Annotated in this window: 59 protein-coding genes and 1 pseudogene (2 of these 60 cut by a window edge); 43 read left to right on the top strand and 17 right to left on the bottom strand. The window is 46.1% G+C overall.

The features are described 5' to 3' along the window. The 10 genes from EK374_RS14240 to EK374_RS14195 all read left to right on the top strand — a co-directional run. Positions 1-307, top strand: partial view of a GIY-YIG nuclease family protein gene (locus EK374_RS14240; protein WP_206099214.1) — the 3' portion only. The gene continues 182 nt to the left of window position 1, outside the view; the window shows 307 of its 489 coding nt (coding positions 183-489); its start codon lies off the left edge, out of view; its stop codon occupies positions 305-307. A gap of 124 nt (positions 308-431) precedes the next feature. Next, positions 432-815, top strand: coding sequence for a hypothetical protein (locus EK374_RS14235; RefSeq protein WP_127024944.1), 384 nt, complete (start codon positions 432-434; stop codon positions 813-815). Positions 816-834: 19 nt separating this feature from the next. Then, positions 835-1,266, top strand: coding sequence for an acetyltransferase (locus EK374_RS14230; RefSeq protein ID WP_127024941.1), 432 nt, complete (start codon positions 835-837; stop codon positions 1,264-1,266). Positions 1,267-1,366: 100 nt separating this feature from the next. After that, complete coding sequence (locus EK374_RS14225) at positions 1,367-1,582, top strand: hypothetical protein (RefSeq protein WP_127024938.1); 216 nt, start codon at positions 1,367-1,369, stop codon at positions 1,580-1,582. 267 nt (positions 1,583-1,849) lie between these two features. Continuing rightward, positions 1,850-3,310, top strand: a complete 1,461-nt coding sequence (locus EK374_RS14220) for an aminoacyl-histidine dipeptidase (protein WP_127024935.1) — start codon at positions 1,850-1,852, stop codon at positions 3,308-3,310. A 309-nt stretch (positions 3,311-3,619) separates the two neighbouring features. Next, positions 3,620-4,153, top strand: a complete 534-nt coding sequence (locus EK374_RS14215) for a GNAT family N-acetyltransferase (protein ID WP_127024932.1) — start codon at positions 3,620-3,622, stop codon at positions 4,151-4,153. Positions 4,154-4,458: 305 nt separating this feature from the next. Then, complete coding sequence (locus EK374_RS14210; RefSeq protein ID WP_127024929.1) at positions 4,459-5,748, top strand: DUF2254 domain-containing protein; 1,290 nt, start codon at positions 4,459-4,461, stop codon at positions 5,746-5,748. Between the two features lie 326 nt (positions 5,749-6,074). Continuing rightward, positions 6,075-6,515, top strand: coding sequence for a hypothetical protein (locus tag EK374_RS14205; protein ID WP_127024926.1), 441 nt, complete (start codon positions 6,075-6,077; stop codon positions 6,513-6,515). Between the two features lie 535 nt (positions 6,516-7,050). After that, on the top strand, positions 7,051-7,257 hold the full coding sequence (locus tag EK374_RS14200; protein WP_127024923.1) for a hypothetical protein: 207 nt from the start codon (positions 7,051-7,053) through the stop codon (positions 7,255-7,257). A gap of 14 nt (positions 7,258-7,271) precedes the next feature. Continuing rightward, the gene (locus tag EK374_RS14195) at positions 7,272-7,727 is read left to right on the top strand and encodes a hypothetical protein (RefSeq protein WP_127024920.1); all 456 of its coding nucleotides are present in this window, start codon (positions 7,272-7,274) and stop codon (positions 7,725-7,727) included. A 109-nt stretch (positions 7,728-7,836) separates the two neighbouring features. Here the strand turns inward: EK374_RS14195 and EK374_RS14190 are convergent, their stop codons facing one another. Then, positions 7,837-9,936: a winged helix-turn-helix domain-containing protein gene (locus EK374_RS14190; RefSeq protein ID WP_127024918.1), complete on the bottom strand. Its 2,100-nt coding sequence runs from the start codon at positions 9,934-9,936 to the stop codon at positions 7,837-7,839. A 187-nt stretch (positions 9,937-10,123) separates the two neighbouring features. On the opposite strand from EK374_RS14190, the gene EK374_RS14185 reads away from it, so the two are divergent. The 12 genes and pseudogenes from EK374_RS14185 to EK374_RS14135 all read left to right on the top strand — a co-directional run bounded on the left by EK374_RS14185 (position 10,124) and on the right by EK374_RS14135 (position 21,055). Continuing rightward, the gene (locus tag EK374_RS14185) at positions 10,124-11,602 is read left to right on the top strand and encodes a serine hydrolase domain-containing protein (protein WP_127024915.1); all 1,479 of its coding nucleotides are present in this window, start codon (positions 10,124-10,126) and stop codon (positions 11,600-11,602) included. A 316-nt stretch (positions 11,603-11,918) separates the two neighbouring features. Beyond that, positions 11,919-12,464: a nucleoside/nucleotide kinase family protein gene (locus EK374_RS14180; RefSeq protein WP_127024912.1), complete on the top strand. Its 546-nt coding sequence runs from the start codon at positions 11,919-11,921 to the stop codon at positions 12,462-12,464. A gap of 112 nt (positions 12,465-12,576) precedes the next feature. Beyond that, positions 12,577-13,077, top strand: coding sequence for a DUF2937 family protein (locus EK374_RS14175; RefSeq protein ID WP_127024909.1), 501 nt, complete (start codon positions 12,577-12,579; stop codon positions 13,075-13,077). A 58-nt stretch (positions 13,078-13,135) separates the two neighbouring features. After that, positions 13,136-13,540 (top strand): DUF2784 domain-containing protein, encoded by a 405-nt coding sequence (locus EK374_RS14170; RefSeq protein ID WP_206099213.1) that lies wholly within the window; start codon positions 13,136-13,138, stop codon positions 13,538-13,540. Between the two features lie 125 nt (positions 13,541-13,665). Next, on the top strand, positions 13,666-14,475 hold the full coding sequence (locus EK374_RS14165; protein ID WP_127024906.1) for an alpha/beta fold hydrolase: 810 nt from the start codon (positions 13,666-13,668) through the stop codon (positions 14,473-14,475). A gap of 22 nt (positions 14,476-14,497) precedes the next feature. After that, positions 14,498-14,980 (top strand): GNAT family N-acetyltransferase, encoded by a 483-nt coding sequence (locus tag EK374_RS14160; protein WP_206099212.1) that lies wholly within the window; start codon positions 14,498-14,500, stop codon positions 14,978-14,980. A 45-nt stretch (positions 14,981-15,025) separates the two neighbouring features. After that, positions 15,026-15,496 carry a nuclear transport factor 2-like protein gene (locus EK374_RS14155; protein ID WP_127024903.1) on the top strand — a complete coding sequence of 157 codons (471 nt, stop codon included), beginning with the start codon at positions 15,026-15,028 and terminating at the stop codon, positions 15,494-15,496. 1,104 nt (positions 15,497-16,600) lie between these two features. Next, positions 16,601-17,378: pseudogene (locus EK374_RS14150) on the top strand (Crp/Fnr family transcriptional regulator). A gap of 156 nt (positions 17,379-17,534) precedes the next feature. Further along, positions 17,535-17,960, top strand: a complete 426-nt coding sequence (locus tag EK374_RS20790) for a GGDEF domain-containing protein (protein WP_206099211.1) — start codon at positions 17,535-17,537, stop codon at positions 17,958-17,960. A 24-nt stretch (positions 17,961-17,984) separates the two neighbouring features. Next, the gene (locus EK374_RS20785) at positions 17,985-18,386 is read left to right on the top strand and encodes a diguanylate cyclase domain-containing protein (protein ID WP_206099210.1); all 402 of its coding nucleotides are present in this window, start codon (positions 17,985-17,987) and stop codon (positions 18,384-18,386) included. 31 nt (positions 18,387-18,417) lie between these two features. Further along, the gene (locus EK374_RS14140) at positions 18,418-18,756 is read left to right on the top strand and encodes a hypothetical protein (protein ID WP_127024900.1); all 339 of its coding nucleotides are present in this window, start codon (positions 18,418-18,420) and stop codon (positions 18,754-18,756) included. Positions 18,757-18,889: 133 nt separating this feature from the next. Beyond that, positions 18,890-21,055 carry a TonB-dependent siderophore receptor gene (locus EK374_RS14135; protein ID WP_127024897.1) on the top strand — a complete coding sequence of 722 codons (2,166 nt, stop codon included), beginning with the start codon at positions 18,890-18,892 and terminating at the stop codon, positions 21,053-21,055. A gap of 120 nt (positions 21,056-21,175) precedes the next feature. Here the strand turns inward: EK374_RS14135 and fusA are convergent, their stop codons facing one another. From fusA to EK374_RS14120, 3 genes are all read right to left on the bottom strand, one after another. Further along, on the bottom strand, positions 21,176-23,281 hold the full coding sequence (fusA, locus tag EK374_RS14130; RefSeq protein WP_456095381.1) for an elongation factor G: 2,106 nt from the start codon (positions 23,279-23,281) through the stop codon (positions 21,176-21,178). A gap of 402 nt (positions 23,282-23,683) precedes the next feature. Continuing rightward, positions 23,684-24,736, bottom strand: a complete 1,053-nt coding sequence (locus tag EK374_RS14125) for an alkene reductase (RefSeq protein WP_127024891.1) — start codon at positions 24,734-24,736, stop codon at positions 23,684-23,686. 10 nt (positions 24,737-24,746) lie between these two features. Then, positions 24,747-25,052 carry an ArsR/SmtB family transcription factor gene (locus tag EK374_RS14120; RefSeq protein WP_127024888.1) on the bottom strand — a complete coding sequence of 102 codons (306 nt, stop codon included), beginning with the start codon at positions 25,050-25,052 and terminating at the stop codon, positions 24,747-24,749. Between the two features lie 291 nt (positions 25,053-25,343). On the opposite strand from EK374_RS14120, the gene EK374_RS14115 reads away from it, so the two are divergent. Both EK374_RS14115 and EK374_RS14110 read left to right on the top strand, forming a co-directional pair. Beyond that, positions 25,344-25,826 carry a fasciclin domain-containing protein gene (locus EK374_RS14115; protein WP_127024885.1) on the top strand — a complete coding sequence of 161 codons (483 nt, stop codon included), beginning with the start codon at positions 25,344-25,346 and terminating at the stop codon, positions 25,824-25,826. A gap of 120 nt (positions 25,827-25,946) precedes the next feature. Then, positions 25,947-26,927: a DUF481 domain-containing protein gene (locus EK374_RS14110; protein WP_127024882.1), complete on the top strand. Its 981-nt coding sequence runs from the start codon at positions 25,947-25,949 to the stop codon at positions 26,925-26,927. Positions 26,928-27,087: 160 nt separating this feature from the next. Here the strand turns inward: EK374_RS14110 and EK374_RS14105 are convergent, their stop codons facing one another. Together EK374_RS14105 and EK374_RS14100 are read right to left on the bottom strand one after the other, a co-directional pair. Continuing rightward, entirely contained in the window at positions 27,088-28,893 is a 1,806-nt protein-coding gene (locus tag EK374_RS14105) for a S8 family serine peptidase (RefSeq protein ID WP_127024880.1), read from the bottom strand. 288 nt (positions 28,894-29,181) lie between these two features. Next, positions 29,182-30,168 (bottom strand): LLM class flavin-dependent oxidoreductase, encoded by a 987-nt coding sequence (locus EK374_RS14100; RefSeq protein ID WP_127024877.1) that lies wholly within the window; start codon positions 30,166-30,168, stop codon positions 29,182-29,184. Positions 30,169-30,400: 232 nt separating this feature from the next. On the opposite strand from EK374_RS14100, the gene EK374_RS14095 reads away from it, so the two are divergent. From EK374_RS14095 to EK374_RS14075, 5 genes are all read left to right on the top strand, one after another. Further along, positions 30,401-31,669 (top strand): MgtC/SapB family protein, encoded by a 1,269-nt coding sequence (locus EK374_RS14095; protein ID WP_233280259.1) that lies wholly within the window; start codon positions 30,401-30,403, stop codon positions 31,667-31,669. Between the two features lie 92 nt (positions 31,670-31,761). Beyond that, positions 31,762-32,316 carry a cytochrome b gene (locus EK374_RS14090; protein WP_127024874.1) on the top strand — a complete coding sequence of 185 codons (555 nt, stop codon included), beginning with the start codon at positions 31,762-31,764 and terminating at the stop codon, positions 32,314-32,316. A 59-nt stretch (positions 32,317-32,375) separates the two neighbouring features. Further along, entirely contained in the window at positions 32,376-33,308 is a 933-nt protein-coding gene (locus EK374_RS14085; RefSeq protein WP_127024871.1) for a pseudouridine synthase, read from the top strand. Next, positions 33,308-33,658: a putative quinol monooxygenase gene (locus EK374_RS14080; RefSeq protein WP_127024868.1), complete on the top strand. Its 351-nt coding sequence runs from the start codon at positions 33,308-33,310 to the stop codon at positions 33,656-33,658. The genes EK374_RS14085 and EK374_RS14080 overlap by 1 nt, the downstream gene beginning before the upstream one ends. A 115-nt stretch (positions 33,659-33,773) precedes the next feature. Beyond that, positions 33,774-34,022 carry a DUF2798 domain-containing protein gene (locus EK374_RS14075; RefSeq protein ID WP_127024865.1) on the top strand — a complete coding sequence of 83 codons (249 nt, stop codon included), beginning with the start codon at positions 33,774-33,776 and terminating at the stop codon, positions 34,020-34,022. 53 nt (positions 34,023-34,075) lie between these two features. Here the strand turns inward: EK374_RS14075 and EK374_RS14070 are convergent, their stop codons facing one another. Then, positions 34,076-36,079, bottom strand: a complete 2,004-nt coding sequence (locus tag EK374_RS14070) for a PhoX family protein (protein WP_127024863.1) — start codon at positions 36,077-36,079, stop codon at positions 34,076-34,078. Between the two features lie 514 nt (positions 36,080-36,593). Then, on the bottom strand, positions 36,594-37,298 hold the full coding sequence (gene cobB / locus EK374_RS14065) for a Sir2 family NAD+-dependent deacetylase (RefSeq protein WP_127024860.1): 705 nt from the start codon (positions 37,296-37,298) through the stop codon (positions 36,594-36,596). Between the two features lie 109 nt (positions 37,299-37,407). Here cobB and dkgB point away from each other — a divergent pair, with 109 nt between their 5' ends. The 9 genes from dkgB to EK374_RS14020 all read left to right on the top strand — a co-directional run bounded on the left by dkgB (position 37,408) and on the right by EK374_RS14020 (position 45,739). Then, positions 37,408-38,223: a 2,5-didehydrogluconate reductase DkgB gene (gene dkgB, locus EK374_RS14060; RefSeq protein ID WP_127024857.1), complete on the top strand. Its 816-nt coding sequence runs from the start codon at positions 37,408-37,410 to the stop codon at positions 38,221-38,223. A 250-nt stretch (positions 38,224-38,473) separates the two neighbouring features. Continuing rightward, positions 38,474-39,379 carry a diguanylate cyclase domain-containing protein gene (locus EK374_RS14055; RefSeq protein ID WP_127024854.1) on the top strand — a complete coding sequence of 302 codons (906 nt, stop codon included), beginning with the start codon at positions 38,474-38,476 and terminating at the stop codon, positions 39,377-39,379. Between the two features lie 58 nt (positions 39,380-39,437). Then, positions 39,438-40,037, top strand: a complete 600-nt coding sequence (locus EK374_RS14050; protein WP_127024851.1) for a PepSY domain-containing protein — start codon at positions 39,438-39,440, stop codon at positions 40,035-40,037. A 162-nt stretch (positions 40,038-40,199) separates the two neighbouring features. Next, a complete protein-coding gene (locus tag EK374_RS14045; protein WP_127024849.1) occupies positions 40,200-42,548 on the top strand; it encodes a catecholate siderophore receptor Fiu in 2,349 nt (782 codons plus the stop codon). A 53-nt stretch (positions 42,549-42,601) separates the two neighbouring features. Then, positions 42,602-43,282, top strand: coding sequence for a Fe2+-dependent dioxygenase (locus EK374_RS14040; protein ID WP_127024846.1), 681 nt, complete (start codon positions 42,602-42,604; stop codon positions 43,280-43,282). Further along, positions 43,279-43,953 carry an energy transducer TonB gene (locus EK374_RS14035; protein WP_127024843.1) on the top strand — a complete coding sequence of 225 codons (675 nt, stop codon included), beginning with the start codon at positions 43,279-43,281 and terminating at the stop codon, positions 43,951-43,953. Before EK374_RS14040 ends, EK374_RS14035 begins: the two co-directional genes overlap by 4 nt. Positions 43,954-43,963: 10 nt before the next feature. Continuing rightward, on the top strand, positions 43,964-44,692 hold the full coding sequence (locus EK374_RS14030) for a MotA/TolQ/ExbB proton channel family protein (RefSeq protein ID WP_127024840.1): 729 nt from the start codon (positions 43,964-43,966) through the stop codon (positions 44,690-44,692). Further along, a complete protein-coding gene (locus EK374_RS14025) occupies positions 44,693-45,106 on the top strand; it encodes an ExbD/TolR family protein (RefSeq protein WP_127024837.1) in 414 nt (137 codons plus the stop codon). Between the two features lie 141 nt (positions 45,107-45,247). Beyond that, a complete protein-coding gene (locus EK374_RS14020) occupies positions 45,248-45,739 on the top strand; it encodes a glutathione peroxidase (protein ID WP_127024834.1) in 492 nt (163 codons plus the stop codon). Positions 45,740-46,000: 261 nt separating this feature from the next. Here the strand turns inward: EK374_RS14020 and EK374_RS14015 are convergent, their stop codons facing one another. Together EK374_RS14015 and EK374_RS20695 are read right to left on the bottom strand one after the other, a co-directional pair. Beyond that, the gene (locus EK374_RS14015; protein WP_127024831.1) at positions 46,001-46,963 is read right to left on the bottom strand and encodes a glycosyltransferase family 2 protein; all 963 of its coding nucleotides are present in this window, start codon (positions 46,961-46,963) and stop codon (positions 46,001-46,003) included. Between the two features lie 60 nt (positions 46,964-47,023). Continuing rightward, positions 47,024-47,350 carry a hypothetical protein gene (locus EK374_RS20695; protein WP_164731788.1) on the bottom strand — a complete coding sequence of 109 codons (327 nt, stop codon included), beginning with the start codon at positions 47,348-47,350 and terminating at the stop codon, positions 47,024-47,026. Between EK374_RS20695 and EK374_RS14010 the strand changes: the two genes are divergently transcribed. Continuing rightward, the gene (locus tag EK374_RS14010; RefSeq protein ID WP_233280258.1) at positions 47,330-48,109 is read left to right on the top strand and encodes a DMT family transporter; all 780 of its coding nucleotides are present in this window, start codon (positions 47,330-47,332) and stop codon (positions 48,107-48,109) included. The genes EK374_RS20695 and EK374_RS14010 overlap by 21 nt on opposite strands. 117 nt (positions 48,110-48,226) lie before the next feature. Further along, positions 48,227-49,441, top strand: a complete 1,215-nt coding sequence (locus EK374_RS14005) for a glycerophosphodiester phosphodiesterase family protein (RefSeq protein WP_127024825.1) — start codon at positions 48,227-48,229, stop codon at positions 49,439-49,441. Positions 49,442-49,484: 43 nt separating this feature from the next. Here the strand turns inward: EK374_RS14005 and EK374_RS21070 are convergent, their stop codons facing one another. The 3 genes from EK374_RS21070 to EK374_RS13990 form a co-directional block, all read right to left on the bottom strand. Continuing rightward, positions 49,485-50,048, bottom strand: coding sequence for an MBL fold metallo-hydrolase (locus EK374_RS21070; RefSeq protein ID WP_127024822.1), 564 nt, complete (start codon positions 50,046-50,048; stop codon positions 49,485-49,487). Next, positions 50,049-50,480 carry an MBL fold metallo-hydrolase gene (locus EK374_RS21065; RefSeq protein ID WP_127024819.1) on the bottom strand — a complete coding sequence of 144 codons (432 nt, stop codon included), beginning with the start codon at positions 50,478-50,480 and terminating at the stop codon, positions 50,049-50,051. Positions 50,481-50,785: 305 nt separating this feature from the next. Beyond that, a complete protein-coding gene (locus EK374_RS13990; RefSeq protein WP_127024815.1) occupies positions 50,786-51,685 on the bottom strand; it encodes a LysR family transcriptional regulator in 900 nt (299 codons plus the stop codon). A 104-nt stretch (positions 51,686-51,789) separates the two neighbouring features. Between EK374_RS13990 and EK374_RS13985 the strand changes: the two genes are divergently transcribed. Genes EK374_RS13985 through EK374_RS13975 form a run of 3 tightly spaced genes read left to right on the top strand, consistent with a single transcriptional unit; the run spans position 51,790 to position 54,652 of the window. Continuing rightward, positions 51,790-53,013 (top strand): MFS transporter, encoded by a 1,224-nt coding sequence (locus EK374_RS13985; protein ID WP_206099209.1) that lies wholly within the window; start codon positions 51,790-51,792, stop codon positions 53,011-53,013. Continuing rightward, positions 53,006-53,500 carry a cyclophilin-like fold protein gene (locus EK374_RS13980; protein ID WP_127024812.1) on the top strand — a complete coding sequence of 165 codons (495 nt, stop codon included), beginning with the start codon at positions 53,006-53,008 and terminating at the stop codon, positions 53,498-53,500. The genes EK374_RS13985 and EK374_RS13980 overlap by 8 nt, the downstream gene beginning before the upstream one ends. An 18-nt stretch (positions 53,501-53,518) precedes the next feature. Next, complete coding sequence (locus EK374_RS13975; RefSeq protein WP_206099208.1) at positions 53,519-54,652, top strand: alpha/beta hydrolase; 1,134 nt, start codon at positions 53,519-53,521, stop codon at positions 54,650-54,652. Positions 54,653-54,695: 43 nt separating this feature from the next. On the opposite strand, the gene EK374_RS13970 is transcribed toward EK374_RS13975, so the two are convergent. From EK374_RS13970 to EK374_RS13955, 4 genes are all read right to left on the bottom strand, one after another. Then, positions 54,696-54,950, bottom strand: coding sequence for a hypothetical protein (locus EK374_RS13970; RefSeq protein WP_127024809.1), 255 nt, complete (start codon positions 54,948-54,950; stop codon positions 54,696-54,698). Beyond that, complete coding sequence (locus EK374_RS13965; RefSeq protein WP_127024806.1) at positions 54,928-55,416, bottom strand: hypothetical protein; 489 nt, start codon at positions 55,414-55,416, stop codon at positions 54,928-54,930. The genes EK374_RS13970 and EK374_RS13965 overlap by 23 nt, the downstream gene beginning before the upstream one ends. Positions 55,417-55,452: 36 nt before the next feature. Next, entirely contained in the window at positions 55,453-55,776 is a 324-nt protein-coding gene (locus EK374_RS13960) for a DUF883 C-terminal domain-containing protein (protein ID WP_127024801.1), read from the bottom strand. Positions 55,777-56,036: 260 nt separating this feature from the next. Continuing rightward, positions 56,037-57,671, bottom strand: the 3' portion of a protein-coding gene (locus tag EK374_RS13955) for a TonB-dependent receptor (protein WP_127024798.1). It continues 702 nt past the right edge of the window; 1,635 of the gene's 2,337 nt are visible here — the last part of the coding sequence; the start codon falls outside the window, past its right edge; the stop codon is at positions 56,037-56,039.

Below are 57,671 nucleotides of genomic sequence, written 5' to 3'. Positions count from 1 at the left end.
TTATTTTTTTGCTAAACCCTGTGGCGAAGTGTTCTATATAGGCAAAGCTGCAAAATTGCACGGAAGAATATGGAATCATGTCAATACTCCCGGACCAGTTGAAAATGGTAAAAGGCAATTTCCCGCTCAAACATTCAGAAGTGATGAAGCGCTGGAAGAAATACGCAGTGTGCAAGACGGCACAGCAAGGTTGGGTGTAGCTACAGTGTCAAAGCCTGAACTGGTCTCACTCATTGAAGTATTTCTTCACACTCTACATCTTCAAAAATATGGGAAATTGCCCGCATTTAATAAAAGGATAGGCTAGAGATGGCTGACCTATAGTGCATAACCGATTTACCCAATGGCAGGCAATGCTCAGGTGTCCCCCTTTTCAGCGCGTTAAAAATTGGTTAAATTCATGTCTCTGAACTTTTAGGAATGCATTTTTAATGAAATCTCTTAGCTTCAAAGCTGATATTTTTATGTTGCTTTTAGTGGTACCCATCACTTTCGTTATCACATCAGTTTTGCTCCGTGCTGATAAAAATCTGAGTTTTGATTATTTATTGACCTGCATCATTTCTGGGGGGCTGGGCATTGTATTAGCCGCTGGTTTTTATACATATGTTCTTAAGAAGATGAGTAAAATGAAGTTTTATCCTTTGGTTTCCTTCTTCGTGATCTTTGTAGCAAGCATGTTATTAATCGTACTTATACTGTTTTTTATTAATCCGACTATCACTGTGATAGGTAGCAGCGAAGTTGCACTTGGTTTTTTGGTCTCAGCATTTTCGCTGTCGTCAAAGTCAACCACGCGCTCTAAGAGTGGCTAAATTTAACATGGCTGACCATATGAACATTGAGCTGGTGCACAAAACAGACTATCGCGAGCTGTTGGATGTTTGGGAAGCTTCAGTCAGAGCTACCCATGACTTTTTGGCAGAAGACGATCTGCAGCAGTTAAAACCGCTGATCTTGGAGCAGTACTTTGACGCTGTTGATTTAAGGTGCGCAAAAGATGGCAATGGTGAAATACTGGGATTCTGTGGTGTGCATGAAAACACTATCGAAATGTTGTTTATTGCACCTGAGGCTCGGGGAAAAGGTGTGGGTTGCTTATTAGCGACTTATGCCATCAAGGTTCAGGGGGCAACCCGAGTGGACGTGAATGAGCAGAATGCACAAGCTGTGGGTTTTTATCAGCATATAGGTTTTTCGATCAAGGGACGCTCAGCAGTTGATGGTCAGGGCAAATCTTATCCTTTGTTGCATATGACGCTGTAAAGATGTAACAAAGTGCGGCATGTGCTGGCTTCTGCATGTTGCGCAAGGAGCTCGTTTGTAGTGGCCAAGTTCAGTAAAAGATGAGAGAGGTAAGTTCAGAATGACGAAGACTGACAAGGTTTTAATTAGTGTGGCAGTGATACTGGCTGCGATCAATGTCTATGATTTTTTCTATGACGGGCAGCAAATCCGCAATCTGGCCGGAGCTACAGGCTTTGCACTGTTAGCTTTTGGAACCTACAAAAATGTAAGTTGGGCGACTGCCACAGGAGCTGTGCTTGCTATTGGTGCCATTGTTGTAAAGCACCTGACATAAGCACTCAGCCTTTGTGTTACCTGAATAGCTTTGCAGAGCGAGGTTTGTAAATCAGGTGCTCTGGGTAACGTTCATAATTCTGACTATGCAAAATCAATGTAGCCACTACCTACTACTGATACGGTGTGGATACAAATACTGACACAGTATCTTTACATCACTGCGATTTTTCAGAACCTGTGGCTCAGAGCTTATAGCGCTGCGCCTGCTGCTGTCTGTGCTAAAATGCCGCGTTTTTTTAGCTGAGCCTCTTAATCAGGAGTTGTTGTGTCCGCATTATCATCCTTATACCCACAGCCGTTATGGCAATGGTTTGGTCAAATTTGTGCCATTCCACATCCTTCTAAACATGAACAAGCCTTAAGTCAGCATATTCAGCAGTGGGCACGTGACAAAGGTTTGCCAGTAGTTGAAGACAAAGTGGGTAACCTGATCATTAAAAAGAAAGCCACCCCAGGTTTTGAAAACCGTAAAGTGGTGGTGATCCAGGCGCACCTTGATATGGTGCCGCAGAAAAATGCCGACAAAATCCATGACTTCACTACAGATCCTATTGAAGCTTATGTCGATGGCGACTGGGTTAAAGCTCGCGGCACAACTCTTGGTGCTGACAACGGTATAGGTATGGCGTCGGCTTTAGCTATTTTAGGCAGTGACGACATTCAGCATGGCCCATTAGAAGTGCTGCTGACCATAGACGAAGAAGCCGGTATGACAGGTGCCTTTGGTGTGGAACCCGGCATGCTGGATGCCGAAATACTGATCAATACCGATTCTGAGCAGGAAGGCGAAATTTACATGGGCTGCGCTGGTGGCGTAGACGCTGAATTTACCGTACCTGTGCAATGGCAGAACACTGCTTCTGGCGTTATAGCTTTTGATTTAAGCTTAACGGGCTTAAAAGGTGGTCACTCAGGTGTGAATATTCACCTGGGCCGTGGTAATGCTAATAAACTTTTGGCGCGTTTTTTAGCTGATCATGCCACAGCACTGGAACTAGCTATTGCCGGTTTTAGCGGTGGTTCATTACGTAATGCGATACCTCGTGAAGCCACTGTCAGCTTGACAGTTCCTTCGGCAAAACTGGCGCAGTTACAACAGGCTGTAACAGAGTTCGAAGCCTTGTTAAAGTTTGAATTAGCAGCTGTTGAGCCAGCATTAAAACTGAGCCTGACTGAAGTGCCTACCCCAACACAGGTGCTAACAGCCGCAACACAACAGACTCTGATCCACTTACTGAATCTATGCCCTAACGGCGTGATGCGGATGAGCGATGAAGTCGAAGGCGTAACCGAAACTTCCCTCAACATGGGCGTGATCAGTACCAAAGAACACAGCATTCAGGTGCTTTGTTTAATCCGCTCTCTAATCGACAGCGGCCGCCAGCAAGTCGAAAGCATGTTAAGTTCATTAGCGCAGTTGTCTGGCACAGAAGTGAAATTCAGCGGCGCTTATCCTGGCTGGAAACCAAATCCGGATTCACCTGTAATGGCGATAGTGCGCGACACCTATCAGGATATTTACCACAAAGAGCCTGTGATTATGGTGATCCATGCAGGCTTAGAATGTGGTTTGTTTAAAAAACCTTATCCGGATATGGATATGGTGTCGATAGGCCCAACTATCCGTTTTCCACATGGACCGGATGAAATGGTGAATATCACTACCGTTGGTCAGTACTGGGAATTATTGCTGGCTGTACTTCAGCGTATCCCTCAGCGCTCTTAACTTAAAACGCGCTTAATTAATACTGCTATACCAGAGCCCCGCTATCGGGGCTTTTTTGTGCCGTAAACACCCACCTTTTTAACAGCAACCCTAGTTTTCATCTTTGATGCTGCTTCTGTAGTCTCAACAGCGCTGTAAGTTATGCGGAACTTAGCTCTTGTGCCTGCTGATGTTTGCCAGTAATGTTTTTCATCTATGCGATATACAGGTGTGGCTGAAAAAGCATTAAATCCGAAACTTCAACATGGATATTGAGTGGCAAACACTGGTATCAGGCTTGCCTGTTAATCTGTGGTCCCGAGGATAAATATGATACCTAACTTACAGTCTGAGAGGCTGAAACTGCGGCCTTTTAAACCAGAAGATGCAGCCAGAGTTCAGCAGCTTGCCGGTGCAAAAATAATTGCCGAAATGACCGAAAATATTCCTCATCCCTATCTGGATGGCATGGCAGAAGCGTGGATAGACGAGCATGAAAGCTGTTATCAAAACAGGGTTGCCGCGGTGTTTGCTATGGTGATCCGGCAAACAGATGAACTTATAGGTGCTATTAGTTTTACGCAAATCGAAGAGCAGACGGGTAATCTTGGGTATTGGGTTGGCTTACCTTATTGGGGAAATGGCTATTGCACAGAAGCGTCAGGACTACTGCTTGAGTTTGGTTTTAATCAATTTGGCTTGTCGCAGATCTACGCTAGGCATCTTGCCAAAAATCCGGCATCAGGCAGGGTGATTACGAAAAATGGTTTTCACTATTTAAGGGATGAAGTTGTTGCTGGTCGGAATGTTAAACACTACGAACTTAAAAAGCTCCAGTGGCAGAGTTTGCACAAAACGCAGTAAGGCAGTCAATTTGGCGCTTCTGCTGTGTAGTGGTATTACTGCTTAAGTTTTGTATCGTTAAAGGATAAATAGAGCACTTAAAACGAGAGCCTCATTAGCAGAGAGTGGCTGTAAAGGTTCGGTGCAATCTGGCTGTATCGGCCAGCTTCTCTCTGGTTTACAACCATCAGACGGCCTGCCATGGATTATAAAATGAAAGTTCACGTTATTGATATTATGAGTTTTTTACTTAAATGTGTTGCTGTTCAGCCTTGTTTTTCCCGCACTGAAAAGCCGCAGCACGGGAAACTAAAAGGAGTAGCTTTGTGTTAACCGAACGCTTCAGATTTCTGCTCAACCGACTTCGTGACCGACTTTGGGTAAAACCGCTGGCCCTATGTTTGCTCTCTATTGCGGTCGCCTTTGTTGCAAAATTTGCTGATGGCACTGACCTGGCAAAATTTACCCCTGCGGTTTCACGGGATTCGATAGAAGCGCTGCTCTCTATTATGGCGTCCAGTATGCTGGTGATCGCTACTTTTTCTGTGTCCTCTATGGTGTCTGCCTATGCCTCAGCTGCCAATACTGCAACTCCGCGTTCATTCACTTTGGTAGTCGCTGACGATGCTTCTCAAAATGCGCTTTCCACTTTTGTTGGAGCCTTTATCTTCAGTATCGTAGCCCTGACTGCGGTCAAGAATCAGTATTTTGAGAAGGCAGGTCTGTTTATTCTCTTTGTTTTGACAGCGTTTATATTTGGCATGGTTGTGGTGACCTTTGTGCGCTGGGTTGATCGTATCGCACGCCTTGGACGGATGGGAACAACCATTGATAAAGTTGAACAAGCGACTGCTGCTGCCCTGAAACGGCGCTGCAAAGCCCCAAATCTCTGCGGGGTTCCGCTAAGTTCGCAAGCCGGAGCTAAAACAGGCCAGCCGCTGGTGTGCGCAACGAAAGTAGGTTATGTCCAATATATAGATATGGCTGCGCTCCAGAGCTGGGCAGAACAAAACCAGGCGAGGGTGGTTATTGCTGCTTTACCTGGCGCTTTTGCGACTCCAGACAAAACATTAGCTTATGTTATTGCTGAGTCGGTTGAACATACGAAGATCGATTGTACTGCGGTAGCCGGAGCTTTTCAGATTAGTGGTTCCCGTCTTTTTGACGATGATCCCCGATTTGGTTTAGTGGTGTTGTCCGAAATCGCCGGCCGTGCTTTATCACCTGCGGTGAATGACCCTGGTACAGCTATCTGCATTGTTGGAACATTGGTGCGGCTTTTTACACTATGGAGTGAGCCTGTTGAAGAACAACAGCCGCCTAAGTATGACCGTGTTGAAGTACCAGAGCTTTCGGTACGGGATATGTTTGATGATGCATTCACGGCAATAGCCAGAGATGGAGCCGGAGTGGTTGAGGTTGCCGTCAGGCTGCAAAAAGCCTTTGGATCTCTGGCAGCAAGTGGTGATGCGGATATACGGCAAGCGGCAGACTATCATCGCGGCCTTGCATTGAAGCGTTCGCGCATGGCGCTGGATTTATCCGAGGATATGCAGGCTGTTGAAGATGCGAGCAAATATGCAAATAAGCCCACTGAGTCTGCAGATAGAAAATAGCAATAATACTGTTAACCTGCTGATATTTAATGCAACTATGAGCCAAAAGGGTATATAGGGTAAAGACCTATGATCACTGCATATAGTGTGATCCAGCCCCAAAGCTCATGAAGTTTGTGGATGACAGTTGCTTGCCTAAGCCAAATAGATACATGTTACGCCAATCAAATCTTACAACTATCGCATCTGGTTACACTTTCAGAGCTCTTTCAAGTGGGAACTCTGTTTAGCGTTGTGCTAGCTTTCGAGCAACAGAGAAAGTGGTGTTGTGTTGCATACAACCTTCTTTTGCCCCTTATTCTGTGGACTAATTTGAGGGATTAACTATGTGGCGTCTACTAGGCTTAGTGATCATAGCGGTACTGTTTGGCTATGGGCTGATTCGGATTGGTGTTGGCGGCCTGTTACTCGCTCAATCGCTTGATTTAATTCATGTCACTGACTTGGCAGATGCAATAGCGGAAGTAAAGCGTTTTACAGAAGCGCGGGCAGACAAGGAATTAATGTCCTTTAGTGTATCGGGATACTCTGTTTACATTATGGTGATGGGGTTTTTGTTAGCTGCTGGCGCTGCCGGTGTGTTCCGCTATAAACGCTGGGGATTTATAGTACTTGGCTTGTATCTGGCTATGCACGCTGCACTTTTTGTCAATTATCAGGAAGTTAATCCCAAGTTATTCACTCTGGCTTTACAAGGCTTGATGTTGGTTGTGCTGATTTATTTAAGGCCTCCACGATCAACTGATCAGCTAAAGAGTGCGTCATGATCACACGCCCTGAGCTGACCAAGGATGATGGGCAATTGATAGCTGTCAGCTTTGAAATGCGTATTTACTAAGAGCAGAGATATATTCAGGTAGGCTTATACCACTGAGCCTAAAGCCTGGTTAGTTAAACAGTATCGCTGCCGCCTTTCTTCAGGCATTAAAGCATTTTGTTTCATGCTGCTTATTTTTCAAATTTTTGCCGGAGGAGCAAACTAAATTGCTTCTTGTGACGACTCATCTTTAGATAGCAGGACGCTACGACAAAAGTTTGCACCAGTGCATTGATTGTTATGAGTGCTGCAGAACCATCTGGCAGCAAAGACCCCGCATCCAATAAATACCAGGGAATGTATGAAATTCAATTGTTGCCAGAGTGACTGCCACTTTGGGGTGGAAATAGCAGATAGTTCCAACCAAAGAAAAGATCTCAAACGACTTTGTAGATCACCTGGTTGGGGAGAATGAAAATTTAACACCACATCATTTTTCTCCTTTTGCGAAAAAAGTAACAATAGAAAAACAGGGAGAGCATCTGGTGCTTGTTAATTCTGAACGTCGGAATGAGCCAGTTCCCTCCATTATTACGGCGGAAAATAAATTCAGGCTTGAACAAGTGGTGAATAGTCAGTTAGGGTTATTAATGGATACACAAGGGCTTACCTATATAACGCTGGAACAGCCGGGTACCAGTTTTGTCAGTAAAGCCTTGCGCAAGCTACCAAAAAGGCTTGCTACTCAATAGAGAGAATGGAAATCATGGACAGAATCCTATTTATCGTTATATCTCTGATCGTCATTGCCACAATTCTGGTCGTTGGTGACCCTATGTATATGGGTCTTTGGTATTACATCGCAATTCCAGCTGTGACCTATTTGATCACCTTGCCTTTTCAACCAAAACCGTATTTTTTAACCGGGCTTGCTCTGGCAACACAAGTCACTTATGTCCCCTATTTTTATCATAATTTATTCTCAGTCCGTCCAGACGGCTTAATAGGTTTAGGCCATCTGTTTTCCTTGCCTGGCCTGATTGCAGGAGTGTTAGTGTCGGGTTTCATTTTTAACAAAATAGCAGCTCGCAGCTTATATAGAATGGCAGGCGCATTTATCATTACACTTTTGTGTTTTTTGTTGAACCAACTTATTGTTTGTAATACAAAAATGTATTGTGGTGGTTTGATATGGCCACTTAGTTTAATGTCAAAAAGCTGATCAATGGCTCAAGGTTGCAGTGCTTGAATTTGATTGAGCTTTTGGTATCAAGCCGATGATAACTTGATTCTTATTGTCTTATGTGCAATTTAGCCCTTCAGCTAGGCAACTATCGCTGCTTTAACTTCAGCGTATGAATGTCCTTTTCAACTTCAAATGAATTGTAGAGCAGCTGGTGTTGGCTGATATCTGATATATCTTTCCCGCTCAGGCTGATGCTGGATACTTGTTTACACACTTTAGTGCTGTAATCAAAAAACCAGATCTCGCCAGCTTCTTCTGAGTTATGCGGACTGAGCAGCAAATAGATACCTGCTGATTTAGCAAAGTGCTGAGTTATACGGTAGTTGCTTTTTACTTCAAACAGCGGATTGCCTTCAGCATCTTGTACTTGCTGCTGATCTATTTGAAAACGTTGAGCTTTATTCAGCAACTGAAACTTATTGCTGGCTGTAATCTGCTTTTGTTTCTCAGTGGCTACCGAAAACTGATACCAGCGGGTAAAAGGTTGCGAGTTCTGGCTTATCAATAGAGAATCAGCTTGATCCAGCCATTGTCTAGGTTGGCCTATCACCTGATCAAAATGCTGCACCTGGGGATCTTTACCTGCAAGGTTGATCGTGACTAATCGCTCGTTTCGGGCAAAAGCCAGTTGAGAGTTATCGCCTGACCAAACAGGTTGCGACAACGCCAGGTGCTGATCGCTGTTGCCATAAACTAAGCGTTCAGTGTTCGATTTTATATCCAACACAAACATCTGGCTGTGACCATTTTTGTTAGAGACATAGGCTAATTTTGAATGATCCGCTGAGTAGCTGCCTTGCCAGTCATGCATAGTTGAAGAGGTCAACTGACTGAGCTGAGAGGAAACTAAATCAGAGCTGAATATATTTCCTTTCATTTTTGCCTGAGTAAACGTCAGATGCTGAGCATCTGGCGATAAGCTTGGGTAATGTAAAAATGCATAGTTTTCAAAATTCAGTTCACTAAATTGCAGCTGCTCATTTAAATGAAATAACTCTTTGCCATCGCTCAGTAAATAGCCGCTCAACGCGCTGGTGTAGGAAATGAAGTACCAGTTGGCATCCAGAGTTTTTAAATCAGTGATCTCACCCGTAGTGGTAGATAGCAGTTTAATTTGTGAACGTCGTTGCTCATCAAATCCTAACAAAGTGATGCTGTTTTTCTTGGCAGAAGGCGCAATGCGATAGGGGGAAAACTGCTGACTGGGGGAAAACAGCAGGTCTACCTGACCTGTGGTTAAATCACCTTTGTATAGCCGGTGCTCATTCGCTTGCTGTGCTAAAAAGAATACCTGTGTTTCGTTGCCGAAAAAGGGGCTTAAACTCTGATTGCCCGATACCTCAAAATGATGCGTCGTAGCTAATACCTGATAGTCGTCGGACAAACTTAAACTAAAAAAACGCACTGAATTTGTTAATTGGGATGCCACTAGCAATTGAAATTTAGCAGTTTTCGCATCACGAACCGGAACCCAATTGAAAAAATCAATGGGGGAGTTACTGCGATACAGTACTCTGTTTTGTTTTCTGTCCAGCGAAGTTAACCACAACTCAGTGTTGAAGTTACCTTGTTCATCTGCACGCTGCTTGAGGTAAACGACAGAGCGGCTGTCTGGTGTAAATAAACTATAAGATTCTTGCTCTGCTGTTGCTGTCAGTGGCTGAAGATCTGATAGATACCACTTTTGCTGCATTGCCCAGGGGGCAAAGAAAAACAGCAATATAGTGCAGATCACAGCTAGGCCACATGCAGCCAGAAATTTTTTGTTGACTGCTTTGTCAGCTGCAGCTTTGATACTTTGCTTTTGCTGCGGATTAGCATTAAGCAGTTCTATGCTGGCATGAAGTGAATAACCACGTTTAGGATGAGTTTTGATCAGAGATTTGTCTGTATCATTAAAAACCTTACGTAACTGGTTGATTGAGCGCCTTACCGAAACCGGGCTATAGATTGACCTGGGCCATACCAGTGAAAACAATAGTTCAGTACTAAGCACTTCTTCTGATGAAGCCGTTAAAGCCAGCAGCACATCCATTACCTTAGGCTCTAAGGTCACCACAGTGTCATGCAGGGATACTTCCCCTGTGGTTGGCGAGATAAAATATTGGTTTAACTTAAATCCTGCCTGAAGCTCAGTAGCCTCTACAGTTTTGTCCGCCGAATCCATAGGTTTAGAAGTATACAAACTACTGATTTCCTTATTTTTTATTCTTCTTAACTATTTCCGTACAAAAAAATCAGGCTTTGTTTATCGTCAAACCAGAGCAATTCAAAAACACTCGGGCAGGTTATTTAACTCCGTGGTGCCAGAGGGTTCCGGGTTTTATCTAACAAACAGATTTTGACTCACTTAGCCATGGTGGTTTTTTATTATGATACCTTCACTAGTAAAACTTAAACACATATCTGCTGCTTTGAGCATTTGTATCGCTTTGCTACTGTTTCCCTGTGCCGTAGTGCAAGCCAATGACGACAATAAAGAAGCGAGCTACAAAGCCCGAATGAACGCGGCAATAAGCATGTTGCAGAGCGATCAAACACAATCAGTGAGCGATTTTGTTGATTCACAGCTGCATCAGGACACTCTGGCAGGCTTCGGCGGTGACGGACGGAAGCGCTACATTGGTTATTTAACGGATATCAAACTATTTCATCGCTCTTTTATCCTGCAATCCTTTGAACCTATAGCGCCTGAGCGTAATGAATTCAGGGCTAAACTTCGATCTTTTAATACGGAACTTGATTACGGCCTTACTTTAGAGCTATCGGAGCATGCCCCCTATAAAGTTGTGGATCTTTACTTAAGTTCCCCTCGGCTTTCTCCACAAGAAAATAGCCTGAAGTTAACGAAGCAAGAGTTAGTCAGCCAGCTATCCACTTATGTCGACAGGTTGGCAGAGCGTGGTGCTTTTTCCGGGGCTGTGTTGCTGGCAGATAAAAATGACGTACTTTATCAAAGTGCCAAAGGCATGGCTGATCTGCGGTATCAGGTGAAAAACAATCTGGATACCAAATTTAATCTGGCCTCAATGAATAAGATGTTTACTGCAGTCAGTGTCCTGCAACTGGTGGCAGGAAAAAAGCTGGCGCTGGATGACAAACTGGTCAAGTATGTTGACCGATCGCTGTTTGCTGAAGGTGACTTTGATAACATCACTATAGCGCAGCTGTTGACTCATACCTCAGGCCTTGGCTGGCCAAACTACCCGGACACCCATCAGAATAAGTTAAGAAACTTAAATGATCACCGTCCTTTTCTTAAACACTTACCGTTAAATTCTAAGCCCGGAACTCAGTTTGGTTATAGCAATGAAGGCATGCTGCTGTTAGGTATGGTGATAGAAGCTGTTTCTGGTATGTCGTATGACGATTATGTACAAAAAAATATTTATCAAAAAGCAGGCATGATGAACAGCGGAAACTTTGATATCGATGGCGTAACGCCGAATATGGCCATGGGGTACTTTTATTCTCAAGAGCTGCAGTCGATGCAAAGCAACTGGTTTATTCACGCTATTAAAGGCAATGCTGCGGGTGGCGGTTATTCTACCGTCAGCGACTTGTACAAGTTTTCAACGGCCTTAACCAGTTACAAGTTACTTGACGAAGCCTTCACAAAGGCGGCCTACAGTGCAAAACCGGAATTAAATTCGCCTTATTACGGCTATGGCTTTTCTGTTCGTTCTGGTCAAAAGGGGTCTGTAGTTGGACATAGTGGGGCTTTTATCGGTGTTAGCTCTGAAATGCGTATTTACTTAGATCAGAGGTATACCCTGATTGTATTAGCCAATCAGGGCTTCGCTAGTGAACCTGTGATTACTGTGGCCGATAGTCTGATTAAAGCTTTGTAAAAGAGGCTCGCAGTTTAACTGTGACTTGATGTTGTCTGAGCTTCAGGCAAAACCAGCTTTCGTTGTGGGAGCCTCGAATGTTGGTGATCATTAAACTGCGAGCAAAAGTAGAAGGTCAGCCGATAGGCTCCAATTCAGAGAAAATATTTGTTGTCCACTAAGAAAAAAGCTGATCTGTACAAAAGCTAACACTCGATTCAAAGTACAAAGTCATATATCTTCAGGTACTTAGGTGATGGTTTTAACTTTACATAGAGGCGCTCAGTTTTTCATTGTGTCAGCGCCACTGTGTAATTCGGGAGGGTGAAATCAGCAGATGACCAAAGTAATAGCAATAAGCGGTGCTTCAGGTGCGGGGAAAAAATCCGTGGTGAAGGCATTGTCAGATTATTTTAGCTGTCCTTCGCTGTATTTTGATGATCATGTTGATGGCAACAGTTACCCAACAAATATGAAAGCCTGGTTTGAAAACGGCGCTCATCTGTCTGAGATTAACACACCCACTATGGCCGCATCACTCAGAGATTTATTAGCTCAGCAGCCTGATTATATTGTGGTGGAAGAACCTTTTGGCAGGGAACGTCAGAGTATTGCTTCGATGATCAGCCATGTTGTATTGCTTGATACGCCGCTAGAGATATGCCTTTGCCGAGTGATTAAACGGAATCTGTGCAGAAATTCAGTAGATGGTCTGAACTCTGTGCAAAGTTACCTCAGCCAGTATGAGGACCATTTAAGGGATATTTATATCGAGACTGTCAATCAGGTTCGTAGCCGCAGTGATATGATAGTGAGCGAAATTCAGCCGGTCTCAGCCTGCGCTGATGCGATTACCAACTGGCTGAAGATAAACGTAAATTAATATGCTGTTTGATGTTCAGAGCGACAGGAACTGTCCGGGTCAGCCACTTGAATTACGGTTTATATCTGCATACTTAGCCGATGCCCGGCAACTATATACAGGAAAATTGACAGTGATTGGACGACTGATAGATAAGTTGGTTTTTGGTGTAGCGCTTATTGTATCGCTGCAGATGCCGTTGTTGGTTGATTATTATCATCAGTATTTGTCGGGGTGGTATAAAGCAACTCAATCGCAAGTTGATGGTTATGCAGCAACAGCGAAAACACATCAGTTTGCTAGCGTGCAAGCAATGATTGACACTCATCTGAACAACGCTGAACCTAGCGTGCGCACAGATGCAGAACAAAAACTGGCGACAGTGCAACTGCTGGCTGATCTTAGCGCTGGCATGGATACCTTTGCCACCGGCAACCTGTTGGGAAAAATGCTGTTTATGCTGCACCCGGACAGAATTCAGCTGCTAATGGATGTAGTGGAGAATTTCAAACCAGGCATCCCGCTGAACGCAAGTGGTCTGGCTTTTGCTGTGGTATTTGCTCTTCTACTGAATTTTCTGATCATGTTGCCATTTAGAGTCTTCGGCAGAAGAAGATCCAGGCAGTTATCATAGTTTTGCCTGGGATCTGTGCACTGTCTGAATGAGTTTATCCTTTCTGAGGTGAGATGCCGTGTCCAGAGAAATGCTGCTTTTACTGCTGGCTGATACGATTTTGGTTGTACATGTGCTCTTCGTCTGTTTTGTGGTATTTGGGCTTTTTGCTGTTTATCTTGGCTATTTTCTTAAGTGGTCATGGGTTTTAAATCTCAAATTTCGGCTACTGCATTTGCTGGCTATTGGTATAGTGGTTGTGCAGTCCTGGTTGGGTGTGATTTGCCCTTTAACGATTTGGGAAATGGCTCTTAGAAAAGAGGCCGGGGCAGGCACTTATGCAGGCTCTTTTATTCAACATTGGTTACATCAGTTGTTGTATTACACAGCGCCGCAATGGGTATTTATGGTGTTGTACAGTGCTTTTGGCGTTTTGGTGTTGGCAAGCTGGTATCTGGTGCGACCAAAAGGCCGCAGTGGCTAAACATCAGATAAAAACGCTCATCTGAACTGCTTTTCAACTCTACAATATCCCTGTCAACGAATGCAGTTTAAGTAAAGGAATACAATGTTTTACACTAGATTAGTGAGTTTGAGTTAGGAGTTATTTTGAAGTTTATTCTAGTGATATGCACCTTGTTGTCTTTTTCACTTTTTGCCGCCGGGAGTTCTTTTGTTAAGGTAAAAGATGCTGAACTTGAATATGAAATGGCAGGTAGCGGCAACACCATCGTGTTGCTGGAAGCAGGTGGTGGTGCCGCCATGGAGGACTGGGAGCCGGTATTTCAGCAGATGGCAAAACAGGCCACAGTGATCCGTTACTCCAGAGTAGGTAACGGTAATTCAACCGCGATAAAACGTCATTTGACCTCTCGTGATTACGCCGATTATGCCAGCGAGCTTCTGATCAAACTGAATATCAAAACTCCTGTCATACTGGTGGCACATTCTTATGGCGGCAGTATTGCCCGGGATTTTGCGGCCGCTTACCCAACGCAGATCAAAGCGCTGTTGATGCTTGACCCTTCGTCTGAGCATGATGTAGATATTATGCGCGCCATCGATTTGGAACGGGCAAATCGTGAAATAGCGCAAATTAAACTGGACGATATGGCCAATGGCATGTCGAATCAATATCTGGATTTCTGGAGCAAAAGGCCATTGCCGGATTACCCGCAAATCAAAGATATGCCGGTGACTGTTATTGCTTCTATAAAAACTCATGAGAAGCCAGCACATCTATTTTTCACCGATCAGGCCCGCAAGATGTGGGGTGAACTATGGCAACAATGGGCAACGGCATTTCCACAGGGCAGGGCACTATTAACCAAAAAAAGTGGCCACTACGTGCAGTTTGATGAGCCGGAATTGGTGCTGAGTGAACTGCAATTGTTGATTGATAAAACTGATGACAACTAAGTGAGCAGTGAGGCTGAGCCAGATGCGGGAAGATGTGATTGAATTTTTATTACTTGCAGATGAGCCATCTGCAGCAGATATAGTCGCGTCCTGGTATTTTGAGCAGTGGTGTCGCGATACAGGCCGTTACACTCAAGAACAAGTGCTGGCTAAAGTCTTAGCTGCAACAAACAGAGATCAGGCTCCGATGCTTATTCTTGCCAGACTGAATCAAGAATTGGTTGGGGCAGCCGAGCTTAAAATTCGTGAAATGGAGTTGTATCCAGATTATGAGTTTTGGCTTGGAGGAGTTTATGTCGCTGAGCAGGCCCGGGGTTATGGCGTGGCTTCAGCTTTGGTCAAAGAAGCACTGGCGCGAGCCCGTTCTGCCGGAATAAAGCAGCTGTATTTACAAACTGAAGATTTAACGGGGGGACTTTATGCTCGTCATGGTTTTGTACCCGTAGCTCAGGTTGAATATAAAGGCCTGAATGTATTAGTTATGTTGACAATTCTGGCAGAGTGAATAGTACTGTAGACGTTAAAAAAACAATCAATAAAAGGAACTTATATGAAAAAGTTAGTGTTAGCGCTGGTTGGTTTTATTGCTATGTATCATGCAAATGGAGCTGCAGAGGACTTTGATTATGATGCCTTTGTGAAGGCTTATTATCAGGCAGAGGTGGCCACTCAGCAACCTGACGCCACCAAAGAAGATCTGGAGCAGTACCTGTCTTTTTTGACGGACGATGTGGGCAACCAGCATTTGCCGAATGCACCTGATGATTCACGCCAGCCTGATGGCAAGGCCTTGATGCGTAAAGGTATGACCTATTACTTAGGCTCGCATACTGACTATAAAGCTGAACTGATCAGCTACGAATTTGGCCACAATGCAGTGGCTATTAAACATAAGTTTTCAGCGAAGGGAAAGCGGGCTGACGGCTCTGAGTTTAGTTATGCCAAGACAGCAATGGATGTATTGGAGCTTGAAAATGGCAAAGTATCAGTGATCCGTCGTTACAGTAAATTAGATGAGTAACAGTCACTTATGCACAACGCGCTTTTCATTGCGAAGAAAAGCTAAGAGTGGTCATCAGCAGTTTTCACTATGCTGAGTTGTTTCAATCTGGCTTTATGTGAAGCTGCAGTGCACAGATGGTTGAAAAATAAGAACAGATAATGACGAAACAAGAGTTTATACAGCAGAAAAAATTATTCGAAAAACGATTTGAGCAACATGACATTTTTTACGCAATCGCTTTTGTCGTTGTACTTTTGTTGAACTGGTTGTCAGTCAGTTCAGTTCCTTTGTTGAGTCGTGGATTGTGCTTTATCTGCTGACACTGAGCAGCATTTTATTTATCTGTATTCGCTGGATCAAAACGTTACAACAACGCGAGATCAGTAACTCAGGTTTGCGCTGTTTTTTTGTGATGGACTGTTAACCGGAGATCTGGCTGATATTGCATTAGCCACAGATCATTGCCCAAAGTGTGGTCAAGCTGCGTTTGACGTGCAGTCATCTGAGTAAGGAGCATATGAGTTTATCTGGAACCAGCTGGTGGAAGAGTGCACTGATTGATGTTGCGATTTTTTGCCTGCCACTGACAGTGTTTTGCTTTTTGTCTTTCGATGAACGTGATTTTTTATTGATGTTTAGCTATTTTGTTGTGCTTATGGTTTTGTTTGTGGGGTACATATTTTTCAAAAATTACAGTCAGCAGCAAAAACTCAAAAGGAGCTCAGTTCATAACAAGCCTGGTTGAGACTTTGCAAGTTGCCGGGCTGTCATTGCAATAGACTTCAGCCTTTACTGATATTTAAGCGGCTCGTGCTCGTTAGTGTGTTATGTTAACCGCTGTTGTTCATTTCTTAACCCAGATCCTGTCTGAGTGCTGTAGGCAGATAATGTGTTATTTGCGTATGTGTAAAAGCTGTAAGAGTTTTTCACCTACAGCTTAACTTCCAACATCTCTTGTTCCTCCTTTACTTTAATAAAAACCGCCGCTGTATTTGGGCAGAGTGTTTTGCGCAGTGAAGTTAATCTTGCGTGTGATATCGCACAGAAGTCGTTTTGAGCTAAGCAGTATCTTCAGCCGGTTTTAGCCGCATCCTGGTCACCATTCCAATTTACCGAGGGATTATGTCAACAAAACCCAAACCGCATCCACAGCAAAATCATCTGCTGGCGGCTTTAGCGCCCGATGTGCAGGCTCGCTTGTTTCCACATCTGGAGTTGGTGCCGTTACCGCTGCGCTCTCTGATGTATGAGTCTGGCCGTACTATGCGCCATGTCTATTTTCCAACAGACTCAATAGTGTCGTTGCAATACATAATGGAAAACGGTGCATCTACAGCAATTCTGGTTGTGGGGGAATGAAGGGTTATTAGGAATCTCATTGTTTATGGGAGGACAGGGAACTCCAAGCCGCTCAATAGTGCAAAGTGCTGGCCATGCATATCGTCTGCCACGGCCCAGGGTGAAAGAAGAATTTAATCGGCATGGCCAATTACTGTTGTTTATGCTGCGCTACACCCAGGCATTGATCACGCAAGTAGCACAGACAGCTGTATGCAACAGACATCATTCGATTGACCAGCAGCTGTGCCGCTGGTTGCTGTTGTCTATGGATCGTTTATCACACAATCAGCTGACGATGACGCAAGAGTTTATTGGCAACATGTTGGGGGTTCGCCGTGAAGGTGTGACACAGGCTGCATTAAAGCTGCAGCAGCAGGGCATCATTTCGTATTCACGTGGCCTGATTAAAGTACTGGACAGGGAAAAATTAGAAGCCATGAGCTGTGAATGTTACGGCGTGGTAAAAAAAGAAACTGAAATTTTATTGCCTTATTTGCCGCAGCGGCAGGTAATTAAGGATGTCGCAGCTATTCCTGTGGTCACCTTGCCAACTGCTTAGGCCTGGTTGACTAAAGCTACGGTGTTGCTGTGCTGTGGCTGCAATTGCAACTACTTTTGCCTGTACTTGAGTCATGGGGTGAGGGCGGGCAAATAGTGTACTGTTGTTTTCTCAAGAGGTGGCCATGTCAGGAAAATCGAAAGAGCCCGGAAAAAAGTGAGCACCAAGAGCGTGTCGCTGGATGGCGTACTGAAAAAGAATGAAGAAATTAAAATAGATGTGGGCAGAGCCGCTGGGGAACTGGCATCAGTCTATGATGTTTTAAAGCAAGAGAATGCTTCAGTCCGGGCGATGAAAATAGCTCTGACTCAAAACGCAGATGCTGAAAGCAGAGTGACGAAAGCTGCTGAAGATCTGAAAAGAGTTAATATTAAACTTGCGAACGAAATTGCGGTACGGGTTGGTATTGAATTCGAACTCGACACCATAAAAACAGACTTAGCTGTAGTGCGTGACGATTTATTACAGGCGCAGTTAACCGGGCGACAGGCACAGCAACTAGCGCTGACTGATACTCTGACAGGTTTACCGAACCGTGCTTCTTTTGATCAAGCTCTGAATCATGGTCTGGTACAGGCATAGCGGCAGGGCTGGGGGCTTGCACTGATGTTTATTGATGTTGATAAATTTAAGAGTATTAACGACAGCCATGGTCATGATGTGGGTGACAGGGTACTGTTGACCGTAGCAAACCGGTTAAAATCCTTTATCCGGGATGGTGATATGGTGAGCCGCTGGGGCGGCGATGAATTTGTGTGCCTGCTGCTTGAAGTAAAGCACGAAGACGATGTGTTGCGCCTTGCCAGCAGGTTAATTCAGCGAGTTGCGCAAGGGGTAGAGGTGAGTGGTCAGACGCTGCATATAAAAATCAGTGTAGATATTGCGTTGTGTCCGTCTGACGGTGACACTGCGGATCTTCTTATCAAACACGCAGATAAGGCAATGTATAAAGCCAAAGGTACAGCGCAGCGGGTGGCGTTGTTCCGGCAGTTGAATACGCCTGATTAAACAGACAGAACATAAATAAAAAGCAGGAAAGATGGATAATTTAGTGCTGGATGTCAGCTTTCGTTTTCGTCAGTTAAACAAAATGCAGCTACTGACATTGTGTCGCGAACTTGAGAGGGTTTCATATTCTGAACACTCAGCCAATGAAGTTAACCTGAAGCCCCATAGCTTCGAAGCTTTGGTCGAACTTACTGCTTCCAATCTTGATGCCATCAACATGTTTTATGTGCGCCAGGGCCTGAATGTCAGCAACTGCGACATTTTTGTCAGCGTAAAAGCAACTGATGCAACAGGCTTTACGCTGCCCGCCATAGTGAATCAAATGCTAAAACACATTGATTGCCCTCTGAGTTTTTCTATAGGCACTTAAAGGTTCTGAATTGAGAGCAGTTGCTGCTTGCTCTGTGGTTTAACTGCATTCAAACAAGAATAGTTCTTAATTACTTTGCAATTGAGAGTCGTTTGCATTTAAAATTCAGGCACTGTATTCAAAGGAAAGTGCCATGTCATTGTTTAAACTCCATAAAATATCCTTAGTTGCTTTGGCTGTTGCCACAAGTTGTTATTCTGCAGCCTTGCTGGCAGATGACAGTAAAGCCGCCGACGAAAAAGAAATCGAAGTGATCACGGTAAAAAGCCAGCGTGGTTTAATTTCTTATGTCAGCGCATCAGGTGCGAAGTCAGACACTCCTATTATCGAAACTCCGTTGTCTGTGTCTGTACTGACCGAAGAGCGTATTGCTGATTTAGGCGCGCTGACGGTTCAGGATGCTTTGGGTTATGTGTCGGGTTTATACAATGGCCCTTATGGTTTGGATACCCGTGGTGACTGGTCTGTGATCCGTGGTGTGTCGCCGGTGCAGTATCTGGATGGTCTGAAGTCCTTGTTTGGTTATTACAACAATGTGCGCACCGAGCCTTTTGGCTTATCGCAAATTGAAATTCTCAAAGGCCCAAGTTCAGTGCTGTATGGACAGGGTTCTATTGGCGGTATCGTTAATTTAGTCAGCAAAAAACCTGAAGCTGCCACCAGCGGTCAGTTATGGGCACAGTTGGGTAACTATTCACGTAAACAACTGGCTGGTGATATTACCGGCTCGCTGAATGACGATGAAACACTGCAAGGCCGTTTAGTGGGGGTTTGGCGCGACAGTGATACTCAGACAGACTTTGTGCCGGATAACAGCAAAGCCTTAGCGCCGTCTTTTAGCTGGCAAGCCAGTGACGACACTAAAGTAACGGTGCTTGGCAACTGGCAGGAAAAAGAATCCGGCTCCAGCACGCAGTTTTTCCCGCATCAGGGCACTATTTTGCCCAATGAGTTTGGCCAGATCCCAAGCAGCCGTTTTGTCTCCGAACCAGGTTTTGACCGTTATGACACAAAACAACAAGCCGCAACTGTGATTGTTGAACACAATCTGACGGATGATTGGGATTTACGTGTCGCCAGCCGTTACAGTGACAGTCATGCCGATTACGACACTATGTATGGCTGGCCTCCTGTGTTGCAGGCAGACAACCGTACTATTTCCCGTGTGGCTTATGTCAGTAACGCCGATGCACGTTCTATAACCAGCGACGCTCAGTTGCATGGCGATGTACAAACAGGTGCAGTGGAACATCAGTTGGTGATGGGTTTTGATTATCAAAATGCCTACACCGACAATGACTCATTTTATTCGCCTACTGGTGGTGGTTTGCTGGACTTATACAACCCTGTGTATGGTCAGGTGACCAATTTGCCAACAGATGCTGATGTGACTGATTATGCTGCCACCAAGGTGTATCAGAGTGGTCTGTATCTGCAGGACAATATGAAAATTGCCGATAGCTGGATGGTCTCTGCGGCGTTACGCCGTGACCGCACTGTCAGCCGCACTGAAAGAGCTGAGGCAGAATCTCAGTACGCTACTACGGGTCGTCTGGGCCTGATGTATCTGATGGATGGCGGCGTTTCGCCTTATATCAGCTATAGCGAGTCCTTTGAACCGCTGCTGGGCACTGACGCATATGGTAAAGCCTTTAAACCTCAAACCGGTGAGCAGTGGGAAGCTGGTGTGAAATACCAGCCTGACAATACAGAACATCTGTTAACAGCTGCTATCTATCAAATTAAAGAGCAAAACCGCACTACCACTTTATCGGCAGACCAGATGAATGACGAAGGGCTGATTGATCCCAATGGCCAAATTCAGGGCGGGGAAGTTACAGCGAAAGGTGTGGAGCTGGAAGCTCAGCTGGCATGGCAGCAACTGGATATTTATGCCAGCTATGCCTATACCGACGCTTATGTCAGCCAAAGTAATACACTAGGTGAAGAAGGTGCAGATTTATCTGCAGTGCCGGAACAACAAGCCTCAGTTTGGGCGACCTGGCGTTTGGCTATGGTCGATGGAATGAAAGTGGGTGGTGGTGTGCGTCATGTAGGGAAAACATCGGATGGCAGCGCATATGTCGCCATGAATGGTGTGGTGTTAAACGACCCGCTGACCACTCCTTCTTACACCTTGCTGGATGCCATGTTGGGTTATGAAATGGGGGCGTACGATGTAAGTTTGCAGGTGCAAAACCTTACGGACAAAACAGTGATCACCTCCTGCCTGAATCGTGGGGATTGTTTCTACGGTCAGCGCCGCTCTGTCAGTGCAAACCTGCGTTACAAGTTCTGATCTTTACACTGACGTTATTCCTGTGTAAAACCCCGGATATATCCGGGGTTTTATTTTTGCCCGTATAAAAAAAGCCCCGCGGTTACACCAGCGGGGCTTTGTTTATGCTCTAGCGGCTAATTAGTTCTTAGCAGCTGCAGCTTTCTTTTCTTTCTCTTTTGCAATCACAGTGTCAGCCACGTTTTGTGGACATGGAGCGTAGTGAGAGAATTCCATAGAGAACTGACCACGGCCAGAAGTCATAGTACGCAGTGTAGAGATGTAACCGAACATCTCAGACAGTGGTACGTCGCCTTTGATACGTACGCCAGTTACGCCAGCTTCCTGACCAGAAATCATGCCACGACGACGGTTTAAGTCACCGATCACATCACCGACGTGATCTTCAGGTGTGAAGACGTCAACTTTCATGATTGGTTCTAACAGCTGTGCGCCAGCTTTAGGCATAGATTGACGGAAAGCACCTTTGGCAGCGATTTCGAACGCGATGGCTGATGAGTCAACTGCGTGGAAACCACCGTCGAATACTTCAACTTCAACGTCTAATACCGGGAAGCCAGCCAGAGTACCGGTTGACATCATAGACTCGAAGCCTTTTTCTATGGCAGGCATAAATTCTTTTGGAACGCTACCACCAACTACTGTTGATTTGAAAGCAAAGCCTGAGTTTGGCTCACCCGGACGAATGCGGTAGTCGATTTTACCGTACTGACCTGAACCACCAGATTGCTTCTTGTGGGTGTAGCTGTCTTCAATTTCACGAGTAATCGTTTCGCGGTAAGCAACCTGAGGCTGGCCTACAACTAATTCAACACCGTAAGTACGTTTTAAGATATCTACTTTGATGTCTAAGTGCAGTTCACCCATACCTTTGAGGATGGTTTCGCCTGAATCCGGATCTGTTTCAACACGGAAGGTTGGATCTTCAGCCACCATCTTACCTATAGCGATACCCATCTTCTCAACAGAACCTTTATCTTTTGGTGTAACAGAGATAGAGATTACCGGCTCTGGGAAAATCATTGGTTCTAAAGTACAAGGTACTTTAGGATCACACAAAGTGTGACCAGTCTGGGTGTTGTTCTTCAGACCTACCAGCGCGATAATGTCACCGGCCTGAGCTGTCGTCAGGTCGGTACGGTCGTTTGCGTTCATCTCAACCATACGGCCGATACGTTCGGTTTTACCTGTGAATGAGTTCAGCAGGGTATCACCCTTGTTCAGAACACCAGAGTAAATACGGATAAAGGTCAGGGCGCCGAAACGGTCATCCATGATCTTGAACGCTAATGCGCGGAACGGCTCGTCAGCAGAAACGATAGCGAATTCGCCAGTCTCGTTACCTTCTTCGTCAGTCAGCGGCTGTGGATTTACTTCAGTCGGGGACGGTAAGTAATCAACAACAGCGTCTAACAGTAATTGCATACCTTTGTTTTTAAAGGCTGAACCACAGTAAGTTGGGAAGAATGCCAGTTCACGTGTACCTTTACGGATACAAGCTTTGACTTGTTCCACAGTCGGCATTTCGCCTTCCATGTATGCCATTAACAGGTCGTCGTCTTGCTCAACAGCTGTTTCGATCAGCTGTTCACGGTACATAGCCACATCGTCAGCCATATCTGCTGGGATATCTACTACTTTGTAGTTTTCTGGCTGGCCAGAGTCATCCCACACAAAAGCTTTTTCAGACAGCAGGTCAACCACACCAACGAAGGTATCTTCGCGGCCGATTGGCAGAGTCATGATTAATGGCTGAGCGCCCAGAACGTTTTTCACCTGTTCAGTTACACGGATGAAATCAGCACCGATACGGTCCAGTTTGTTTACGAAAATCAGACGAGATACTTTCGCGTCGTTCGCATAACGCCAGTTAGTTTCTGACTGAGGTTCAACACCGCCAGAACCACAGAATACACCGATACCACCGTCTAATACTTTCAGAGAACGGTACACTTCAACTGTGAAGTCAACGTGTCCTGGTGTATCGATAACGTTGAAGCGGTGACCTTTCCAGAAACAGGTAACAGCTGCTGACTGGATAGTAATACCACGCTCAGCTTCTTGCACCATGAAGTCAGTGGTCGATTCACCTTCGTGAACTTCACCTATCTTATGGATTTTACCGGTCAGTTTCAGGATACGCTCGGTAGTAGTTGTTTTGCCGGCATCAACGTGGGCGAAGATACCAATGTTTCTGTATAAGGATAAATCTGCTGACATAGTCATCTCGATAAGCTAGGGTTTGAAAATAGTGCGACAATATACAGGAAATTATTCCAATTTGCCCGAAAAAAAATCAGCGAGATCTTCGGTTTTTTCACTAGCGCCGTCAACTGCATTTTTATGAAGTTTCTGAGTAGTGAAACAACAGCTGATAAATCTTCTGCCCGCTCTTTGGGTTCCACTCTGTTCACCAGCGAAAAGTACCACTGCAGCTACGCCATTCTTCATATCATGTGGCATAGGCTGGCTAAGTCGTATTGCTTCGGCAGGGACCGAAGTGCCGGTACTCAGCATAGAACAGCTTTGGTGTATCTGAACTTTTCGGTCAGGTAGTGACGCTGCTCTATATAAGCAAAGGCCAGAGGTGAAGCTGGCCTTGGTTTTTATCTGAGCTGAAGAGCTGGTTTAGCCTAAAGCTGGGTAGTCTGTGTAACCTACCGGGCCTTTGCCATAAAATAGCTCTGGTCGTGGCTGGTTTAATGGTGCATCGGTTTCCAGGCGTTTCGGTAAATCCGGGTTGGCAATAAACGGAATACCAAAGGCGATAGCGTCGGCTTTGCCTTCTGCTAACCATGCATTGGCTTCTGCTTTGCTGAATTTTTCATTCGCAATCACAGAGCCACCAAACAGCTGTTTAATCAGTGGTGTAATGCTGTCTTCTGCCGGATGTTCGCGGGTAGAGATAAAAGCAATACCACGTTTGCCCAGTTCAGTGGCTACATAACCAAAAGTAGCGGTGCGGTTCGAATCGCCCATATCGTGAGCGTCCATACGAGGTGCTAAATGCATGGCGACTCTGTCTTTACCCCAGACGTCGATACAAGCGTCTGTGATTTCCAGCATTAAACGGGCGCGGTTTTCTACAGAACCACCGTATTCGTCATCACGTAAGTTGGTGCTGTCCTGCAGGAATTGGTCAAGCAAGTAACCATTGGCACCGTGGATCAACACTCCGTCAAAACCTGCAGCTTTGGCATTGACTGCACCCAGGCGGAAAGCTTCAACAACGTCTTTAATTTCGCTTAAAGTTAAAGCCCGCGGCTCTTCATAGTTTTTCATTGGACGTACCAGACTAACATGGCCGGCCGGGCGCAACGCACTGGGTGCTACAGGTTTTTCGCCCGCTAAATAACTAGGATCAGAAATGCGGCCTACATGCCACAGCTGCAGGAAAATACGGCTGCCCGCTTTGTGTACTGCATCTGTCACCAATTTCCAGCCTTCAGTCTGAGCTTCAGACCAAATACCTGGTGTATCAGGGTAGCCGACACCCATAGGGGTCACTGCTGTGGCCTCGGATAAAATCAAACCTGCGCCGCTGCGCTGGGTATAGTATTCAGCCATCATGGCGTTAGGCACTCGGCCTTCGTCAGCACGGCAACGGGTTAAAGGCGCCATGACAATACGGTTTTTCAGGGTTAAATCACCCAGGGTGATGGCATCAAATAAAGTTGGCATCTGTAACTCCTCAAAGTTGATCATTTAAACGCGCCAGAAACTGTTGAATCACTTCTTCATTGCGCGAGAAAAAATTCCACTGGCCTACTTTTTTGCTACTGATAAAACCAGCACGTTGCAAGGTGGCCAGGTGGGCGGATACGGTGGACTGAGACAAACCGGTTTTTTGGTCGATTTTGCCGGCACATACACCAAAACTCAGTGAGTGTTCCTGATCGGCAAAATAGACTTCAGGTTGTTTCAGCCAGTTTAAAATATCCCGTCGCACTGGGTGAGACAGGGCTTTGATCATGTCGTCGAGTTCTGCAGAGCTCATCGTTTAATCCATATTTATATATCGCGATAAAGCGAAATGTATATCGTAAAAGTTCGATATGCAACTTTTATTTTGTTCCAACCGGTACATTAGGCTGGTGCGAGCTGTAAACAGAACAAAACAGCACAGTATAAGTGCATCAATAGCCTGAATAATCGTTCTGATTTTTATGCCGTACTACGGCATTTTTCTGTTCAGGTTCACAGAAATTAAACAAATATAGTTTTGATCTTTTTAAGGATGAACTGCGTTTCTAGTGTGGGTTTTATCTTCAACAAAAAGGATATCAGTATGAAATTTCGCTCATTATTGAATTTAACTGTACTCTCTGCAGCTTTAGTGGTCAGCGCTGCATCTTACGCTTCAGCCAAGGCTGATATTGTCGATACAGCAGTGGCGGCAGGCAGCTTTAATACGCTGGTCACTGCTGTTAAAGCGGCAGATTTGGTCGATACCTTAAAAGGCACTGGCCCGTTTACTGTGTTTGCACCCAATGACGCGGCCTTTGCCAAAGTTCTAGCAGCAGATTTACAAGCTCTGTTAAAGGACAAAGCAGCCCTGGGGAAAGTACTGACTTACCATGTGGTGGCAGGGAAGGTGATGGCGTCTGATGTCGTGAAGTTAACTTCAGCTAAAACAGTACAAGGGCAGGAGCTAACCATTGCAGTGAAAGATGGTGTGGTTTATGTCGATGGCGCTAAGGTGATCACTACTGATATTGAAACCAGTAATGGCGTTATTCATGTGATTGACTCTGTTGTATTGCCAAAATAATCCTGCCTCAAGCGCAAAAGGAGCCATTGGCTCCTTTTCTTTTTGCCCATACTGCATCTGGCCATCTGCTGTTAAACTGAATCCATCCCTTTTTATTATGATTATTCAAGGAAGAGGTCTTTGGTTAAAACATTCATGCTTGTCGTTGGCTTTTGGTGTAGTTTTTGTTATGCGTCAACAGGACAAAACGCTGTTATATGGATGAAAAATGGTGACAGGCTGACAGGCACTATTACTCAACAGGATAAAGACATTGTATTTTTAAATCTGCCTTATTCGGGGCAGGTGCAACTACCCAGAATTCAGATAGAGCGTATTGAACAACAAGAGGTAGCTCCCACTACCGTAGCCATGGAACCTCAAACTCTGATGGTTGAAAATCAAGCCGTACAGCACTTGAGTGTGGATTTAACCGCAGGAAAAAAACGCAGTAGTAGCAGTACGGATAACTTAGGCTTTAAAACAGCCTTTGAGCAACGCGACGAGGCGATGCGGTTGACCTTTGATGGTAAATACGATTACGAAACCAGTAATTCACTGAAAAAAACTCATAAGTACCTGCTTAATCCCGGCGCTGACTATTTTTTCCAGTCTCAACTGTTCTGGCGCAATAAAGTGGATTATTCACATGACTTTATGGCGTCTGATTACAAAAATCTCGATCTGAGTTCAGGTCTGGGCTACAGCTTGTACGATACAACAGAGCTACGGGTTGAATTTATCGCTTTGGCTGGTTTAAAACGCACTTACTTTAAAGAAACCGACGGGCTTGAGCTGTTTCTCGGTGACAGACAAAGTCTGGATTTTCGTCATCTGCAGCTGGAGTGGGACCTGCGCTACTTGTGGCCGGGCAGCAGCTTAGAGGTATTTAGTGAAGGCAGTTATTTAAAGCCTGTGAATCAGCCGGTGCAGTACATTGAATTTAATCAGGAAATCAATCTGAGTTCAGGTGTGCATTATTACCTGACTGAGCGTATTCGTTTGTCATTTTCAGTGGATTTAGATTGGTCAAAAATTGATGTGGTACTGCCGCAATACGAAGGACTTTCAGTAGACAGCCGCGATTTACATCAAAAACTCAGCATAGGTGCTAAGTTCTGAAATTGCGGTCAGAGAAAAGGTTCTCTCTGACCTAAATGTAGCCAAAGTAATTGGAGTTGCAGTGGGGTGACAAGAGCGTGAGACCCCAGGAGCATAGTGACCTATGCTCCTGGGGCGAGAGTACGCAGTCAACAAAACTGCAGCTTCAAGTACTAAGGGTTTACAGACTGATAGAAGTGCTGGCACTACACTTGGTGGTGCTTGCCGCTTCACAGACTTTATAACTGTAACTGCCACGGTTTAATGGGCCGTCGCGGTGAGCGCCGTCATTGGTTGTGGTCAGGATCTTCACGTTGTTGCGGTACAAGTCGACTGAACTTGTGGTCGCACTTGCCCAGTTCAGGTCAACATAACGTTTACCTTTGCTGGAGATCGCTTGTAATGTCAGGCTGATACCAGGAGTGGTAGTGCCACCATCACAACCGTTTGTCGTCAGGTATTGATGCGCAGCCGCAGCCTGCACTATACCGTAACCGAAGTACACGTCTTTGCCCGCAGCACCTGCATCTTTGGCTGTTGCTTTTAAGGCATTACGGATTTGAGTACCAGTACAGCTTGGGTGATTTGACCAAACCAGAGCCGCAATACCTGATACGGCAGGTGTCGCCATAGAAGTACCGCTCATCAGGCCATAATCACTGGTGCCAATGTTGATGGACGCTGTGGTTGCTGCCAGCAGGGCAGTTCTGTCTTCAAAAGCTGCACCTACAGCAGGGATGGATGTAGTGTTGGCAGAACCTTCACCTAAAGTACCGTACAACATGCCGGCTGTGTTATTGATGAGCACAGCGCCGACACCACCAGAGTTCTGACAGTTTTTCACTTTGTCATGGAAAGAGATCACACCACGGTCAATCATACAGATCTTACCGGCAGCACCTGAGTTTACCGTTTCTGCTGTGCCCATAAAAAAGGTGGCAGCGCTGGCAGAACCAGGGTTTTCCATAGCAGAAGTTGCAAAAGGAGTGCCGTTAGCACTTAAAGTCGCGCTGGTGGCCATGTCGGCCGGGTAGGTAGATAAGGTATCCACACCACCAGCTGTAGCTTCCACACAAATGGTTTCATCGGTTTTCCCTTGTGAAGTACAGCTTGGGAACTGAGAGAAATCCGCAATATTGTTGTTATTGTCGTTGGCACCTATCATCATGACTGAAGGGTAGCCAGCAGGGTAAGAGCGGACGTTGTTACCGTCGTTACCTGCAGCAGCTATGACTAAACCACCAGCATCGGTAAAGGTTTTAAAGGCGTTTGATTCTGTGGTATTGGCGCCGCCGCCACCTAAACTCATGCTGATAATGTCAGAGCCTGCGTTTTTACATTTTTGCGCTGCGTACGCCAGGTCTGAAGAGTAACCCCAACCTTCAGCGTTAAATACTTTGATAATGTGCATAGGCACGCTTGGAGCCATACCAATTACACCTATACCGTTATCTGCTGCGCCTATGGTACCTGCCACGTGAGTGCCGTGTGGGCCACCGTTGAGGTTCCAGTTGCCTGTGCCTGAGTCGTTGTCGCCTGTGATGCTACCCCAGTTAAAATCAGGGTTTGACTGGTCTAAACCTGAGTCGATGACACAGACTTTAATGCCTGCGCCCGGGTTAAATTGCACCTGATTGGCCTGAGATTGATATACGGCATAAGGCGTGATTTGTTGTTGCATAGGATCACCAGCGTCGTCATTAAATAACGCCATTGGTTTACGAACAAAATCTTCTTCAACCAGTTTGATATGAGGGTTCTTCAAAATACCTTTAATTTCATCTACCGATTTGCCATTAAACTGAGCGGCGATAAAACCATCTGCATCCACTTTGACTTCGCCACCCAGCTGTTTTGTTAATGCTGTGATAATACCTTTGTTAGCATTGTCGACCTGAATAATGACCCTGTCTGCAGCTGCCACAGTGGTGCAGCCTAAAGCCATTAAAGTAGCGAATGAAATTTTGTTTAACTTACTGATTTTCATTGAGTTGTTCCCGTTGCTTATTATTATGTTCTCCACTGCGCCTATTCATCTCTTGTGCTTTTGTCGCAGTAATTTGGAGTCTTGTCGCATTCTTGCTGTGTATCAGCAACTTCTAAATGCCATTTTTTGCTATGGGAAATCAATCAAGTCATTAAATTTTGTTTTCAGATGTAATTAAATGTAATCGGTAGCATGTATAGCAATTTGTACGAAAAGTGACTGCAGACCGCTTAGACTGGAAGAAAAGCAAGCGATCTGAGAAATGTAAAAAACTACTCAATTGCAGGACTAATCAGCAATCAGCTCTGCCGCAATTTTAAAACTCTTTTGCCGGGCTTTTGGGTCGTGCATCATGGCTGTCAGCATCAACTCGTCCGGTTGATGTTCTGCGATAAAATTCAAGATACCTTGTTTTACTTCAGCCGGGTTGCCTATTACAGAGCAGGCCAGAGCTTTTTCCACATAGGCTTTTTCATGCGCTTGCCAAATCTGATCCATATCCCCGACTGGCGCAGGCAATAAACCTGGTACGCCCCTGACTAAATTGACAAATTGCTGCTGAGGCGAGGTAAAAAGCCGATGAGCCTCTGCCGTGGTATCTGCCGCAAATACATTCAGCGCCAGCATCAGATAAGGTTTATCCAGTTGAGCGGACGGCTTAAACTCTTTGCGATATAAAGCAGCGGCCTGTTCCATCATGGCTGGTGCAAAATGAGAGGCAAATGCATAAGGTAAACCCATATGAGCCGCCAACTGAGCACCATATAAACTGGAACCTAAAATCCATAAAGGTACATTCAGGTTTTGTCCTGGTACAGCTTGTACCGCCTGATTGGGTTTCACAGGGCCAAAATACTGTTGCAACTCAAGGATATCGCTTGGGAACTGATCTTCAGTTTCCATGCGGTTACGGCGTAAAGCCCGTGCCGTGATCTGATCACTGCCTGGCGCTCGACCTAACCCCAGGTCAATGCGGTTGGGGTACAAAGTGGCCAAAGTGCCAAATTGTTCAGCAATAACCAAAGGCGAATGATTTGGCAGCATAATACCGCCGGCCCCTAAACGGATGCGTGAAGTGGCGGCTGCTAAGTGGCTGATCAGTAAAGACGTTGCCGCACTGGCAATACCCGGCATATTGTGATGCTCAGCCAGCCAGTAGCGCTGGTAGCCCAAGTCGTCTGCCTGTTGGGCCAGGGCTTTACTGTTGGCAAAACTATCACTAATAGTGCTGCCTGAAGGGACAGGGGCTAAATCTAAAATAGAAAAAGGGATCATCAGTGCTCCGCTATGCTGTAAATGTCTGCATTCAATACCACTTGGTATAAAACTAACAGGGCAATGGGTGCGCGGCTATATAGATTCAAGAGCAGTGCTGTATTTAGTCAGATTTTACCGCTGAGTGCGCTGTTTTTTGCGACAGGCATAAGCAAGTTGAACTGGGATTGCGACAGATCAATAGCGTAAAGAAAAATTCAGCTATGCTGGGATCAACTTACTAAGACGATGAATGATGACTGGATTTGACGTAACACTGGCTCAGAACTTTTTGATTGCGCTGCTGATAGGCGCTTTGGTCGGGATTGAGCGGGAAAAACATAAAAACAATAATCACCCCGGATCTTTTGCCGGGCTACGTACTTATATTTTGTTTGCGCAGCTAGGAGCCGTCAGCGCCTGGTTATCGGTGTTTTTGCAAACGCCCTGGTTGTTTATCGCGGCTTTAGCAGCAGTGTCTGTGATCGTGCTGAGCTCTTATTATCTGGAGAACAAAACCCACGCTGTGGCTTTAGGTTTAACCAGCGAATTGTCTGCAATTACAGTGTGTTTATTAGGTGGCGCTGTGATTTTCGGTTTTGCCGAAATAGCAGTATCTCTGGCTATTCTGACGTCGGCTATTCTGGCGTTTCGTGAGCCTTTGCACGGCTTGGTCAGTAAAATTGGTGCTGATGATCTCTATGCTGGTCTGAAGCTGTTGATAGCCAGCTTTATCGTGCTGCCCTTGTTACCCAATGAAGCTGTCGATCCCTGGCAGGCGCTGAATCCTTATAAACTCTGGCTGCTGGTGATTTTAATCTCAGCTTTGTCCTTAGTGGGTTACATCGCGGTACGATTTTTGGGGTCAGTGAAAGGCACTATGATCACGGCCGTGACAGGTGGCCTGGTGTCGTCTACCGCTATGACCTTAAGTTTTGCCCGCAGCAGTAAAATAGAAACGGACAGCGGTGCTGCCAACAGGTTAGCTGCAGGTATTTTAGTGTCCTGGCTGGTGATGTTTGGCCGGGTTTTATTAATTGTCACTGCGGTTTCGGTGCCTTTAATGCAACAATTAGTCTGGCCTTTGCTGGGGTTGGCGGTGTTAACTGCGGTCTTTGCGCTGGTGTTTTTTCTGGCAGGACACAGGCTGCAAGCTGTGTCTGCAGCCGATGTGCCTGTGACTAATCCTTTTAGCTTATGGTCAGCCATTCAATTTGCTTTGCTTTTTGCGCTGGTGTTGCTGCTGGTGAAGTTGGCTGAACATTATGCACCAGGTCAGGGCTTGTATTGGTTAGCCGCTTTGGCGGGTTTAACGGATGTCGATGCCATTAGTTTGTCATTAGCCGATTATGCCGGTCGCAGTCAGGCGGTTGATTCAGCAGTCACAGCCATAGCTATTGCTATCTTAAGTAATTCACTGGTGAAAACAGCCATGGTATGGGTAGCAGGTACCCGAACTCTGGCCTTACGTATAAGTGCAGCCATGCTGGTGCTTGGTCTGGCAGGACTGTTGTTTTTTTAGTTAAATGCAAAGGTCTTCAATACGTAAAGCCTCAGCTTGTCTTAAGTTTAGGCTGGCAGAATGACAATAAATTTTTAAACACAGAGGTGGTTATGCCGGTTTCTCAACAAAGCTACAGCAACTGGATGGTCCGTTTGCATTGGCTGACAGTGCTGTTGATTATTGCTATTTACGCCAGTATTGAATTCAGAGGTATTTTTGAAAAAGGCACAGCAGAGCGTGATTTCATCAAAGAGGTGCATTTTGTGCTGGGGTTAAGCTTGTGGTTGATTACCTTGCTGCGTCTGGTGGTGCGGCGTTTTAGTGTTATCCCAGCAATAGAACCGGCGCCCTCTGCTCTGGCTATTAAAATTTCTGGCCTGATGCATCTGGCACTTTATGGCTTTTTACTGCTGATGCCTTTACTAGGATGGCTGATATTAAGTGCTGGCGATAAAGTGATTCCGTTCTGGGGTTTTCAGTTGCCAGCACTGATAGGGCCGGATCCGGATTTGGCGGGGTCCATGAAAGAAATCCATGAGGTGCTGGGTACAGCTGGTTATGTGCTTATTGCAGTCCATACTTTGGGCGCGCTGGCGCATCATTACCGATTAAAAGACAATACCTTAAAACGTATGTTGCCCGGTTTATTTGGTCAGAAAAGCTAAAACTGGTTGACGAGGATCGTTGAAAGGTTTTAACTCTTGGCCCTCTTTAGCGAGGGCCTATGAGTAAAGCAAAGCAAGCTTCCGAAATTACCTTGCCTCCCAAAGATCTGGGCTGGGGCACTGTGCTGCATTTTCTGATTGAGAAATTCAGCCGTATCGACGCTGCTATTTGGCGACAGCGGGTAGCGGATGGCAAAGTGCATTGGTTTGGTGGTGACGTGATCCATGCCAATACTGCCTTTTTACCCAGCCGCAGAGTCTGTTATTACCGTGAAGTGGTCGCTGAACCTTCAATTCCTTTTGCCCATCAGATTATTTATCAGGACCAGCATACAGTTGTCGCCTGCAAACCGCATTTTTTACCTGTGACACCGGGGGGCGAATTCGTCAATGAATGTCTGCTGGAGCGTGTAAAGAGGGATACCGGATTGCAAGATGTTGTAGCAGTGCACAGATTAGACAAAGAAACTGCAGGTTTGGTGTTGTTTTCGGTCAATAGTCAAAGCCGTCCTTTGTATTATCAGTTGTTTGCTGATGGCAAAATCCAAAAAAGTTATCAGGCGGTGGCGAAATTATCTGAAGTACAGCAACACATGCAGCTACCACAGCACTGGCAGGTAAAAAACCGGCTGGAAAAATCTACGCCAGCATTTTTAATGCAGCAAGTGGAAGGGGAGGTCAATGCATTTTCCAGCCTGAGCCTGGTCGATAAAAGGGCCGACCTTGGGTTATTTGAATTAAGCCCCCATACGGGAAAAACGCATCAGCTTCGCTTGCATATGTTGTCTTTGGGTTGCCCTATTTTATTTGATAAATACTACCCACACTTGTTGCCAAAACAGTCAGGGCAGCAGTTGGATTTCACACAGCCTTTGCAATTGCTGGCAAAAAGCTTAAGTTTTACTGATCCAGCCACTGGATTGGAGCATCAATTTGAATCAAGCCGTCAGCTGCAAAGCTGGCCTGTACCTAACGGATCTAAGGAAAACTAATGTCTAAAAAAGTCTATTGCATAGCCCAGTTTTTACCTAAGCCAGGCAAAGAAGCTGAACTCTTTAAAGTGCTGCAAGGTTTAGAGGCCAATACCCTACGTGAAGATGCCTGCCTGCAGTACAGAGTTACCCGTCATATTCCAAGCCCTTTTGCCGAAGGTAAAAGTTTTCCTATTGTCTTTAACGAAATTTGGGCTGATATGCAAAGCTTTGAAGCTCATTGCCAGCGCAATGAAATTAAAGACTTTTTCCAGACCTATTGCGTCGCTGAAACCGGATTGGCGGCAGACTGGAATGTCTGTGTTTACACCGATGAGCCAGAAAACTTTGATGCTCCAAAATTGGTGTAACAGGATCAAACTGAGCTGGCGTTATCTTTTAATGGCAGATCCTGCTGCTTTGCTGTGCGATGCCCAAATGTAGCCTGAAAGCTGTAAACACGTTCTTACTAGGGTGAGTGCCGAGATGTCAAAACCTGTATTTAAAAAACTGCCAGCCCGTTCTATGGCTTATGTCATGCCGCTGATTTTATCCATTATCATGAGCTGTATTGTGTCTTTGATCAGTACATTGAAAAGCACAGGCTTTAGTGGATTTGAACTGCCTGTCTGGTTCGGAGCCTGGGGGTTGTCCTGGGTGGTGGCTTATCCGGTGTTGCTGTTGATCCTGCCCTTTGTGCGCAAGCTGACCGCCTTGATTGTTGAAACTCATTAAGCAAATAAAAAAGCCGGTTTTGACACCGGCTTCAATAGTCGACAAGGCGTAAGTTAAGAGCCTATGACGCCGCCATCATCTTTAGTGATAATCACAGTGGCAGACCGTGGTCTGCTGGTGCCATCGTTCGCTGGCCAGTTACTGGTGAACTGGGTTGGGGTCGAGCGATCGCCCGGGTGCTGGATATTCACAAACATGGTTTTTAAATCAGGTGTAAAAGCTAAACCTGTGACTTCTGCATCGACAGGGCCAACAAAAAAGCGTTTTACGGTGCGGGTGGCGGGATCTGCAACCAGCATCTGGTTATTGCCATAAGGGCCTTCACCTTGCTGAGAACCGCTCATATCAGTTTGGATCCACAGCAACCCGTTGGCACTGAAACATAAACCGTCCGGGCTTGCCATATGGTTATCTGCTGTCAGTGTCAGGTTAGTGCCTGGAGTGGCCGTACCTACATCACCTGCTAACAGGAAAATATCCCAGTTAAAACTTAAGCCTTGAGTTGCAGCGTTTTCTTTCCAGCGAATAATATGGCCAGTGGCATTATTGGCACGTGGGTTAGGCGCATCTATTTGCTCTGGTTTACGGCCGGTGTTGTTGGTCAGGGTAAAATACACTTCACCGCTTGTTGGATGCACGGCACCCCACTCAGGTCTGTCCATTTTAGTCGCACCAGCGATATCAGCTGCCAGACGAGTATTAATTAATAAGTCGGCCTGACTATCAAAAGTCACGCTGGCAGCAGCTGCTTTGGCCATCAGGGCCTGGTTATTAACATCTAAAGCCAGCCATTCGCCAGATCCGTCAGCGTTAAACTTAGCTACGTACAAAGTACCGTCATTTAATAAATGACCGCCAGCTGTGGCTTTAAAGTAGGCGGCTTTGGATACGTATTTATAGATGTATTCAAAAGTAGAATCGTCACCTGAGTAAACCGTAATGGGCTGACCTTCCACTACAGGTCCAAAAATAACACCTTCATGGCCAAAACGACCTAAAGCTGTACGCTTTTGTGGCACGCTGTCCGGGTTAAAAGGGTCAATTTCTACTATCCAACCGAAAGTGTTTGGTTCGTTACGGTAATCGTTGTACGAGTCTGCAGCTATAGTCGATGCATTAAAACGCTGGTACTGATCTGCACCCGAATCAGCTGTTTCCCAGTAGTAACGACCGTTTTTGCTGCTTACGCCATAACGTTTATGTTCGCGTGGCTGAGTGGCATCGGCATTCATAAAGTAGCCAGCCCAGTTTTCTTCGCAGGTTAAATAAGTGCCCCATGGCGTAAAGCCGTTACCACAGTTATTTAAAGTACCACGGGTACGGGTGCCGTCCTGGCTGTATTTTGTGACGACTTTGGCATTACCACGCACTGGTCCTGTGATATCCATAGGGGTCGCACCTGTAATACGGCGATTCAGCGGGCTGCCTTGCACCAGCTGGAACTGACCTTGCGCATCTTTTTTGATATGAGCCACAGTCACGCCATGAGCTGCTACTTCTTTACGCACTTCATCAGCAGGGCGTGGTAAACCTGTAGGACCCATAGGGTGTAGTACGTTGGCATCCAGATATTCATGGTTAAATACCAGCACACCTTCATCGCTGTTTTTATTGCTGCTGCGGGCGTCTATCGGGAAAAAGTGCATGCCGTCATGGTGGGCGCCTACTTGTTGTTCCATGTCCGAACCTGTGTTGGTACCTCCAGGCTGATAGGCTGGATAGCTACCAGTCAGTGGTGTGCCCATAGGTAAAAAGGGGCGTGCTGTATAACCAGCCGGAACTGTCGCTGTGTCTAAGCGGTTGGCTGCAATAGCTGTGAAACCTAATAACACGGGAGCAGGCTCAGGTTTAACACCAACAGGACCTGTGACAGGAGTTGCAGTGTCGCTTTCACAACCTACTAAAGATGTGCCCATAATAGTTGCAATGGCTGCACCTAATGAGCCTTTTAAAAAGCTACGGCGTGATGCCAGCACGGACTGAAAATCCGGGTTATCTGAAAAGTTTGTTTGTGGATCTACACCACTGTTATCGATCTCGAAATTTTTGTTCTGCATTTTGACTCCGATGTCGGTTTAATTAAAATCTGCCCGCGACATTAGAGCTGTTGCATGTTTCAGTAAGGTTACTTTTTGTTGATAAAATAAAGACGGCTATTCGACATTTATATGACAGTGTGGGGGGGGAGCCTTGTCGGGGACATGAGCGCAGTACAATAAATCTGCACTCATGTCCTGAATTTTTTTGCTGGTATCAAAGTTATCCACCACATTCTCTATGCCGGCGTCTTTACTATTCGGATCCTGCACAGCCAGCACCTTCATAGTAAATTGAATAGAAAAAACCTGCTTCCCGGGATTTTGTCTGGCAGCAAAGTGAAAGCGGAGGGGGATTTATCTGCTGTGTATAAAAGAGTCCTTTTTGGCCTGAGCGTCATCCTGATGTTTCTTTATTTAGCTGAATTTACGAAAACAGATACAAAACCTCAGTGCCCTTATTGGTTAAATTAAATGAGCTAATTGTGCCTCAGGCGGGGAGAGGCAGCTATGAGATTGCAGCCCAGCGCGGATTTCAGCTTAGTTTGTTCAGGTATGCAGGTACTATTTTAGCGGCCGGACCATAATAACCTTCGGCAAAATCACCACGAGTGGCTTCCATATTAAGTTCTGTGGTCAAAGCGCCGGACTCTGCAGCTATTTGTACAAAACCAGCAGCTGGATAGACCTGGCCTGAAGTGCCAATCGAGATAAACAAATCGGCCTGCATCAATGCATCTACGCATTCATCCATCTGATAAGGCATTTCTCCAAACCAGACAATATCGGGTCTGAGTGGTTGTGGAATTTTGCAGCAATGGCATAAGTCAGTGCTGGTTAAGTCTTTTAACCAGCTTTGGTTTTTGCCAGTGACCGGACATTTCACTTTTTGCAGCTGGCCGTGCATTGCAATCACAGACTCTGAGCCTGCTCTTTGATGCAGATTATCGACATTTTGAGTGATCAATAAAAAGCTGCCGCCTTTGGCTTTATGCTGTTGTTCAAAGCTAGCCAATGCCAGATGGGCCGCATTGGGTTTGAGTTTGGCATCCAGTAGTTGAGCGCGGCGCAAGTTGTAAAACTGATGAACCAGGGCCGGATCGCGCTGATAACCTTCAGGCGTGGCGACATCTTCAATGCGATGATTTTCCCATAAACCATTATTATCCCGAAAGGTTTTAATGCCGGATTCAGCAGATATACCAGCCCCTGTCAGCACTACTATGTTGTTAAATCGCATAAATCAAAGCCTTTGTTGCTGTCAGAGCAAAAGTGTTTTGTTGATGGTCCGGATTATTCAAAGTCTTGCCTAATGTATGCTACCGCCAACTTCAATGGAGAACCAGATCATGAACACAACTAATGAAAACACTATTCCTGTGTTAGGGGCCGGTACTTTTCGCTTAAAAGGCGATGATGCCTATCAGTCTGTGATCACTGCCTTAGAGTTGGGATATCGCCACATTGATACCGCTCAGATTTACGGTAATGAACAAGACGTAGGCCGTGCAATCCGCGACAGTGGCATTAAAGCCAGTGAACTTTTTGTCACCACAAAAATCTGGACAGAGTTTTTAAGCAAAAACAAACTCAACGCCAGCCTCGAGCAAAGCCTGGAGAAATTACAGCTGGATAAGCTGGATTTAACTTTAGTGCACTGGCCCTTGCCTGATGAAGTTCCGGTGCAGTCATATGTTGAAGCTTTAGCTGAAGCTAAACAAGCAGGTTTAACCCGGCTGATGGGCGTATCCAACTTTACTATTGCACAAACCAAAGCTGCGATAGACGCAGTAGGCGTGAAAGAGATCAGCACCAATCAGGTGGAACTGCATCCATTGTTACAAAACCGCAAACTGACGGTTTTTTTGAAACAGCAGGGCATTCAGACGACAGCTTACATGCCTTTGGCCTATGGCAAGGTACTGGCTGAACCACAGATACTGCAGGTTGCCGCTGAGCACCAGATAACTGCAGCACAAGTCGCTTTAGCCTGGTCGTTGCAACAAGGTTTTGTGGTGATCCCCTCTTCAACCAAAAGAGCCAATCTGGCAGAAAATTTAGCTGCGTTAACTGTGAAACTAACCGCAGAGAATATGTACCTGCTGGCTGAGTTAGACCGGAATGATCGTCAGGCTAATCCGGATTTTGCGCCAGACTGGGATTAACTGCATACACAGGCTTTGCCTTTAAGAACAGTGCAAAGGAGCCAAAGCAGGCTCCTTTGTTTAACATCTGCTGGTTATTGTCCTAACTCTTGTTTCAATTTTATCATATCCATTGTTTCTTTATTTTTACTCTGCTATTTTCCTTTTTATCAGCTCTTAAGCTGACCTATAGTTACAAGGCTTTAAGTCATTTTGACTGAGCTTGTAAAAGTATCTGGTGTTGCAGTTCAACAGATCAAACAGGAGTTGTATGCCAAGCTCGACGTTAGCCTCGTTAAGTGATTATATTGATCAGTTACTTGAAGCTATTTGTGTTGTGGATGCCAATGGATGCTTTTTGTACCTGAGCTCCGGCTGTGAGCGGATCTTTGGCTACAAAAGCACAGAAATGGTTGGCCGGCCTATGATTGAGTTGGTGCACCCGGAAGACCGGGATCGTACTTTGCTTGCTGCCAGTGAAATTATGGCGGGCGATCAAAAAATCGATTTTGAAAATCGCTATATCCGCAAAGATGGCCAGATTGCATATATTCAGTGGTCGGCACGATGGTCGGAAGACCAAAACGTTCGGGTGGCTGTTGCTCGCGATATCACCAAACATAAACAGCTGTTAGAGCAACTGCAGCATATTGCCTTTTACGATCCACTAACCCAGTTACCTAACAGAGCTTTGTTTGAAGACCGGTTGCACCAGTCATTAGCCCGTGCCAGACGTGAGCAGGGCATGTTGGCTTTATGTTTTATTGATCTGGATAAATTTAAAGAGGTAAATGATCAGTACGGTCATGCGGCTGGTGATTTATGCTTGAAAAAAGTGGCAGAACTTTTGTTGCATTCTGTTCGTGAAACTGACACCGTCGCCCGTTTAGGTGGCGATGAGTTTGTTATTGTGATGGATGCGGTAACCGAGCAATCCGCAGTGGTATCTACTTTGCACAACCTGTTGCTTCAACTGCAACAGCCCTTTGTATTTGAACAACATCAGTTGCAACTGTCTGGCAGTATAGGTATTGCGTTGTACCCTCTGCATGGCCAGGATCAAGCCAGCTTGTTAGCTGCGGCTGACCGGGCTATGTATAAAGCGAAACAAGCAGGTGGACTTCGGCTTTGTACTGCAGCAGAATCTCCACAATTAACCGGAAAAAATTACGGTTAATTTCACTCTTATTGCTGTTAAACTTTTGTTTATTCAACAATATTGAGTGTTAAATTTGATGTCCTTACCCCGTCGTCTGCATCGCTTTTTAGGTTGGTGTTTAATTCTACCTTTTTTTATCTGGGCGTTAACTGGCTTAGTCTTTTTTATCAAACCTGGTTATCAGGCCGCATTTTCATACCTGACAGTCCAGTCTTACCCTATCAGTAAAGCTATTCAAATCACCCCAAAACCAGAGTGGCAGGAAATTAAGCTGCTGCAAACTGTGCTGGGTTTACATCTGATGGTGAAACAATCAGATGGCTGGCAGCAACTGAACCCTGAAGATCTCACCCTGCGCTCAGAGCCTGCAGTGGATGACATACAACTGCTGATTAAAGATGCTATCCGTTTTGATCCGCAACGATATGGTCAAGAGTTACAAAAAACAGAGCAGGGATTCGTTACTGATACAGGGGTCACTATTCAGTTAGACTGGGCCAGCTTAAGTCTGTCACAGCAAGGAAAAGATACTGAATTAATTAATAATTTATACAAAGCTCATTACCTGCAATGGACAGGGCATAAAACATTGGATCAGATACTTGGGGTTGCCGGATTAGCAGTACTGATGTTAACCACTGTACTTGGGGTCTTGTTACTGATCCGCCGTCGTTAAAGGCTGTTTAATAGCTTTATCGCTGGGGAATACAAAAAAGTTCCTTCTAAATGAAAATTGTTTGCAAACAAGAATGATTCTCGATAGCATGCGCAGCAGGATCAGCGCCGATGCCGAAAAACTTATTGTTAACACTCTATTTTCAAAGAAGGACTTTATTCAATGGCTTTTATCACCGCTAAAAAACATCAGCAGGTGGCCCGTTTTAATACCACTTTGTTAGCATCGGCTTTCGCTTTAGCCTTACCAGCCACTGCAGCTGCCGGGCAACAGGATGCTGCTTCAAAAAATGACACTGAACTGGATGCTGTAGTTGTGACCGCTGATGCAGTGGAAGCAAAATACAAAGCTGAAAAAGCCAGCTCAACCAAGTTAACCCAGCCTTTAGTTAACACACCACAAACTCTGGTTGTGGTAAAAAAAGAGTTGTTCCAACAGCAGGCTGCAACCACCTTATCTGACACTTTACGCAATACACCTGGCATCACCATGCTTATGGGTGAAAACGGCAATACTGCCACTGGCGATTCCATTTTTATGCGTGGTTTTGATACCCAGGGCAGCATTTTTGTCGATGGTATCCGTGATTTAGGCACCATCAGCCGCGATACCTTTAATACAGAACAAGTGGAAATCGCCAAAGGCCCGGCTGGGGCTGATAATGGCCGTGGTTCCTCTTCTGGTTATATCAACTTATCCAGTAAACAAGCCACACAAGAAGAATTCACCACTGGCAATCTGACTTTAGGTTCTGGCTCCCACAAAAGAGCCACTGTGGATTTGAACCGACAGTTGTCTGACAGTTCGGCCATCCGGGTGAATCTGTTAAAGCAGGATTCTGGTGTTGTCGACCGTGATGAAGTCGAAGATAACAAAACTGGTATTGCTACTTCATTGGCTTTAGGTTTAGGCACAGCAACCCGTACTTATTTGAACCTGTTTCATGTTGATCAAAACAATCTGCCGGACGGTGGTATTCCTACTGTAGGTTTGGAGGGCTATTACAATGCCGCCTTTGATGCCGACCCAAGCAGCACTTTCCCAAATGGCGGCCCGAATGCCGGTAAAACACTGGCACCAGTGGATACCAGTAATTTTTATGGCTCAAAAAATGACTTTGATGATGTCAAAGCCACTATGGTGACGGCCAAAATTGAACATGATCTGAGTGATAAAACCACTATCCGCAACACCTCACGTTTTGGCCAGTCCACACAGGATTATTTACTGACAGGTGTCAATGCTATTACCACTACAACAGGAAGTGGCGCTGCGGCAGTGCCTATTGCTGATCCGGCTAACTGGACTATTTCACGTAGTCGTCAGGGTAAAGATCAGCAAAACCAGATCTTAACTAACCAGACTCAGTTAAATACTTCTGTGGAAGTAGCGGGTCTGACTCACGATATCAGCTCTGGTATTGAGTTTATTTATGAGAGTCAGCGCAACAATACGCTAGCCCTGCCAACAGGCGTCACTCAGGCTGCAGCAAATTTATATAACCCAAGCACGGACGATGTTTTCGTAAACCCGGTGCGTACTGGCGCCAGCACAGATGGCAGCACTTTAACTTCGGGTGTCTACTTACTTGACACTATCCATTTAAACGAGCAATGGCAGTTCAATGCCAGCGCCCGTTTTGAGCACTATAAAACTGAAACCGATACAGTGACTATTCAGGGCGCTGCCACACCACAAATAATTCCGGTAGGCACTAAGTTGGGATCTTCAGTGGAAGCCTCTGATAATCTGACCAGTTACAAGCTGGGTGCTTTGTACAAACCCGCCAGCAACGGCAGTCTGTATTTGTCGTATGCCACCAGCCAGTTACCGCCAGGTGGCGCTAACTTCACCTTAAGTGAAACAGCCGGCAACATTAATAATCCAAATTTGGATCCGCAAAAAGGCACCAACCTGGAGTTAGGCACCAAATGGGATCTGTTGAATGAAAAACTGGCGCTGACAGCTGCTGTGTTTAAAAGCACCAACAAAAATGAAATAGTCACTGAAGCGGACGGCACTGCAGTTCAGGTGGGTGAGCGTAAGGTGCAAGGTGTTGAATTAGGTCTGGTAGGGGCTATTACTTCAGCCTGGCAAATCAGTGCTGGTGCGGCTTATATGGATTCTGAAATAACCAGAGGCAATCTGTCTGGCCGCACTATTACAGACGGCGGTGTGATCCAATGGACACCTGAATTGACCTTCACCTTGTGGAATAGTTATGAGTTGCCTATGGGGCTGACCTTAGGTGCTGGTGTGCGTTACGTCGATACAGTAGTCCGTTCCAGCAGTACTGACTTAAATCTGGCCAAAACCTCTGTGGTGGAAGTACCAGATTATTGGGTAGTGGATGCGATGGCCTCTTACCCACTGACACCATACGTAGATGTGCAACTGAACGTCTATAACCTGTTGGACGAGGAGTATATGTCCTCTCTGAACAACGGTGGCTCAAGATATTATTTGGGTACACCCCGTTCGTTCCGTTTGGGTGTGAATGTTCAATTCTAAGGTTATTACTGGTACAAGGCCTCAGCAATGGGGCCTTTGATACAGGATTTTTTATGTTAATCCATATTCCGGACGTTTTAACTAAGGCTCAGGTGGCAGAGTTCAGGCAATTGCTTGACGCTGCGGACTGGACAGACGGTCGGGCGACCGTGGGGCCACAAGGTGCTTTGGTCAAACAGAACAAGCAACTTGCGGTCGAATCGCCTTTAGCCAAACAACTGGGCGCTGTGATTTTGCAGGCGCTGTATCAGCATCCGTTGTTTATGGCCGCCGCTATTCCGCTGCGCACTGTGCCACCATTGTTTAACAGTTATCAGGGCGGTGAACATTATGGTTTGCATGTTGACGGCGCTATCCGTGGTTTACCAGATTCAGGCTTAAGCTTAAGAACGGATTTGTCTTCGACCTTGTTTTTATCTGAGCCAGATCACTATCAGGGCGGTGAGTTACAAATAATGGATACCTTTGGTTTACATGAAATAAAACTGCCGGCCGGTGACTTAATTTTATATCCGTCCAGCAGCTTGCATCAGGTATTGCCTGTCACCAGCGGCGAGCGGGTATGCAGTTTTTTCTGGACCCAAAGTATGGTACGCAATGATCAACAGCGTTCAATGTTATTTGAACTGGATCAGACCATACAACAGCTGCGTTCGCAGCATGGCGATACCCCAGAAGTGTTGGCGCTAACCGGCCATTACCATAACCTGGTGCGTTTATGGGCTGAGCTGTGAAACGATCTGTCTCATTATTTTTACTGGTGCTGCTGCTGCATCTGAGTTTGATTGCTGCTGTGGTCAGTCACACCAGTGAACCACAAGCCAAAAAGGTCGAAAAGGCTATTGAAGGGGTCATTATTCCGGCTCCTGTTGCACCGCAGCCAGAAAAACCTAAGCCAAAGCCAGTTCAGCCAGAGCCTGTAAAAAAGCCAAAGCCCAAACCGCTGAAGCAGAAAAAAGCTGAAACCAAAAAAGCAGTCACTACCCCAAAGCCAGCGCCGATAAAACCTGCTCCAGTGGCGGAAGCATCCCCTAAAGCTGTCAGTGCGCCAGCACCTGTTGCCGTTGCGGCAAAAACCAAAACAGCGACCAAAGCTGCAGAGCCTGAAGCTGCAGCAACGCCGCCTGTGGCTTCAGCCAATAAAGCACTGAACAAAGCGCCTCTGTATCCGACCTTATCGCGCCGACTGAAAGAGCAAGGCACAGTCTACTTACAAGTGCTGGTGCTGAAAAACGGCAAAGTAGGGCAGTTAAAACTAAAACAAAGTTCGGGTTTTGCACGACTGGATCAATCGGCATTAAACGCAGTGCGGGGCTGGACTTACCAACCAGCGTTAAAGCTAGGTCAGCCGATAGATTACTGGTTTGTTCAGCCTGTAGTTTTTAATTTAAATTCAATTCACTAGCGAGTAAATCATGCAAGAAAATCCTTATGGCATTGCTGCACTTTGGGCACAGGGTGATTTCGTCATCAAAGCAGTAGCTGTGATGCTGCTGCTAATGTCTGTGGCCAGTTGGTCAGTGATTGTTATTCGTGCCATTAGTTTATGGCGCTTAAAACGTATCAGCAGAGCCAGTAATGATTTCTGGCATGCGCAGAGTTTTGTTGAAGGTGTACGTATTTTAAGTTCGGCCGATTCGGCCACCGGGCCTTTGAACCCCTTTCGTTATATGGCTGACGAGGGCCAGGCCGCTTTGGATCATCATCAAAGCCATCAACAGGACTTACACGGTAATCTGCCGTTAACCGAATGGCTAACCTCCTGCTTGCGTGGTGCCATAGATGAAAGTGCGGAGCAGATGCAAAAGGGCCTGGCTATTCTGGCATCTGTGGGCTCCACAGCACCTTTTGTCGGGTTATTTGGTACTGTCTGGGGCATTTATCATGCATTGGTCGGTATAGGTGTGTCCGGCCAGGCCAGCATCGACAAAGTTGCAGGACCTGTAGGTGAAGCATTGATCATGACGGCCTTTGGCTTGGCTGTGGCTATTCCGGCCGTGCTTGGCTACAACGCTTTGCAACGGGGTAATAAAGATGTTTTGAACAAGATGCACCGTTTTGCTCATCAGTTGCATGCTTATTTTCTGACAGGAGCTGCGCCTAAAAGCAGTAAAGTTGTAGTGCCATTAAAGGAGGCAAAATAAATGGCTTTTGGTGGCGGTTTGGACTCAGACAATGAAGTGATGAGCGAAATTAATATGACACCTCTGGTGGATGTGATGCTGGTGCTGCTGATTATTTTTATTATCACAGTGCCGGTGCTCACCCACAGTGTGAAGGTGGATTTACCCCGGGTCAGCAATGAAAAGCAGGAAATTAAGCCCCAAACCATCACCTTAACAGTCAAGGCAGATGGTGCTGTATTTTGGGATGAGACAGCTGTTGATGCGGCTGCACTTGAGCTCAAACTTGCTGAACAGGCACAAAAACAGCCACAGCCTGAAGTGCATATTCGGGGTGACAAAGCTGCGCCTTATGAGCATGTATTAAAAACTATGGCGGCTGTGCAGCAATCGGGTTTGCTGAAGTTAGGTTTTATCAGCGAACCAGCACACTGACACAGTGGTTTCGCTGTTCGTTTTTTTGCATAAGCTTTATCGATAAAATTAAATTGCATGCAATTTAATTGTTGGGCATTATGTTTGCACTTTCAGTCCTTACCGGATCCCGAACCGCAGAGCGCAACAGAGGAGCATCGTATGTCAAACCCAATTTTTGATTTAGCAGTCACCAATATCAAAGGCCAGCAGGTGGAATTAAAAGACTATCAGGGCAAAGTGCTGCTGATTGTCAACACCGCTAGCAAATGTGGTTTTACACCTCAGTACAAAGGCTTAGAAGAGCTGTACCAGAAGTACAAAGCCCGGGGCCTGGAGATTTTAGGTTTCCCTTGCAACCAGTTTGGTAAGCAGGAGCAGGGTAATGAAAGCGAAATCAGCGAGTTTTGTGAACTGAATTATGGGGTGTCTTTCCCTATGTTCGCCAAAATTGACGTCAACGGCCCGGACGCTTCGCCTTTATTTAAAAACCTCAAGCAACAAAAACCAGGTTTATTTGGCTCAGAATCCATTAAATGGAACTTCACTAAGTTTCTGATTGGCCGTGATGGCAAGGCGATTTTACGCGCAGCGCCGCTGACTAAACCCGAAGATCTGGAAGCTGAGATTCAACAGGCTTTAGCGACAAAATAAGGGGAATCCTAATCCCTTTCTTACTTGAAGCTGCAGCTGGCCCTGCAGGCTTTTTACAAGGACGTAAAATATAAAAAAACGCCTGACGACAAAGCTGTAGTCAGGCGCAAATACACAAGATTGGGATCGGTTGAATCAAAGACCTGTATCTTCTACAACCCGTTCAGTAGTGCAACAAGAACAAAACAGAGTGTGCGCCTATTCAGCGCTTTATATATTGATGTAAAACAATAAAAGCTTCACTCTGTTGTCACTTGTCCTTTAGCTTTTATTCCTCTCCCAGCGGAAAAAAAATGCAGCAAAAGCCAGATTTAATTTCTTTCGTGCTGAAAAACGTGGCGACCACCAAAATTGGCGCATCAGCGCTTTCAGTTGCTGCGCCAGTTGGCTTGGGAAGCTGTGCAGGGTTTTATTGTCCAGCTGCAATTTATAAAGTAAATAAGCTAAGTTAAACAATAAGATATGCCTCAACACCTCTGGCATTGACGGAAAAGACTGCTTTTGCTGTAAGCCTGTGAAAAAGCGCTGCAACTGTTGCTGATGCTCTGCATTGACATGAAAAGATGCACTGGCGGCGTGCTCGCGGTAGGCATAGAGTGGCAAGCGCAAATGGTAAAGTCGTTGTGCTGCCTGATATAAAGTGGGAATGGACATCATGTCTTCGCAAAAGGCAATGCCCGGAGGAAACTGAAAATCCGCCGCTATGCATCTGCGATATACCCTTAGCCATGGAAACCAGCGATTCGCCAGAAATACTTCGGTCATGGCTTTGTCTTTTGCCAACCAGCCTGTTTTGCGATGTAAATAACGTGGTTTTGCTTCATCAAGTGCGGAAGCCTCTGTAAAACGTTTGTAGCCCAATTCAATCAAATCAGGCTGATGCTGAAGGATCACCTGCAGCAAACTGCTGATATAACCAGGCAGTAGTATGTCGTCTGCATCGATAAAGCCAATGTACTGGCCTGTCGCGTGTGCTATGCCGTTATTTCTTGCGATGCTGACACCGCTATTGGTCTGACACAGCAGCAGGTAGCATTCTGGTTGCATTGAATTAGAAATATGCTGTTGTGCCAGTTCAAGGCTGCCGTCTGTAGCGCCGTCACAGACCAAAACCACTTGTACCTTTTCGGTCAGTTGCATATCAATAGAGTGCAGTAATTGCGGGAAATAACGCGCTGCATTGTAGAAAGGGACAATAACAGATAATACAGTGTTTGATTGCATAGTCCGGCTATCCGCTGAGTGGGGACAAGTAAAATGCAATTTTATCAGTCAGCAGCGGCCTTACACGAAAGGGTAACAGTTAGTAACTAAAGCGCTAAAACCTCTTACATAAAGCGCTTTTTTGATGCAGCGGCTGGTGTTGTGCAGTTGTTGTGACTGCCGGAATATCTGTGTTTCCAGTTCATGTTCGATCTTTGCTGCTTTTGCACTTGCTTTCGTTTGAGGATTTTTGAACACTAGCCCGCTATTTTCTGCATTATTCAGGGTTTTATGAAAAGTCTGGCTGCTCCCTCCCTTGATCATCCCACGAAGGGAATGTTGTGTATGTTGCTGGCTGTGGGGATGTTTTGTGCAATGGATGCCTGCATGAAACAACTGACGCAGCATTATGGTCCCATGCAAATTACCAGTTTACGGGCTTTATTCGCCTGGCCTTTGATTGTTGCCTGGCTCATTACCACCAACAGAGTGCAGCATCTACTTAATTCACGTTGGTCTTTGCATTTGTTGCGAGCCGTGCTTGGCATAGTGATGTTATCGGCTTTTGTCTATGCCATTCAAAGCCTGTCACTTTCTGATGCCTACGCTATCTTTTTTGCTGCGCCACTTCTTATTACCGCAATGTCGGTCTGGTTTTTAGGTGAACATGTGCAGGTACGCCAATGGGTAGCTATTACTATTGGCATGTTGGCAGTGATCTTTATGCTGAAACCTGAAGGAGCTCAATTGCTCAGTTTAGGTGCGCTGGCGGCTTTGGTGTCGGCACTTTGTTATGCCATTTCGGCTATTACTGTTCGGGTGTTGTCCCGCACAGACAATAGCGGCAACATGGTGTTCTGGTTGATGACCATGATAGGACTTGGCGCTGGTGCTTTGGCTTATCCGGATTGGGTGGCTTTGTCGTCCGATCATCTGTGGTTATTTGCGTTGATGGGATTAAGTGGTGCTGTAGGGCAGGTGTTTATTACCGAGGCCTTTCGTTTAGCTCCGGCTTCTGTGATTGCGCCTTTTGAGTACACAGCTCTGGTCTGGGGTTTAGGTTTTGATATCTTGTTGTGGCAGTTGTATCCGGACTTATCTTTGCTGATTGGTGCCGGAGTTATTGTGGCCAGTGGCCTTTATCTGTGGGCACAGGAAAGACGCTGATTTAAGCATTATGTTACAGCGTTAAACAAGAGATGGGCGGGGTAAACCAGGGCGCTTATGTCATGCTATTGTCACTCTGTGGTTTTAGTATGAAGTTTTGCGAAAGGTGTACTAACTATGCTGATACAAAAAGGTTTATTCCTGCTGCCTCTGAGCCTGCTGTCTGTCACTTTATGCTCAGGTGTTGCTGCAGCAGACAGCTGTGCAACTCCACCTCTGGTGATTGCACATCGGGGGGCCAGTGGTCACTTACCTGAACATACGTTGGAAGCTTATATGCTTGCGATGCGGATGGGCGCAGATTTTATTGAGCCGGATTTAGTCCCGACCAAAGATGGGCAGCTTATCAGCCGCCATGAAAATGACTTAACCAATACGACTAACGTGGCGGTACTACCGCAGTTTGCTGATCGTAAAACCACCAAGCGTATTGATGGTATTCCTATTACCGGCTGGTTTAGTGAAGATTTTACTCTGGCTGAAATTAAGCAACTGAAAGCGCGTGAGCCTTTGACTGCACTGCGGCCTCAGGGCGCTGAGCATAACGATCAGTATGCCATTGCTACGTTGGCTGAAATTGTTGGTCTGGTAAAACAGTTTGAAGCCGATACAGGCCGTAAAGTCGGGCTTTATATTGAAACCAAACACCCGACGTATTTTCAGTATGAAGGAAAAACTCTAGAGGGTAAGGCTATTGCTATGAACATCAGCAAAAAGCTGGTGCAACAGTTAAAGCAACTGCGGTTTACAGAGCCCAAACGGGTTTTTATTCAGTCTTTTGAAGTGCAAAACCTGTTGGAGTTAAAACAGCAGTGGATGCCGGAACTCAAGGTTCATTTTCCGCTGATCCAGCTGATTGGCGATACCGAAAAAGCCTATTTGCCACCGAAAGACAGTTTTTCTGTGCCTTATGATGTGTTCTATCATCAGCAGCAAGGTACTGATTTAAAGGCTGTATACCCGCAAGACACTGGTTTTTTAGCGGCCGCCGCTCAGCCGCTGGATTATTCCGCCTTACTCAATGCTAAAGGGCTTGGTTTTATGCACAGCTACGCCGCCGGTATTGGGCCATGGCGCAGCAGTATTTATCAGAAGTACAGTTTGACGTTAAAGCCTTTTATCAAAGCTGCCCAGCAACAGGGCTTAAAAGTGCACCCTTATACCTTTAGGGCTGAAGCCAATTATTTAATGGCAAAAGACGCCAAAACCACATTCAGCTTTGATGAAGAAATGCAGGCTTTGTTTAAACAGGGCATAGACGGAGTATTTTCCGATTACCCTGATTTAGCCTTAAAAAGCAGGGCTTTGTTTCAGCAAAGCTGCGGGCTTTAACCATGGTCGTGAGGTAGTTCCCTCTAAACCATGCTGCTTTCTGTCAGAGAGCAGCTTTCCACCACGGCTTAATTGACTGCTCTGTGCTATCAAAATAAATAGGTTGTCCTATAACCGGAGTCCTGAGCTGATAGTCATAGTTTTGGCTGGCCTTTGACAAGCGCTCGAATGGCTCGAACCAGTCATGAGGCGCCAGAGTGAAACGCCCGACATGGGCTGGAGTCATGGCCTGAGCGTCGAGGTCATCGGCCGCCTGGGCAGCTTGTTCCGGAGTCATATGCAAATGTGCCCAGCGTGGATCATACTGACCACTATCCAGCGTCACCCAATCAAAGGCACCGTATTTACTGCGGATCTCCGCAAAGTGGGAGCCATAGCCTGAATCACCGCTAAAAAACAGCCGGCGTTGCTGGCTTTCTACGACAAACCCTAGCCATAAAGATTGGTTGCGGGTAAAAGTACGGCCTGAATAATGACGGGCAGGAGTGGCATGTAGTTTCAGGTTTTCACTGATCTGTAGTTCAGCATACCAGTCCAATTCATTGATAATGGCTGGGTTGTAACCCCATAACTCAAAATGCGATCCGACGCCTAAACCTGTAACCACCTATTTAACCAAGGGCTTTATTGCCAAAATGGTGTCGTAGTCCAGGTGATCATAATGGTCATGGGTAATGAGTAACAAGTCCAGTGTCGGTATATCTTCAGCGGAATACAAACTGGTGCCGTCAAAGGCTTTAATCATGCTAGGCACTGGTGCTGCATAGTTGCTAAACACTGGGTCAATCAGCATGCGTTTGCCACCCAGTTGCAGATACCAGGAGGAGTGGCCTAACCAAATCGCCAGATCATCCTTGGGATTGAGGGCAAACAGGTCAGTCTTTTCTGCGGGGATCAGATGTTCAGGCCGGGTTATTTTCTTTTCGACAAGCCAGTTTTCAATGCGGATAGATAATTGCGTCGCGCCGTTGGTTAAAAAAGGTGTCTCAGCCTGGTTTTTGAACGCGCCTTGAGCATAGTTCGGAGAGGCCTGGATCATTTCCAGCTTGGCTCCATGCGGTAAAGTGCCGAATAAAGCATGTTGAAAATAGGCATAAACTAAGCCTGCTATCAGGGCTAGCAGGCAGATAAATCCAATAAATAGTTTTTTATCATGTAGTCACTCTGGTTGTGTACGGCAGTTCTTTGCTGCCTGAACTGACGACCGAATTGTTAAATTGATACTGCAGTGGTATTGCCATAGTAACGCCATTGTACCGCCGAGGCGGCCCGTTGATTAGCGGCATAAAACTTTATGCAGTCATGAGTAAATTTCAACAATCATGGTATTTACTGTGCGACAGGCTATTTATTTTCTCTGTATCTGATGGCATCTACAAAAGCCATAAAAGCAGGTGAAGCTTGACGGCGATTTGGGTAATACAAATGGTACCCCTGAAAATACGGGCTCCAGTCGGTTAGGATCATTTTTAATCGGCCATCTGCCAGATAAGGTGCCACCAGAGGTTCTGGTACATACGCTAGTCCAATACCATCCACAGCCGCATTCAGCACATGCATAATGCTGTTAAACACCAGCGGGCCTTCCGCCTTGACGGTAAAAGAGCGTTGGTCCTTTTCAAACTCCCATGCATAAATAGACCCGGCCACTCGATGGCGGATATTAATGCAGCTATGTTCTGTCAGCTTATCAGGTGTAATCGGTGCTGGGGTTCGCTCAAAGTAATCGGGAGAACCTACGACAACCAGCCGCCAGTCTGGGCCTATGCGCACAGCAATCATATCTTTACTAATGGATTCTCCAAGCCGGATCCCGGCGTCAAAACGCTCTTCTACCAGGTTGGTAAAGCCATAATCAACATAAAGCTCCAGTTGGATCTCAGGGTAGTCCCGTAGAAAATTTGCCAGCATAGGGCGTAAATGCAGCTGGATTTGATCATCAGTGCAGGTCAATCGAATCGTGCCTTTGGGTTTATCTCTGAGTTCAGCCAAAGCATCCAGTTCGGCGTTGATCTGCTCAAACAAAGGCGTGATAGATTGCGATAAACGTACACCAGCTTCGGTTAGCGAAACATTGCGTGTTGTTCTGGTAAGTAAACGCACCCCTAAGCGTTCTTCCAGCGCACGGATGGTGTGACTCAAAGCCGAAGGCGTAACCCGCAGTATAGCTGCAGCTTTGGTAAAACTTTGCTGCTGTGCTACCGCCAGAAAGGCCTGTAAATCGTTCATCTTATTTTGTGCCATTGCTGAATTTTTCTCACAACTACATGAAGATTATGTCTACTAATCAAATTATGAAAGCTCTGTCAAGATAAAGCCATGTTTTTGGTCCTTGAAGACGTGATGAAATGAACAGCCTTACTCATAGTTCCGGTATTTCTGAGACGGCAAATAGCTGGAGCAGCGTACTTGCCATGTCAGTGTGTGCCTTTGCGCTGGTCGCTTCAGAGTTTCTGCCTGTGAGTTTGTTAACTCCTATAGCTGAAGATTTACGCGTAACTGAAGGGTTGGCAGGCCAGGGGATCGCCATCTCCGGCTTGTTTGCTGTGCTGACCAGTCTGTTTATTTCTCCACTTTCTGGCAAGCTCAACCGTAAAACCTTATTGCTGGGACTGACCGCAGCCATGGGCTTGTCAGGCGCTATTGTTGCCTTTGCGCCTGACTATCAGGTCTATATGCTCGGCCGCGCACTGATTGGGGTTGTTGTCGGCGGGTTTTGGTCCATGTCTGCCGCTACCGCTATTCGACTGGTGCCGACACATCAGGTGCCACGCGCCCTTGCTATCGTCAATGGTGGTAATGCTCTGGCTACGGTAGTTGCTGCGCCACTTGGTGCCTGGCTCGGGGCCACACTAGGTTGGCGTACTGCCTTTTTTTGTTTGGTGCCAGTGGCATTGATGGCGCTTGGCTGGTTGTGGCACACCTTGCCTTCGATGCCTGCCGTTTCTGATGCAGCTGGTTCTGGTCGCGCTTTTAAAGTTATTCGTTTACTTCAACGTCCCGGAGTGCTGCCTGGGCTTTGTGCCAGCAGTCTGATGTTTATGGGACAGTTTGCTCTTTTCACTTATCTGCGGCCATTTCTGGAAACCGTGACCGCAGTGCAAGGCAGCACTATCTCGTTTTATTTGCTGGTGATCGGCATTGCAGGTTTTATTGGCACCTTATTGATAGGGCAAGTGCTGCAATGGCGCTTTTATCAGACTCTGGTTGTCATTCCTGTGTTGATGGCACTGACTGCTCTGGCACTGATAGCGTTTGGCGATTGGAATACTGCTGTCCTTGCTTTGCTTGGGTTGTGGGGACTGACTGCAACTGCGGCTCCTGTCGGCTGGTGGGCCTGGATAGCTCAGATTTTTCCGGATGATGCCGAAGCGGGCGGTGGTCTCTTTGTTGCTATGGTGCAGTTATCTATTGCGTCAGGTTCGACAGTCGGCGGTTTACTGTTTGACCACAGCGGCTATCAAAGTAGCTTTTTACTTAGCGCTACCCTGCTGCTAATTTCTGCTGGCTTGACAGTCATCGCCGCTCGCACTGCAGCCATAACAAAGCCGAAGGTAGGTTCAGATGACTAAAACATCTGATCACTTCTTCATTATCCGGGCTTTTGCTGCACTGCTTATTCTGATTGCCTGCGCTTTAGTGCCAATCGCCCATGCCGATGTCAGTTCGGAGGAGGTCCCAGTGTCCAAGATACAAAAGGTGTACAAGATACAAATTGAACTGGATGGCGTAGTGATCTCTGCCACTTTGGATGATAACCCGACAGTGCGGGATTTTATTGCCCGCCTGCCGTTGACACTGAAGCTTAAAGATTACGCTTCTACCGAAAAAATCGGTTTTTTGCCGGACAAGTTGACCACTCAGGGAGCTCCTTCCGGCAGCACACCAGCCGTTGGCGATATCAGTTATTACGCCCCCTGGGCCAATCTGGCTATTTACTATAAAGATTTCGCTTATTCCGCAGAGCTTGTCAAGCTTGGACGCGTCAGCAGCGGTATAGAGCGCCTGAACTTCAGCGGCGAAAAACACGCCACTATCAGCCTTATTCACTCTAATTAAGCCATAAGGAGAAAGACCATGAACAACGAGCAATCCCAGATGAAACATGCCGGACAACCGGACACAGGCCGGCGTAATTTATTAAAAATGACAGGTGTAGGTATTGCTGCAGCTTGTGTTGCGCCGTTGTTTTCGGCTGCAGCAGCTCCAGTCTCCGCCGCAGCTCAGGCAGAACTCAAGCTTGGTACAGAGTGGGATAAAACCTTCGCCAAAAGTGACAAAGTGGAGCATAAAAAAGTCAGCTTTAAAAACCGTTATGGTATTAGGTTAGCTGCTGATTTATATCAACCCAAAAACCCAGGAATCATAAACAATGGCGGTAAGCTGGCAGCTATTGTAGTAGGTGGTCCTTTTGGTGCCATTAAAGAGCAGTCGTCTGGTTTATATGCGCAGACCATGGCAGAACGCGGTTTTATCACACTGGCTTTTGATCCGTCCTTTACCGGCGAAAGTGGCGGTGAACCACGCCATGTGGCCTCACCCGATATTAATACAGAAGACTTTAGTGCAGCCGTCGATTTTATCGGTCTGTTAGCTAATGTCGATCGTGAGCGTATTGGCATTTTAGGTATTTGTGGCTGGGGTGGAATGGCGTTAAATGCAGCTGCTGTCGACAAACGTGTCAAAGCAGTAGTGGCCAGCACTATGTACGATATGAGCAGAGTGATGTCTAAAGGTTATAACGACAGTGTGACCCCTGCGCAGCGCACAGCAACGCTTGAGCAACTGGCGCAACAACGATGGCTGGATGCAGAAAAAGGCAGTCCTGCCGCAGGGCCTGTTTCACTGGAGTTAAAAGGTGGTGAACCGCAATTTGTGTTGGACTATGCAGGTTACTATAAATCGAAACAACGGGGCTTTCACCCAAGGGCCATTAACTCTAACGCCGCATGGACTTTGACTAACGCCTTATCCTTTATGAATATGCCGCTGCTATCGTATATCAACGAGATTTCACCACGCCCACTATTGTTGGTCCATGGTGAAAAAGCGCATTCACGGTACTTTAGTGAAACAGCGTACGCCGCCGCCGCAGAGCCAAAAGAGCTGATGATTATCAAAGGCGCTAACCATGTTGATCTGTACGACCAGATGGATGTGATCCCTTTTGACGAAATGACCCGCTTTTTCCGCCAGCATCTGACGGCCTGAGTCTCGGCTTCAGTCTTGGCGCGCTTGCCTTTAGAGCTGAGGCTTATCCAATGAACCTGCTGATCCAGCGAAAACCAACCACACTGCGCAGCACTTTGACTGCGCTGTTGTGGCGTAATTGAAACAGGCAACCGGCACTGAAACTTAGCATCACCCCTGGTGTTGACCCTATAAAAGTCAGGGCACTTTGCGACCATTGTTGCTTTCTGAGCAGTAAAACCTGTTGTTGCTGCTGGCTTTGTTGTCTCAGCAGGTTCAGCTTTAATTGCTGCTTGTTAAGAAGCTGTTGAATGAGCATTGCTGTCCTCCGGTTTTGCGGCAAAAAACAAAAGACGTAATTGCTTTAATGTGTTCGAAAAGCCCACTTGCGACAATACATAACCCAGACTTTTCCAGCACCACAGCAATAAGGCAAACTGCAACAGCACTAAAGCTGCAGAAGTTATCAGTAGCGAGCTGCTGAGCTGAAACAGCAGATAACCCAGTACTAATAAAATACTGCCCCAAAGTAAAATCAAACCAGCACCAAAACAGACCACCAAAGCTGCAGCTATAGTCAGGCTGCGCCCGCTAAGCCGCCATTCTGCTGTGGCTATTTGCCCTGTCAGTTTCAACTGGCTGACATACGCCTGCTTAACAGAATGGCCAAGCGCTGCCAGATGCGCCAGTTGATCCAGCGCCTGTTCAGCACTCTGGCTCAAGGCAGCCGAGGCAGGCTGCCCTGGTTTTTGTGCAGGGGCTTCAGAGCTTTCCCGATGTTGCATAAATCCGCCTTGCTTAAATCGTGTTTCCAGAAAGCTTTAGTTACGGCGCAGCAAAGCAGTGAGCAATACACCAGCAGCAAAAGCTATACCTGCGGTTGCTAACGGATTTTGTGCCGCTAACTCACGGGTTTTACTGTAAGACAGTTGCAGTTGCTGTTTAATTTCTTCCTGTTTATGCGTCAGCGTTTCCTGCGAGCTGGCCGCTGTTTTGCGAAGCGTATCTTCTGCTACAGCAGCTTTTATCGCAACTGCGTCCACTGCATGATGGGCAGCTTCAATAGCTTTTTCCGTCACCGGCGAATTTAATGCACTGTTGCTTTTACTCTTCGCTTGTTCTGTTGCACTTTGTGAAGTGGCCATAAGATGACTCCTTGGTAAAGATTGTGAAATGCAGCAACATACTGCACTTTGCATCTTAGAGAGAGCAACGGCTGTGCCAAAGGTAGTTAACTGATTAAAAACAAGTATTTAGCTGATTTTGGTCTTTGGCCAAAGGTTTAAATGACTGTAGAACTTACCCGTTGCTGGTAATTTTTACATGGGGTGTGGAAGCCGTCAGGTAGCAGAAAATAAAAAGCCGGAGCTTTGAGGGCTCCGGCCTGTGTTCACTCTGAATTTGCTTAGAAATCCAGTTTTAAAGTCACAGTGGCAGTGCGTCCTGCACCTATGAAATAAGCGCCTTCCTGGCCGCCTGTTAAGTAGTTTTCGTCGTTTAAGTTGTTGAGTACTAATGAAAGATCTATGCCTTTAAACATATCGTTTGTCGACAAATCCTTGCTGTAACCGACGTAAAAATCCATCACAGTAGAGGCCGGAATTTCATCTTTATTGCCACCTAAAGCTGCGCCGAAGTAAGTGTCAGTGCGCTTGGCCGTTAAACCTGCACGGTAAGCGTCACCCTGATAACGCAATGACAAACTCAACATAGTTTCAGGCGAACCTGCCACTTTGTTACCTGCAAAAATTGCAGCAGGATTGACCAGAGGTTTACCATCAGGGCCATTGACCACATTGCCATCTTCATCCAGTACCAAAGCGTTGATGGTCTGGCTGTATTCGGCATTATTGCTGGTAAAGGCGCTGTAGATACTCCAGCCTTGCATAAATTCCCAGTTTAAGCTCGCTTCTAAACCGTTGGATTCAATACCACCCACGTTGACATAAGTACCGTCTAATTCGTTCAGGTAATCCGGGCCACCGTTTGCACCTGGTTGCAGCATGGTAATGCGGTTGTCAAACTGCACATCGTAGTAGGTCAAAGACAGGCTCAGATCGTCGCCAAAGTAGCGTAGACCTAAATCAATGTTTTCCGCAGTTTCAGCTTCAAGGTTAGCAAAATCCTGATCGGTTTCTAAAATGGCATCTCCGATAGCTTTAAAGTTTTCAGCGTAACCAGCAAAGACTTCGTAGCTTTCGTTTAAGCGATAAACAAGACCCAGGCTTGGCAATAAATCTGAATCGCTGTCCAGCTTGCCTTCGTTGCCTGCAACTATATTGTCTTTACGGCTGACATCGACATAAAACTGCTTCACGCCCAATGTGACAGTCAAGTCGTTCCAGCTGATTTGATCCTGCAGGTAAATTTTCTGAGTGTCAGTTTCATAACTGCGATCGTAATGCACCCAGTACGGCTGGTTGTCGAAATAGTGATACTGTTTCGGGTCAATCACGTTGTGCCAGTCGCGGCTTTCGTCGCGGTCTTGCTGTTCCAGCCAGGCACCTAAGCGCAGCTCATGATTATCCAGGCTCCACTTTAATTCAGAAGTCAGGCCGTAACGGTCTTTTTCATAGTGAGTGTGACGGTAAGAGGCTACGCGGGTAGCACCTGTTAAATCAGCATTTGGGTCCAGAATTGGCTGACCCGCAGCATTGATATACATATAAGGTGTTAATTTGCCGTTGCCTGTACCACGACTTACGCGATTGCCTGCAGCATCTTCCACATAGACCTGATACGGAGGCATCCAGTCACCGCGGCCAGATTGCATATGGACATAAGGCGTCACTGTCAGGTTCAGGCTGTCTGATAAATCAGTATCAATTTTTACGTAGGTGAAGCTGTTTTCACGTAAGGTCGACCAAACTTCAGCAAAATTTTGATCGATATCCGGGTTACCAGTCCAAACGTTGGTCAGACGGTCCCATTCCGGATTATCAAAAAACTGAGCTAAAGAGACGGTGTTGTAGTTGTCTTCTTCAGTGTCATCGTAAGAAAAACGTGCTGTGATAGTGGTGTTTTCAAGTTCTGTCACCGT

This window comes from Rheinheimera mangrovi (assembly GCF_003990335.1).
Taxonomy (GTDB): domain Bacteria; phylum Pseudomonadota; class Gammaproteobacteria; order Enterobacterales; family Alteromonadaceae; genus Pararheinheimera; species Pararheinheimera mangrovi.
The sequence above is the reverse complement of the archived record's forward strand: the minus strand, read 5'-3'. Positions and strand labels throughout refer to the sequence as shown.

Bases quoted from the DNA above. Each gene is read 5' to 3' on its own strand.
- EK374_RS14235 (WP_127024944.1), top strand. From the start codon at position 432: ATGAAATCTCTTAGCTTCAAAGCTGATATTTTTATGTTGCTTTTAGTG.
- EK374_RS14230 (WP_127024941.1), top strand. From the start codon at position 835: ATGAACATTGAGCTGGTGCACAAAACAGACTATCGCGAGCTGTTGGAT.
- EK374_RS14225 (WP_127024938.1), top strand. From the start codon at position 1,367: ATGACGAAGACTGACAAGGTTTTAATTAGTGTGGCAGTGATACTGGCT.
- EK374_RS14215 (WP_127024932.1), top strand. From the start codon at position 3,620: ATGATACCTAACTTACAGTCTGAGAGGCTGAAACTGCGGCCTTTTAAA.
- EK374_RS14205 (WP_127024926.1), top strand. From the start codon at position 6,075: ATGTGGCGTCTACTAGGCTTAGTGATCATAGCGGTACTGTTTGGCTAT.
- EK374_RS14195 (WP_127024920.1), top strand. From the start codon at position 7,272: ATGGACAGAATCCTATTTATCGTTATATCTCTGATCGTCATTGCCACA.
- EK374_RS14185 (WP_127024915.1), top strand. From the start codon at position 10,124: ATGATACCTTCACTAGTAAAACTTAAACACATATCTGCTGCTTTGAGC.
- EK374_RS14180 (WP_127024912.1), top strand. From the start codon at position 11,919: ATGACCAAAGTAATAGCAATAAGCGGTGCTTCAGGTGCGGGGAAAAAA.
- EK374_RS14160 (WP_206099212.1), top strand. From the start codon at position 14,498: ATGCGGGAAGATGTGATTGAATTTTTATTACTTGCAGATGAGCCATCT.
- EK374_RS14155 (WP_127024903.1), top strand. From the start codon at position 15,026: ATGAAAAAGTTAGTGTTAGCGCTGGTTGGTTTTATTGCTATGTATCAT.
- EK374_RS20785 (WP_206099210.1), top strand. From the start codon at position 17,985: ATGTTTATTGATGTTGATAAATTTAAGAGTATTAACGACAGCCATGGT.
- EK374_RS14140 (WP_127024900.1), top strand. From the start codon at position 18,418: ATGGATAATTTAGTGCTGGATGTCAGCTTTCGTTTTCGTCAGTTAAAC.
- EK374_RS14135 (WP_127024897.1), top strand. From the start codon at position 18,890: ATGTCATTGTTTAAACTCCATAAAATATCCTTAGTTGCTTTGGCTGTT.
- fusA (WP_456095381.1), bottom strand. From the start codon at position 23,281: ATGACTATGTCAGCAGATTTATCCTTATACAGAAACATTGGTATCTTC.
- EK374_RS14125 (WP_127024891.1), bottom strand. From the start codon at position 24,736: ATGCCAACTTTATTTGATGCCATCACCCTGGGTGATTTAACCCTGAAA.
- EK374_RS14120 (WP_127024888.1), bottom strand. From the start codon at position 25,052: ATGAGCTCTGCAGAACTCGACGACATGATCAAAGCCCTGTCTCACCCA.
- EK374_RS14115 (WP_127024885.1), top strand. From the start codon at position 25,344: ATGAAATTTCGCTCATTATTGAATTTAACTGTACTCTCTGCAGCTTTA.
- EK374_RS14105 (WP_127024880.1), bottom strand. From the start codon at position 28,893: ATGAAAATCAGTAAGTTAAACAAAATTTCATTCGCTACTTTAATGGCT.
- EK374_RS14100 (WP_127024877.1), bottom strand. From the start codon at position 30,168: ATGATCCCTTTTTCTATTTTAGATTTAGCCCCTGTCCCTTCAGGCAGC.
- EK374_RS14095 (WP_233280259.1), top strand. From the start codon at position 30,401: ATGATGACTGGATTTGACGTAACACTGGCTCAGAACTTTTTGATTGCG.
- EK374_RS14090 (WP_127024874.1), top strand. From the start codon at position 31,762: ATGCCGGTTTCTCAACAAAGCTACAGCAACTGGATGGTCCGTTTGCAT.
- EK374_RS14085 (WP_127024871.1), top strand. From the start codon at position 32,376: ATGAGTAAAGCAAAGCAAGCTTCCGAAATTACCTTGCCTCCCAAAGAT.
- EK374_RS14080 (WP_127024868.1), top strand. From the start codon at position 33,308: ATGTCTAAAAAAGTCTATTGCATAGCCCAGTTTTTACCTAAGCCAGGC.
- EK374_RS14075 (WP_127024865.1), top strand. From the start codon at position 33,774: ATGTCAAAACCTGTATTTAAAAAACTGCCAGCCCGTTCTATGGCTTAT.
- EK374_RS14070 (WP_127024863.1), bottom strand. From the start codon at position 36,079: ATGCAGAACAAAAATTTCGAGATCGATAACAGTGGTGTAGATCCACAA.
- cobB (WP_127024860.1), bottom strand. From the start codon at position 37,298: ATGCGATTTAACAACATAGTAGTGCTGACAGGGGCTGGTATATCTGCT.
- dkgB (WP_127024857.1), top strand. From the start codon at position 37,408: ATGAACACAACTAATGAAAACACTATTCCTGTGTTAGGGGCCGGTACT.
- EK374_RS14055 (WP_127024854.1), top strand. From the start codon at position 38,474: ATGCCAAGCTCGACGTTAGCCTCGTTAAGTGATTATATTGATCAGTTA.
- EK374_RS14050 (WP_127024851.1), top strand. From the start codon at position 39,438: ATGTCCTTACCCCGTCGTCTGCATCGCTTTTTAGGTTGGTGTTTAATT.
- EK374_RS14045 (WP_127024849.1), top strand. From the start codon at position 40,200: ATGGCTTTTATCACCGCTAAAAAACATCAGCAGGTGGCCCGTTTTAAT.
- EK374_RS14040 (WP_127024846.1), top strand. From the start codon at position 42,602: ATGTTAATCCATATTCCGGACGTTTTAACTAAGGCTCAGGTGGCAGAG.
- EK374_RS14030 (WP_127024840.1), top strand. From the start codon at position 43,964: ATGCAAGAAAATCCTTATGGCATTGCTGCACTTTGGGCACAGGGTGAT.
- EK374_RS14025 (WP_127024837.1), top strand. From the start codon at position 44,693: ATGGCTTTTGGTGGCGGTTTGGACTCAGACAATGAAGTGATGAGCGAA.
- EK374_RS14020 (WP_127024834.1), top strand. From the start codon at position 45,248: ATGTCAAACCCAATTTTTGATTTAGCAGTCACCAATATCAAAGGCCAG.
- EK374_RS14015 (WP_127024831.1), bottom strand. From the start codon at position 46,963: ATGCAATCAAACACTGTATTATCTGTTATTGTCCCTTTCTACAATGCA.
- EK374_RS14010 (WP_233280258.1), top strand. From the start codon at position 47,330: ATGAAACAACTGACGCAGCATTATGGTCCCATGCAAATTACCAGTTTA.
- EK374_RS20695 (WP_164731788.1), bottom strand. From the start codon at position 47,350: ATGCTGCGTCAGTTGTTTCATGCAGGCATCCATTGCACAAAACATCCC.
- EK374_RS14005 (WP_127024825.1), top strand. From the start codon at position 48,227: ATGCTGATACAAAAAGGTTTATTCCTGCTGCCTCTGAGCCTGCTGTCT.
- EK374_RS21065 (WP_127024819.1), bottom strand. From the start codon at position 50,480: ATGATCCAGGCCTCTCCGAACTATGCTCAAGGCGCGTTCAAAAACCAG.
- EK374_RS13990 (WP_127024815.1), bottom strand. From the start codon at position 51,685: ATGGCACAAAATAAGATGAACGATTTACAGGCCTTTCTGGCGGTAGCA.
- EK374_RS13985 (WP_206099209.1), top strand. From the start codon at position 51,790: ATGAACAGCCTTACTCATAGTTCCGGTATTTCTGAGACGGCAAATAGC.
- EK374_RS13980 (WP_127024812.1), top strand. From the start codon at position 53,006: ATGACTAAAACATCTGATCACTTCTTCATTATCCGGGCTTTTGCTGCA.
- EK374_RS13975 (WP_206099208.1), top strand. From the start codon at position 53,519: ATGAACAACGAGCAATCCCAGATGAAACATGCCGGACAACCGGACACA.
- EK374_RS13970 (WP_127024809.1), bottom strand. From the start codon at position 54,950: ATGCTCATTCAACAGCTTCTTAACAAGCAGCAATTAAAGCTGAACCTG.
- EK374_RS13965 (WP_127024806.1), bottom strand. From the start codon at position 55,416: ATGCAACATCGGGAAAGCTCTGAAGCCCCTGCACAAAAACCAGGGCAG.
- EK374_RS13960 (WP_127024801.1), bottom strand. From the start codon at position 55,776: ATGGCCACTTCACAAAGTGCAACAGAACAAGCGAAGAGTAAAAGCAAC.